Below are 54673 nucleotides of genomic sequence, written 5' to 3'. Positions count from 1 at the left end.
ATTAACTTTAACATTTAATTCTTTTGGTGATATGAATACTTTCGATTATGATATTGCGGTGGATGATTATAAAGCAAAGAGTCTGAATTTACATCATGGACTTACTGATACCGATACATCTCCCGGGATGTTTGTTGTTCAAGATTTATATTTTAAAGGAGGAACAGGTAAAGTTGCCCGGTATAAGCTTGATAATGTAGTAGTTAATTTTCCATAATCTTTTACAGAGGTGCTATTTAAGATAGTATTAGCATTTCTGTAATTTTGCATTTTGTGACATTGGTGAAGATAACATGAGTTTAGTAGTTAAACTTTTAAAATAGCGTATATCAAAATGTTTCTCTTGGTTTATTTATTGTCGCACATCTTCTTGATTATTGTTTTTACTGTTTATAAGGTAATGTCAGTATCCACTTTTTCTTAACCCAAATACTTAAGATTAAATTAGTGAGTTTACACTGTCGAGTAGGTAGGCGGCATTACTGCCGCTTCCCCCTCTAAGAACCGTACGTGAAAGTTTCCCCTCATACGGCTCAAGCAATTCAAAGTCCCTTTAACAGGAACCGGCTCAAACTACTTGTTCAGTTGAAGTTGTTGCGTCTTCTGTGGCACCAATTATGAGCAAGGAATTTGACAGTTTTACCGTCTACCGACTTATCGGTCAGGTACCACGTCTTTTCCTTGTCAATAGGTTCGCCACAGATTGGACACCTTCGTTTTTGTTTCTTCCATAAGTAAAGCAACGATTTACGACCCTTTAGGGAAATGAGCATTTTGTAGGTTTTTCTTTTTTCAAAATAGTCCTTCCATTCCGTGTCGTAAGGATTAGCATCGCCCCGAATCTTAACGAGTTGGATAATCTTGGTGTCGGATAATAATCTCAGGGATAAATGCTTAGTAGTCCCATTGTTATTATAACCAGACGAAAAACACCAACTCCTGTTTCCAATTTTTGGGAAATACTTCAGCTTAACCCAGTTGGTACCCTTTTTAGGGTGCCTCCTTTTTGACCATTGCCAAAGCTTACGAAAGATTTGATGGTCTGCTTTGTTGAAAACATCGGTAGCAACACAGAGCTTGTAATAATTTGCCCATCCAGCTATCTTGGGATTTAAAAACTGAATCAATTTTTCCTGCTTGCAGGCTTTATTGGTATCAATGGTTTCCCTGATTGTGTTGAGAAACTTTTTAACTTTTTCCTTTGAAGGTTTGATGAGTAACTTACCATCGTACTTTCTTAGATTGAAGCCAAGGAAGTCAAAACCATCGTTAATATGAGTAATCTTTGTTTTCTCTTTTGAGAGGATAAGCCCCCTGGCAGAAAGAAACTCTTCTATTAATGGCATGATTTCATTTTCCAAAAACTCTTTAGTTCTGCCAGTGATAATAAAATCATCGGCATATCGTACGAGGTTCACCAAAGAGTTTACAGATTTGTTTTCTGCATTCTTTAGGCGAGACTTATTTACAAGCATGGTTTGAATACCATCCAGGGTCATATTAGCAAGAGTGGGGGATATTATTCCTCCTTGTGGAGTACCTTCATCAGAAGGAAATAACTCTTTATTAAAACATATCCGCTTTTAAGCCATTTTCTCAGCATCAATTTATCCATAGGGATATTTTTCAGCAGCCATTCATGACTTATGTGGTCGAAGCAGCCTTTTATGTCCGCTTCGAGTATCCATTGAGCAGAACGTTTCTGAGACAGTACTATATAACTTTGAATAATCGCATCAGCAGTACTTCTTTCCTTTCGGAATCCGCATGAATTGCTGTCAGCAGTGGTTTCTGATACTGGCTCAAGAGCCATTAAATACAAAGCCTGCATGGCCCTGTCTTTCATTGTTGGTATTCCTAATGGGCGGAACTTCCCATTGCTCTTTCTAATATTTACCCTTTTCAGGGGCTGGGGTTGGTACCCCCTACTTTTCAATTTTGCAATCTCCAAAAACTTGGTGTTTGAAGTTGACCAAATTACGTTGTCAACTCCCGATGTTCTACTTCCTTTGTTCGAAGTCACACGTTTTACAGCCAAAGCCTTAGCATAAAACGAATGGGTCAGCAACCACTGTAAAGCTTTTACTTTGTTGTGTTTGCCTTCCTTTTGAGCCTTTACAATACGTCCCTGTAGCTTTCTAACCTGTTGTTGGCACTTGTTCCAATCCATGTCTTTCCAAGTTGTCCATTTTGGGTCAGTAGGTGCACACGATGTTTTACTTCCGTTCATTTGCTTTCCTCCTTTAAAAAGTTCTAAAAGTTTCTTGTAAAGAATTACCATACGTAGAAGTCAGCCCACTTTCGTGTGAGGTAATGTTTCAACCCCTATCCGCCTCATTACAAAGCGGCATTCGCGTTCTCTACCATCCTCTACCCGCATTCCTGTCGGCTTGCCTTACGGAAAACTTTCCCAATTAACTGGGAAGAATTCGGGCTTACCACGTTTCGCACAAGTAACAAGAGTAGTTTAGGTTCCGTCTATCCGCCGGCAGCGCTAATATCCGTGTAACCTTAGACAAAATAAAGTCAACTGGCTGCTTACCTTTTGGTTCGAGCCTGTCAGCATCTTTGGCTCGTTTCACTTTAACGACGTTTATCAACGGTTCACATGCGTTAACCATACTACTCAGCCTCGCTCCCCGACTATTCAATGCTAACGGTCATTGCCTCCACCTCGCAGGTTTGGCTTTTTCTTGCGAAAGGGCTTCTTTCACTGGATAGCTTCGCACAAAAGGATTACTCCGAATGCATGTATCCATGAGCTACTACTGACGGAACAGTAGGTCTAATCATTGTTAGACAATTACTTGTGTAACTTCGTGTCGCACTTTGTCAGAAGTATAACCAAATGGAATCATCTTCACGTTCGGGGTCTGTTTTAGTTTCTTATATACAGTGTTTTAATCAAGTTTAGGTGAAAGTAAGGCTTTCACAGTAGAATGGCTTTAAACTTTAAAATTTAAAGCTATGTCATTACTTGGTCAAAAAACAACAACATCATCAATGGACTGTGAGCGGAGCAAGTCGCCTATTACAAATGAATCTTAGGAGATTAGTAAATAAATTGTATTAGTGCTACATTTGACACCAGTATGGGAGGAATTATTTTAATCGAATAGACTCATAATTTCACATATAATGTAAACGCTGGGAAATGACCAAAGAAGAACTAATACAAAAACTAAGCTCACTTGAATGGGAAGACTTTGAAGTGAAAGCTGCCAAAAGCGAGTTGCCCAAGTCGGTTTGGGAAACAGTTTCAGCTTTTTCAAATACCAGTGGAGGTTGGCTTGTTTTAGGCGTTAAAGAAAAAGGCAATAATTTTGAAATTACGGGTGTTCGTAATGCTGAAAAATTGGAACAAGATTTTCTGAATACACTTAGAGGCACCAAATTCAATGTTTTTATTAGTACGAAACAAGAAGTATATCAGTTTGAGGATAAAACTGTATTAGCATTTTATGTGCCGGTACATAAAAACAAACCTGTTTATTATAACAACCAAATTAATACATACATTCGCAGAGGTAGTGCCGACCAGCGTGCTACACAGGAAGAAATTGACAGTATGTTGCGCGACCGGGCATTTGGAACAAAAACAGCAGAATTAGCGCCGGAGACCAATCGTGAAAGTTTAAACAATACATCATTGAACCGTTACCGGGATTATATGTCGCGGTTTAATCCCAATGCAAGCTATATTCGTTTTGATGAAGATGAGTTTTTGAGAAAGCTTCGCATTATGGAAAACGGCAAATGTACTTTTGCCGGATTGCTTATGTTTGGTAACCGTGAAGCAATTGAAAAGCACTTTCCCGATTTTCGAGTTGATTTATTGGAAATACCTGGGACTTCATACTCCGATGCTAAACACACCTACACTTTTCGGGTTGAGGAACAGGAGAACCTTTGGGAATACTATTTTGAATGTTTTCATCGGTTAAAACAAAAAGTTGATGTTAGGTTTTAACTGACCGCCGAGGGATTTGGACAGGAGTTATCTCCGGGGCTCGAAAGTATCCGTGAGGCTTTGGTAAATATGTTGATGCATACTGACTACTTTTCTCCGGCATGTCCGCGTGTACGTATTTTTACAAACCACATTGAGTTTTATAACCCTGGCGGATTACCAAAGCCCTTTGAGGAATTAAAAGGGAAGGATATTTCTTTGCCACGAAATCCAATTATAGCCAAGCTGTTTCGCATGGTAAAACTGGCGGAAAATATAGGCTTTGGTTTTGACAAAATTGATGATAACTGGAAGGCTTATAATTCAACTGTGCCTGGTTACCAGATTGAATTCGATTCGGTTGTGGTTGATTTTAAGATGGAGGCAGAAGAAAACGTAGGAAAAACGTCGGTGAAAACGTCGGTGAAAATTATAGAGCTTATTAAAATTAATAAGGATATATCTATTCCTGAAATGGCTGAAACTATTGGTGTCTCGGAACGTTCGATTGAAAGGAATATTGAAAATTTGAAGAAAAAAGGATTGTTGAAACGTGTTGGTCCAGCTAAAGGTGGCTATTGGCAGGTAATTGATTAGAAATTACAAGTATGAATAAAGGGCAATTACAGAATGAAATTTTAGCAATAATCAGAACTGTCTTCGATGATAAAAAGGCCTTAGAGAAAATACATACATTTTTATTAGCCGAGATTTATGCAGAGCTGAAACCTGAAGAAATTCCTACAAAGTATAAAAAGCTGGTTTCTGAAATTGCTGATAGTTTGTTGGCGGGGTTAATTTGCTTTTTTAATCCAGATACGTTTGAAGTTCAAGATATTTCCAAAGATTTGGCTTACGACCCTGAAGAATATGAAATGATAACAGGCGAAACTTTTGAAAGTGCAGGCCTGAAACATGAAACCTGGCAGAACTGTTTAACCATTGAACCCATGGAATCGCATGATTCATTCAAGATAATGGAGAATTTTGTTGATGAAATAAAGGATACAAACATTCAGGAAAAATTGATAAATGCCCTTAACAGGAAAAAACCATTTGCCAATTTTAAATACCTGGTTGAAGATTCTGATTACAGACAACATTGGTTTGATTTCAGACAAGCGCAATATGAACTTTATGTTTGGGGTGTTATCAAAACAGACATAAGGTAAAAGCAAATCATCAATAATTTTTTAAGTTTATTTTGTCTAATACTTATACGAAGAAGCTATGTTTGATACTGTAAATAGAGACGTCCTAATCCTTTTCCCGAAACAACCATTATTTGATTGGGTAAATTATATTTTTCCCGACGACAAATTAGAATGTCCGAAACCAATGGCACATGATGCGGGCGATGTTTTCCTGATTCCTGAATTCACCCATCCGGACGATGCCATTGAATATGTAAAGGAGAATTTTATTGAATTCTTTGAACAAGAGCTATTCGATTGGGCAACAGATGAAAACCTATGGCCGGATAACTTAACATGGGAATTGTTTGAAAATTGGTTTCATTATAGCTTTCAGTCGGTGGTTATGGATACCGTTGATGAAGAAATTGAAAAGGAAGATTTTTGAAAATTGTAATATCATTATATGCCCGAAAAACAAAACATAGAATATAAACGAAGCTGGCACGATGATTACCTAAAATGGGTTTGTGGATTTGCCAACGCAGTAGGCGGTAAAATATATATAGGGAAAGACGATGATGGTAATATTGTTCATCTTGAAGATTACAAACAGCTGATGGAGAGTATTCCGCAAAAAATACGGAACACCATGGGCATAACTTGTGATGTTAATTTGCAGGAAGCTGGCGATAAAAAATATATTGAAACGAGCATTATAAATCGTAACACATCGGCGAAACATTATAAGCGAGTTACATCGAATGCCGTTGAAAATTTTAAATTATAATGAGATGAAATCATTGTGAATCCCTATTCTGTTCCGGTGTCAATTAGGGGAAGATATTATTATCGTTCGGGAAGTACAAAAACTGAGCTTACCGGAATTGAGTTAAATGAGTTTCTGCTTAAAAAGGCAGGAAAAACATGGGATGATGTTATTGAAGAACGTGCTACTATTGAAGATATTGACGCAGATAGTATTACCAAATATATTGAAGATGCCAAAGAAAGCGACCGTTTGCCCGATGTAGAAGGATTATCAACATTGCAATTTCTTAAAAAACTACGTTTAGCTGAGAATGGTAAAATTAAGCGTTCAGCTATCGTAATGTTTGGGAAAGACCCCGGAAGATTTTATCCTGGCATATCTGTAAGAATAGGGCGTTTTGTGAATGATGATGCCGATTTACGGTTTCACGATGTTTTTGAAGGGAACATTGTCAACCTGCTTGAAGAAGTAATAAAGCAACTAGGGTATAAATACCTTGTAAAGCAAATAGAGTATAGAGGCATACTGCGAATAGAAAAGGGGGAGTATCCGCTTGAAGCATTACGAGAAATGTTACTAAATGCCCTTGTTCACAGAACATATATGGGAGTTCATGTTCAAATCAGGGTTTATAATGACAAAATTATGATTTGGAACGAAGGAGGTTTGCCTTATAATATGGATATTGAGATGTTAAAAGGCGTTCATACATCGTACCCTCGCAATCAGCTAATTGCTGATGCTTGTTTTAAAGCAGGATATATTGATACCTGGGGAAGAGGAACTTTAAAGATTATCAACTCCTGTAAAAAAGCAGGTTTGCCAACACCTGAGATTATTGAAACAGCAGGAGGTATACAGGTTACACTGTTTAAGGAAAATGTAGAAAATCGACAGGTTGATGGTACAAACGAAGGAGATGGTGGTCAAATAGGTGGTCAAGCAGGTGGTCAAGCAGGTGGTCAAGCGGCTATTCTTACAGATAAACAAAAAGAAGTTTTTGACTATATTGTAGAAGAACCTACAATTTCCAGAAGCAAGCTTGCCAAGAAAATGGGAATTAATCCATCGGCAGTACAAAAGCACATTGAAGCCCTTAAAAAGAAAGGATATATTGAGAGAGATGGCGAAACAACAGGTTCTTGGAAAACTAAATTTCAGAAAAAATAAAAACATAATGACACACTTCCTACTTCAATAATAAGTAACAAAAAAGTGCTTATTTGTACCATATTTGTACGGAAAAATCATAAGAAATTGAATGTCAGGGTATGTTGACTTCGAAGAAGTAAAATAAAAATAAGTTTGAAGACGGAAGACGGAGGTCGGAAGTTTGAAAACAAGATATATTAAAAGCCTCTCCTTTTTGGAGGGGCTTTTTTTGCAACTAGTCTAAATAAGCATGCATCACAAACAAAATGCAGTAAATCTTGTTTCAAACAAAAAATAGATGTACGATGGACAATACCAACTACGAAGAAACAAGACGAAAATTTCTCACAAAACTCGGACTAAGCATAGGTGCTGTTGCAGTAGGCTCCGAGAAAATTTCAGCTACCGTATTAAATAGCAGGCAGGAGTTTCCATTAACAACAGAACAACAACGTTTAATGGATCAGTATGAGTTGTGGATGGATGCTTTTATTCCGGCAGTGCAAAGACAGCGTGCCAACAACGAAGACTTGATTGCCAAAGCAAAAATTATGGAATTGAGCGAGCAAGCAGAAATTTGGCGTCCTCAGCTTGAAAAGTTTATGGAAGATGAGACCTTTGCAAGGTATTATATGACAGTAACAGAGCGACTAACCAAAGAGGTGTATTAACCCTTAGCCAACGGAACAGTAAAGCTAAAAACTGAGCCTTCATTTTCAGTACTGCTTACCTGCATCATTCCTCCGTTAAGTTCGGCAAATTCTTTACAAACAATAAGCCCTAATCCGGTACCTTTTTCCTGGGCGGTTCCTGGGCGTTGCGTGTTATTATTCAGCGTAAAAAGTTGTTTAAGCAGTTCGGGTTTTATGCCGATGCCAAAGTCTTGTACCAAAATTTCGGCAAAGCCATTTGCCTGTTTGCTTTTAATGCTGATTTTTCCGTTCTCATGACTAAATTTTATCGCATTATTTACCAGGTTTGAAACTATAACTTTTAAGGTTTCGCTGTCGCCATATATTTGTAATGCCGTTTTTATATCATTTTCAATGGTTACCGATTTTAACATGGCATTTCCCTTGATGGCGTTTATGCTTTCCTCAATTAGTTCGTGTGCCGCTATTGTTTCTTTACTTAATTTAATCGAGTCTGATTGCGTTCTTGCCCAGTTTAACAGATTATTTAATAATGAAAAAGTAGACTTTGAGCTGCTTGAAATCATATCGGCCATTGATTTTCGCTCACTGTCGGTGTAATTATCGTAATTGCTCGACAGTTCGTTGCTAAATCCGAGTATGCCATTAAAAGGGCTGCGTAAATCGTGGGCAATTATTGAAAACAGCTTGTTTTTGGCAGCATCCGATTTCTGCAATTTTAACTCACTTATTGAAATTTCCTCTAAATTTTGTTCGAGCTGTTTGTTTTGTTTGTTAATAATGGCATGTTGTTCTTTTAAGGCCTTGTTTTTATGGCGCATGTTAAAAGTATAATAAACAAAAACGGTACCTATAATTAGCAACAGAATGCTGGAAATTAGCGTTAGCCGAAATCTGGAGGCCATGAGCAAAGAGCGGTTTTCGGCCTTTTGTGTTAACAGTTCTTGCTCTAAACGTTGGTTTTCCAATTCTTGTTTCAGCCTCCGCTCGTTCTCGAAACGGGCCAACGATGCCGCAATGTCTTTATTCTTACTGAAGCCGATGTAATCGCTTTCCATTTGTTTGGCCCGGTAGGCTTCCTGGTAATTGCCTAGTTTTTCGTAGGCACGGGCCATAAAATTGTACAGTCGTGTAAAGTCTTCAGCAATCTCCAATTGTTCCGAAAGCTCCACACATTTATTAAGGTAGCTAATACTTTCGATATAATTTCCCCGGGCAAAATAATATTCGCCCTGTTTTCGGTACAAACGTGTTTTTATATGCTCGTATCCGTATTTTTCGCACAAGGCGCTGGCCGTATCAATAAAAAGTTTTGCCGAATCAAATTGTGCGATACCGGCGTAATAGCCAACAAAGGCTAAATTAAAATAGGTTCTTAAATAATTATTGCTGATTGAAGGAAGCAGAAAATGCAGCGAATCAATATCAGCTTTGGCATCGGCAAATAAATTATTATCCGACTTAACCACTGCAAGATTAGAATAGCTAATTGCCATATTCAGGGTGTCGGCTAACAGTTTATCCAGTTCCAGGGCCTTTTCAAAATAGAACAATGAGTTATTAATATCGCCCATGCGCTTATAGGTAGCAGCCAGGTTGTTGTACACCACCGAAATACTTACCGTATCATTCAGCTCTTCGGCTATTTCAATAGCTTTCATGTAATACGTTAAGGAAGTTAACTGGCTGGGGCTATATGAATAAGCGTAGCTTATTGCGCGGTATGCTGACAGCAGCTTTTTTTCATCTTTTATCTGTTCAAAGTATAAAATGGCTTCCTGGTAATGTTCTATTGCTTCTGTAATTCTCGACTTTTCGATAAATGCCCTGCCAATCGTTAAATGTGCCTCTGCAACAGCTAATTTCTGTTTGTATTTTTCGGCATTTATAAGAGCACGATGTGCATATTTTACCGTACTGTCAATGGCGCTTTCTCCATAAAGAACTGCCAGCTCATTGTATTTCTCGGTTAAGTTGCTTTTGTCATTTGTGTTGGCAATGGCTATTCTTAGCGAGTCAATTTGTTGCTCAACATTTACCTGGCTCCAAACGTTTAGGCTTACCACAACCATTAAAAAAGTTAACATTGGTTTTCGAAAAACACGGTATAGTCTGAAAAATATTTTGTCCACGGTCAAATTTAATAAACATTTATGAGTTTAAAATATGACAATAGTTGGTTAAGGCCTGAATAGTTTTTAATTGGGAACAAACAGATTGGTAAAAAAGTTTCTAATTTCACCAGTTCAAAAAAAAAGAAGGAGGGTATGATACGATTTTTATTAGTGCTGTTTTTCATGATTCATTTGTTTGCTTCGGCGCAGATTAACCAAACCGACGCCAATGGATTGCGGCAGGGCTTATGGCAAAAAGAGCAGGCAAACGGACGTTTACTTTACGAAGGGAATTTTAAGGACGACAAGCCTGTTGGAACCTGGAAACGTTATCATCCCGGGGGGCAGTTAAAGGCGCTTATCGAATATAAAAACGATACAGCCCATACACAGCTTTTTGATGTATGGCGCAAGAAAGTGGCCGAAGGCAATTTTTTGAATCAAAAGAAAGAAGGCGTTTGGAAGATATTCAAGAATAACCTGCTTGTGGCCGATGAGGAATACAAACGGGGAATAAAAGAGGGGAACTCGCATCGTTTCTATCCCTCGGGTGAAGTTATGGAAGAAAAGCAATGGGTGAATAACAAAGAAGAAGGAGATTACCAGATATTTTATAAAAATGGTGCCCCTTATATGCAATGTAAAATGAAAAATGGTGTGCGCCATGGTTTGTTTTTGGTGAGCTACGAAAACGGGCGTCAGGAGTTGGTAGCTGAATACCGCAACAATTTACGCCATGGCGAATGGAAATATTTTGATAAAGATGGTACACTTTTATACACGCTTTTTTATGATAACGGCCAAATATTGAATCCGAACGTACGCGACAGTATTGATAACCTAAAGATGATGGAGCTGGAAGAAAATAAGGGAACAATTCTTGATCCGGAGCAGTTTTTGCAAGATCCGTCGGGATATATGATGCGCCAAAAACAACATCGATAAATTCGTGCATTGTGCAAGGCAAAAAACTATTATTTCATTAACTTGGCATTTTAATAAACAGAGCTTTCAACAACCTACCCGGTTTCAAAAAGGCTTTGAAGATAATTTGTAAATGAAGTACCTCATAATTTTCGCAATTATTGGTTTTTGGGGCTTACAACAGTTAAATGCACAAAACTATTATTGGATTGGTTTTACCGATAAAAACAATTCCAGCTATTCGCTCGACCATCCCGAAGCTTATCTTTCAGAGCGAGCGATTCAACGCAGAATTCGTCAAAATATTCAGCTTGATTCGTTGGATTTGCCGGTTAATAAAACCTACATCGATTCGGTGCTGTCGCTTGACGTAACTTTTGTACATGCTTCAAAATGGTTAAACGGAATTACCGTTAAAACCGATTCTGCCAATCTCGGGCAGCAGCTTGAATCATGGGCTTTTATTAGCGAGGTGCATTTGACTAAACCAGGGACTATAACAAAACAGGCTTACAATAAATTTAATGACGAAACCATTGTTGATGCTCCTCCAATAGATTCGGCCAAATATGGTGGTTCGGTGCACCAGGTGGCTATGCTCGAAGGACAGTTTCTACACGATTTAGACTATACCGGGCAGGGCATACATATTGCTGTGCTCGACGGCGGTTTTAAAAATGCCAATAGTTTGCCTGCATTTGATAGCCTTTGGGCCAATAATCAAATCCTGGGTGTTAAAGATTTTGTAAATCCCGATGCCGATTTTTATCAAACAAATTCTCACGGCATGAGTGTGTTGTCGTGTATGGGCGCTAATGTGCCCGGAACATTAATTGGTACCGCTCCGGGAGCTTCCTATTGGTTGCTGCGGTCGGAGGATACCAGCTCGGAGTACATCATCGAGGAAGACAACTGGGTGGCTGCTGCTGAGTTTGCCGATAGCGTTGGCGCCGATATTATCAACTCATCGTTGGGGTATACCACGTTTTACGATGCTATAAGCAATCATACTTATGCCGATATGGATGGCAGTACCACACGGGTAACCCGGGGAGCCAATATTGCAGCATCGCGCGGCATGTTGGTTTTTTCAAGTGCCGGAAACGAACGCGATGATCCCTGGTTTCGGATTGTTGCCCCATCAGACGGAACCGAAGTTATAGGCGTTGGGGCAGTTGATAAAAATTTAAATCCTGCCTATTTTACATCGGCCGGACCGGCTGCTAACGGCGACTTAAAACCCAATGTGTCGGCAATGGGCTATCAAACCACTTTGCAACGCTCTGATGGGTCTTTTGGGCTGGGTAACGGAACCTCTTTTTCGTCGCCGGTATTGGCCGGCATGGCAGCTTCATTGTGGCAACGTTATCCCAATAAAACAGCAGCAGAAATAAAGGATGCGATAGAAAGAAGCGGTCATCTCTATTTTTCACCCGATTCATTACAGGGCTATGGGGTGCCAAATATGCGCTCGGCTTCTGCGATACTCGATCCTATTGCCGTTCAAACCAATAAGGAACAACGCAACTGGAAAATATTTCCGAACCCGTTTCAAAATAAAATTGTATTGAAAAGGGCCAGAGCTTTAAACGAACAGGAAATTCTTATTTCGCTGTATTCTATGGATGGTGTAATGGTAAAAACCTGGCAGCGTTTTGGTGCATCGTCAATTGTTCTCGATAATTTACACGATCTGCAGCTTGGGATTTATTTGCTTGCGGTGCAAACAAAAGCTGGTGTTGAAACCTTCAAAATCAATAAAGTACAGTAAGTTATGAAACAGCAACTTACGCTCTCGGAGTTAAACGAATCGATAAAAGATGCCCTGCTGGAGGCATTTCCGGGAAGTGTATGGGTAGTGGCCGAAGTAAGTGAGCTGAAACATAACAGGAGCGGTCATTGTTATCTGGAGTTGGTTGAAAAACAAGGGAATACAATTGTAGCGCGTTCGCGAGCCACCATTTGGTCTTACACCTACCGGATGCTAAAACCTTATTTCGAAACCACTACCGGGCAAGCTTTTACACAAGGCATAAAAATTCTTGTGCAAGCCACTGTCGAATATCATCCGGCCTATGGTTTAAGTTTAAATATCAAAGATATTGACCCTACCTATACGGTTGGCGATATGGCCCTGCAACGAAAAGAAATAATTAACCGTTTGCAGGCAGAGGGTGTTTTTGAAATGAACAAGGAGCTCGACTTGCCCCTGGTGCCTCAGAAAATTGCGGTTATATCTTCAGCAACAGCAGCCGGTTATCAGGATTTTATGAATCAGCTGGAGGACAATGAATACGGTTTTAAATTTTATACCCATCTTTTTGAAGCCTATATGCAGGGGGCAGAAACAGTACCATCAATTATCAATGCACTCGATCGCGTTTTTGCTTACGAAGATTTTTTTGATGCTGTGGCTATCATTCGCGGAGGAGGTGCCACTGCCGATTTGAGTAGTTTCGATGATTATGACCTGGCCATAAATATTACTCAGTTTCCAATCCCTGTTATTACAGGAATCGGGCACGAAAAAGATGACACCATTATCGACCTGGTGGCTCACACCCGTTTAAAAACACCCACTGCAGTTGCCGGTTTTTTTATAAATGGGATTGAACGTTTTTATGAGCGCTTAATACAAGTGGAAACTGAAATAAGCACACGTACCCGCGAAATTCTGGAAACACAGCACGATAAATTAGCACGAATAGCAGAAGGAATAAAATATTCGGTTAGCGATTTTATTAACGAAAGGCAGGCGAAACTTAGCCGGCGCGGAAATGAATTGCAACAAAATATCAGTCAGTTTTCATATAAAAAACACAGCGAATTAAATAAGGTAAGGCATGGTTTAAATGCTTCAATGGCAGTGTGGGGTGTTGAAACAAAAAACAATATTGGCAGGAAACAACGTTTGCTAAAACGCGTGGTAAGCGAGGCCATTTTAAAAGAAAATATTACGCTAAACCATCAGCAGGATGTATTGCTGGGAAGCGTGAAACGAAAACTGATGAAGGAACATGACCGTATAGTTATGAATAAAAACAGCGTACGTTTGTTAGACCCTGAAAATGTGTTGAAAAGAGGGTTTACGGTTACCTTAAAAGAAGGAAAGATTATAAAGTCGAGCAAGAATGTTAAAACGGGTGAAGAGTTGGAAACGCGTTTTGCCGACGGAACAATAAAAAGTAAAATCATACAAAACAAATAGAATGGCAGCTAAAAAAATATCGTACAGCGAGGCAATGTCCGAGATAGAAGAGATTTTGGTGAAAATTGAAAATGAAGAGCTGGATGTGGATGAACTGGCCGAAAAAGTAAAACGCGTATCGGTGTTGCTTAAAACGTGTAAAGATAAATTGACCAAAACCAACGAGCAGGTTGAACAGATTTTAAAGGAAATGGAGGATTAAATAATGTATACAAAAGAACAAGTAGCGAAAACCATAGATCATGCGGTTTTAAAACCCGAACAAACCTTGGCCGATTTAAAGACCAATGCCGAAATGTGTATCAAAAACAAGGTATTTAGCATGTGTGTAAAGCCATGCGATATAAAAGCTGCAAAAGATTTGTTGAAAGACAGCGGTGTAAAAGTATCGTGTGTGCTGAGTTTTCCACACGGAGCTGATGCCACGCCGGTGAAAGCATTTCAGGCAAAACAGGCCATAAAAGACGGTACTGACGAAATTGATATGGTAATGAATATTGGCCGATTCTTATCGGGAGAATACGATTATGTGCGTGACGATATAAAAGCCGTTGTAGAAGTAGCGCACCAACACAATGTGCTGGTAAAAGTTATCCAGGAAAGTGGCCATTTAACCCTGGAGCAAATTGCAAAAGCCTGCGAATTATCGTACGAAGCCGGTGCCGATTTTGTAAAAACCTCAACAGGTTTTGGGCCGGGGGGAGCCAAACCGGAGTACATTGAGGTGATGGTAAAAGCGGTTGGCGATAAAATGCAGGTAAAACCTTCGGGAGGAATCCGGGATTGGGAAATAGCCGTAGCCTTTCTCGAGCAGGGTGCCGACCGTTTAGGAATTGGATCAACTGAAGCAGTGCTGAATGGGGCAACCGCAGATGGAGATTATTAGGCTTTTAATCAGTTGTTTGAGTGCATTTTGCGGGGCATTTCTAATTGCAGGATAATTTTAATCGAAATCATTTTTTAGAAATAAAAAACACCCATATTTGTACTTCATTTTTTGAGTAAGGGGAGAAGGATGTATTTTTTAAACGGAGACAGAACATATATAAAGCCTGAAAAGGCTTGTGGCGACCTGCAGGAACAACTGCAAAGTTGCCTCCAGCAGCTAACAAAAATTAATTCGGGCAAACGAATCATTAAACTGAATTTTTTTGTTGACACTAAATCACACAAAGAATACGATAAATTGTTAATCAATTTGCGCTTGCAGTTGAAAGACATGTTTGGCAACGATTTGCTGTTGAGTTTTATTTCTCAACCACCGTTAAGCTGTAAAATAATTGTTGAGGCGTATTATTACGATCCGGAGTTGTGGGATTGTCAGATGATTCATGAATACGGCAACCATTCAGCCTTGTTTCGTAACGGAACTACAGAAATATTGCTGGGTACGGTACATGCCAATTCCAACAGCAACTGCCGGATTAATGCCGAGAAGGCTTTTGATGAGCTGCTTGAAGTGCTTGAAATTGCTCAATTTCCTTTAAACTCTGTAGTGCGTCAATGGAATTACATTGAAGATATTCTGGGTTACGATGAAGAGGAACAGCGCTACCAGGCTTTTAACGATGTTCGTTCTGATGCTTATGGCGAAGCATTTGACCAGGAAGGTTATCCGGCGGCAACCGGAATAGGAATGAACCACGGAGGTGTGCTTGTAGAATTTGTTGCCGTAAAATCAAAAGAAACGGTTACCCGGGCCATTGATAATCCGGAGCAGGTTTCGGCTCACCACTACAGTAACGAGGTGTTGGTTGGCACCGCATGCCAAAGCAAAACCACGCCTAAGTTCGAGCGTGCACGTTACTTCCGGTATCGGAACAGAAAAATGATCTTTATTTCCGGAACGGCTTCCATTATTGGAGAACATACGATGGGTATTGGCGATGCAACAAAACAGACCGAAGTTACCATTAATAATATGAAACAATTGTATACAGACAAGGTTTTAAAGGCTTTGCCTGATGATTTGATTCGTCCACAGTTTGGGCACGCCCGGGTTTATGTAAAAAACAGAAAAGATTATGCCGCCATACGCAAGGTGGTAAAAAGTGCTTTTGATGATTTGGCTGTGGTTTATATTGTAGCCGATATTTGCCGCGATGATTTACTGGTGGAAATTGAGGGGAAAGTTATTTTGGATTAAGGAATATATGGATATAAAAAAATGGCTGTACGAAATTGTGCAGCCATTTTCATTTACAAGATTCAATACCGTTTATAGCTAGAATTTAAAATCAACGCCAAACATAAAATGTGCACCTGCCTGCGGATAATAGCCATCCATTTTAAAGCGTTCGCCACCCAAAAGGTATGAATATACCCAGGCATTGGTTTCGTAGGTGTGGTTAAACAGGTTGTTAGCCATAAAATGAAGCGTAATTTCGTCAAACAGTTTTGTGGTAAACGAATAATCGGCTTTCAGGTTATTTATCAGGTAAGCATCAATTACACGATCGGAGCTTGAGGTGTTATCGATGTATTGCTCTCCAACATATTGCGTAACAAAAGCAAGGCTGAAGTGCTTGCCCGGAGCATAAACAAACTGACTGTTGGCAATTATGTTTGGCGAAAATGCCAGGTCGGTATCGCCCAGGTCATAAGCTTCTTGTCCCCAAGTATCCCAGTTGTCAACAAATTCCGTAAAATCTTTAATCTTGTTAATGCTTAAAGTAGTGTTACCATTCCATTGGAGATCGGAGGCAATTTGCACACCCGCCTGCAGCTCAATACCCGTGCGGTAACTCTTGTCAACATTTACCATAATTGGCGAACCTACATCATTAATCTGTCCGGTAACCACCAGCTGATCTTTGTAGCTCATAAAATAGTAATTGGCACCAAAAGAAAATTTCGATGAGGCAAAATTGTATCCCAGTTCCCAATCGTGTAGCGTTTCGTGCACAGGAGGTTCATAGCCAGCAGGGTAGTCAACAAAAGCTGCCCGGTTAGGTTCGCGATTGGCCTCAGCATACGAAAGGTAAAGCTCCTGGTTGTCGGCCACCTGGTAGAAAATACCCAGTTTGGGATTAAAGAAATTAAAATCGTGCTCCTGGTCTAAAACACGCAGGTCATCATCAATACCTTCAATCTCGTAGTTAATGTAACGATATTGCAAATCGGCAAATAAGTTCAGTTTTTCATTAACCTGCCAGTTGTATTTGGCAAAAACATTAAAATCTTTTTTCAAACCGTTGCTGCGGTACCATTCATGGTTGTATTCTGCCTCGCCCAGGTATTGTGCCCAAATTACATTGCCAAAGTGGTTGCCATCGTAAACGTTGTAACCGCCACCAAAAGTAAAATCGTTGTTGTTGCGTGTATGGTTTAGCGAGTAGGTAAAACCATAAAAATCATTGTCGAGCCATTTTCGGTTAATCAGGTCGGTAGTTTCGATTACCTCGTCGCCAACTTCAATATTATCCAGCAGGTAGTCGGCAAGGTCTTCATCGGCTTTGTAATTCTCGTAATACCCACGTCCATAGGTATAATGCAACGACGCATTAAAATTTAATTCCGGATTAAATTTATGCGAAAAATGCAATTGGTAGTGATCTTGCTGATAGTGATCAACCTGATTTTCGTAAGTGTAATAATTGTAGGTGCGATTGTCTGACGCCATCATGTGGTCCACTTCATCTTGCGACATTAGCCAATGGTCGGCATAACGCTGCATTCCTTCGGTATCGTTGTTTAAGCGAACCGATGGAACACCCCACCAGGCTTGGTAAGTTTCTTCAAATCCCGAAAATACATTGAGTTTAACCACTGTATTTTCAGCGTAATAACCTCCCGACACAAAGAACGATTTCAGGTCGGAGCTGGCACGGTCGATAAAACCATCAGAGGTTACTTTCGACAAACGTACGTCAACTGTAAAATGATCATTGATCAGACCGGTACCGGCTGAAAGTGTGTTTTTAAAGGTGTTAAATGTACCGGCAGCTGTTTTAAATTCGCCGTAAGCTTCTTTGTTTAACGAATTGGTTTGCAGGTTAATGCTGGCGCCAAATGCTGCTGCGCCGTTGGTTGAGGTACCCACGCCACGCTGGATTTGTACATTGTCGAGCGACGAAGCCATATCCGGCTGGTCTACAAACCAGGTTCCGTGCGATTCGGCATCGTTCAGTGGAATACCGTTTACACTCACATTGATGCGGTTCAAATCTGTACCACGAACACGGAAATTGGTGTAACCTACACCGGCTCCGGCATCAGAAGTGGTAACAAACGACGGTGTCAGGTTGAGCAAGAAAGGAATGTCTTGTCCCATGTTGCGTTTGGCAATTTCGTCGCCGCTAACATTGCTGTAGGCTACTGGTGTTTTGCTCCCGGCACGTGTAGCTGAAATCAGCACTTCATCAGTCATTATTACATCAGGCACAAGATTAACCTCAATATTTTTACTCTCGTTGAGTTGTAAATCAAGCTTTTGTGGTTCAAAACCAACAAAAGAAACCAACAGCGTATAACTGCCCGATTTTAGGTTTTTTAATTCGAAAGTACCGTCTGCCTTTGCCGATACGCCATAAAACGATTTGTCGATCACAACACTGGCTCCTGCCAGCGGCTCGCCTTCTCCTTTAACAACTCCCGTTAAATTAATTTGCCCAAAAGCAATTGCTGCCATCAATTGCAAAAGCAGCATCAAACTAAATTTTCTCATTTTTTTGAAAAATTGGTTAATAAACTAACCAATGGAGTGGGACAGTGTCCCTTTTGCTTTCCCTACGCCGGCATTATCCGGATCAGGTTTTGTGAGTATAATCTCAGCCCTATTTTTTTAGGCACCCCATTGCATAAATATCGGCGGTAAAGGTATAAGGGATTTTTAAACTGGCAAAATTACGGAGTAAACCTTTATTATTCGTTAATGTTTAATTAAGACATATATGTCTTTTGTTGCTGCGGTAAGGTTTACTAAAAATCTAAATTTGATTCTAATTATTGCCTCAGTTTCTACTATTCGTTAGTTGAAAATTGATTCTAATCTTAGAAGCACTTCGGTTTAAAAGTTTCGAATTGCTGATGAAACAATGATTTTTTCTATTCCTCTTTTAAAAGAAAACTTTCGAAATAGGTTTTGTACTTAACAATTTTACGCGAAGGACGCTGCGAGGCCCGGTCGATAAACAAAACTTTTTGTTGGGCGCTTGAACAAATTTCTCCTTTTTCATTCAAAAAGCGGAATTTAAAATTTGCCGAAACATTAAACATTTCCGACACCCATACCTCAACATGTACCTCGTTACTCAGAAAAAATGGTTTTTTATACTGAATGTTTGTTTCGGTAATAATGGGCAAAATATCGTCCTCAGCTGCCAGTTCATCAATCGAAAGTCCCATGGCTTCAATTAGTTTTACCCGGGCATTTTCGAGCCATTGCACATAAATAATATTGTTTACATGCCCTACAAAATCAATGTGGTAAGTATAAATGGGTTCGGTAAATTTTAATTTTTGCATGTTTATTCCGGATTGAAATTCAGGTCGGCAAATTTATGCTTTTTCTGAATAAAAAACTGCCACATTATGCTTTTACTGAACATTTGTTTGTGATTGTTAACGCAGGCCTGTTGCAACAACGTCTTTCTTTTCCTGCGTAATACAGTCAGATTTTTATAAAAATCAAAATGAGCTTTTAACACAGCTCCAAAGGCTTTGGTTTCACCGCCAGCCAAAAATTTTAATGCAGCCACCCCGTCTAAAACCAAACGAGTTAACAGGGTAAAACCAAAGCCTTTTTTCGGCAGGTTTTTATACAGCATGTATAAGTTGTTCCGAAAGTTTAAAAATACCTTTTTCGGATTACCGTATTCGAGGCTGCCACCACCTAAATGATAAATTACACTTTTCGGTTCGTAAACAATTTTGTAGCCCTGGTTTTTTAGGCGCCAGCACAAATCAATCTCTTCCATGTGTGCCCAAAAATCGGCATCCAAACCGCCCGAGTTTTTAAATACTTCGGCCCGAACAAACATGCAAGCGCCTGTTGCCCAGAATATTTCAGATGACTTTTCGTATTGTTTTTCGTCTTTTTCGCAATAGTCCAAAATGCGTCCGCGGCAAAAGGGGTAGCCAAATTTATCGATAAAACCTCCGGCAGCTCCGGCGTATTCAAAAAGTTCAGGTTGGTTATAACTTAAAACTTTAGGCTGAACGGCCACTACTTTTTCATCTTGTTCAAAATGTTCGATACAGGGGTGAATCCAGTTTTTATCAACTTTAACATCCGAGTTTAGTAGTACAAAATAATCGGCTTCAATTTGGCTTAATGCCATGTTATAGCCTTTGGCAAAGCCATAATTTTGTTTTAAATCAAGACGGGTAATCTCGGGAAAGTTTTCCTTCAGATAGTCCAGCGAGTTGTCGGTTGAGCCATTGTCGGCAATAATAATCTCCGTGTTGTTGCCACTTGAATTTTCAATTACGGATGGTAAAAAATCAGGAAAAAGTTCAACGCCGTTCCAGTTAAGAATAACAACAGCAATTTTTTTTTCTTTGCTCATAAATCAACTCAAAAGTAGTTTTGCGATTAGCAAAGAAAGGTTTTCTTTTTCAAGATTTTCAAGAATTGCACTTATTTTTTCGGATTTCTCCGTATCGTCGGATTTTACCAACGCTTCAATTTCTTTTACCTGTTTCCCGGTAAGTTCGTCTTGCAGCAGGCTCCATACTTTTAACTGCTTTGCTTCAACTTCGGGCAGGCCAAGTGTTTCCAACTCCAAAATGGTAGCCTCCAAAATTTCGCGTGCCTGTATTTTTACCGGGTCTTTGTCTTTTGTTTTGCCGGCAGCGGCAGTGTCGCGTAAACTCCAGCTCGAATAATCGTAGTGAAGGTCCTGGATAAGTTTTAGTTTTGTATTGTCTTTTCCAAATATGCGCTCAAGAAAAATGAGCGTGTGTTTTTTCCAGGCATCAAGGTCGAACTTTTTTTCGTCTAACCGAGCCAGTTGTTGTTGAAGCAGTGCAATTTGTTTTTCGGCCATGGTAATTCGTTTGTTGCAATTTACAAAAAAACACGACTGATTCCACCGACAAAAAACCGGATTTATTTAGAACCGAGGTATTTGTTTACGATACCAAAAAATTCGGGGAAATAAGCGTTGCTGGCTGAAACCAGTTCGCCACCAAATAACCAATTGGTACCGCCGTTAAAATCAGTGGTTTTTCCGCCAGCCTGCTGTAAAATAAATACACCGGCTGCCACATCCCAGGCATGTAGTGCATGCTCGTAAAAAGCATCGAACCTGCCTGAAGCAACATAACACAAATCAATTGCAGCCGACCCAAAGCGGCGAATACCGCGGGTCGATTTCATCAGGTGTTTCATTGCATCAATATAATCATCAACTTTATCAAAAGCATAATATGGAAAGCCTGTTGCAATAAGTGCATCCTCCGATTTTGCTCGTTTGGCAACTTCAATAATTTCACCATTGCAGTAGGCCGGACCATTTTTCCAGGCATAAAACATTTCGTCGGCGCCAATTTCATAAACTACACCCAGCACTAACTCATCGTCCTCGGCCAATGCAATGCTTACCGAATGCGGTGCCAGTCCATGAAGGTAATTGGTTGTTCCGTCAAGCGGATCGATAAACCAGGTGTATTTTTCATTGTTCGAATCGGCTGTGCCTTCTTCAGCCACAAATCCAGCCTCAGGGAGTAACAGTTTTAAGGCTTCTACGATTTGTTTTTCTGCGTTTTTATCCACATAAGTTACCAGGCTGGCAACGCTTTTTATTTCAATGTTTTTTTCGTTAATCTTTTTTTGCTCGCCCCGAATAAAATTTCCGGTGCTGTGCGCAATATCCTGCACCTGAAAGCATAATTCCTTGTAGTCCATTTTCTGTTGTTTGAGGCAAAAGTACGGAAAAATCAAGCGATGAAATCTACCGCAACATTTCCGTTTCGCAGAATTGATTTTAATTTTACGCTACCCAGTGTGTTTACCAGTTCTTCGCGATAGGGGATCTCAACTTTGATATAATTTTCGGTGAACCCATGCATTTTTTCTCCACTTTTTTGTGATTCAAAAAGTGCTGTGTGGTTTGTGCCAATATGTTTTTCGTAAAAAGCACGCAATTTCTTCTCAGAGAGATTGATGTATTTTTGCGTTCGGTTTTTACGTTCTTCCACCTCAACTTTCCAAGGAATTTTTAGGGCCTGTGTTCCACTCCTTTCCGAGTAGGTAAAGGCATGCAACTGCGAGATTTCAAGGCTGTTGATAAAATCGAATGATTCCTGGAAATAGTGTTCTGTTTCGCCATTGGTTCCGGCTATAACATCAACACCAATAAAAGCGTGGGGAACAATTTTCCGAATGCGTTCCACACGTTTTCTGAACAGATCGGTGGAATATTTGCGTTTCATTAGTGAAAGTATTTCGTCGGACCCCGATTGTAAGGGAATATGAAAATGGGGCATAAGCACTTTTGAGCCTGCCACTAATTCTATTATTTCATCTTTTAACAGATTGGGTTCAATTGAGCCTAAGCGCAGGCGTTTAAGTCCGGGGACATTTTCAAGTGCTTTTAACAGGTCGAGAAAATTTTCGCCGGTTGATTTCCCGAAATCACCAATATTAACACCGGTAAGAATTATTTCTTTGTAGCCTTTCTCTACCGCTTTTTCAGCTTCGGCAATGGTGTTGGCAATGTTGTCGTTACGGCTTCGGCCACGTGCATAGGGTATGGTACAAAACGAACAGTAATAATCGCAACCGTCCTGTACTTTAAGAAAACTTCGGGTGCGATCGCCCCACGAAAATGCTTTATGGTAGTTTTTTATATTGGCTAAACGTGTTGTTTTTATTTCGGTGGTTTCGCGCTTTTTTAAATCGCCCAGGTAATGCGGAATATGAAATTTTTCCTGGGTGCCAAGCACCATGTCAACACCTTCGATATGCCCAACTTCATCGGGTTTTAACTGCGAGTAGCACCCAACTACAATTACCATTGCGTTGGGATTTTGCTTTACAGCTTTGCGCACGATGTTTCGGCTGGCTTTATCGCCCTGGTTGGTAACCGAGCAGGTGTTTATTACATACACATCAGCCTTCTCCTCAAAATCAACGCGCTCAAAACCAACTTCTTTAAAAGAGCCGGCAATGGTTGATGTTTCTGAAAAATTGAGCTTACAACCCAGCGTATAAAAAGCAGCTTTCTTCCCCTTGTAATCCATCTTGCTATCTTGAATAATTCTAAATAGGCTGCAAAGGTAGAAAAAAGCTGCTTATTGCAAATATTTCTTAATGAATCAATTATTCTGAGTTACGTCACCTTGAATTTAAAAAGCATCTGCCTCTCTTTTAATTTTGGTTTAACGCTTTACAGCAAGTTACTTGCCAGTTCAGCCAGATAGCTACGTTCGCCTTTTACCAGGTTAATATGTGCAAATAATTCCTGATTGCGCATACGGTCGGTCATGTACGCCAGTCCGTTTGATTTCATATCGAGATAAGGCGAATCAATCTGCCAAAGGTCGCCGGTAAATACCATTTTTGTGCCTTCTCCTGCCCGTGTAATAATGGTTTTTATTTCATGAGGGGTTAGGTTTTGTGCTTCATCGATGATAAAAAAGGCATTGGATAAACTACGTCCGCGAATGTAAGCCAGCGGAGTAATGTTTAGTTTTTCATCTTTTACCATCTCTTCAATAAGCTGGTACTCGTTACTTCTTGGATTAAAGGTATGCTTTATTACCGCAAGGTTATCGAACAGCGGCTGCATATACGGATTAATTTTTTCGCTGGCATCGCCAGGCAAATAGCCGATATCGCGGTTACTTAAAGCCACAATTGGACGGGCCAGTAATATTTGTTCGTATTGCCGGTGCTGTTCAATGGCTGCTGCTAATGCCAGCAGAGTTTTTCCTGTTCCAGCTTTACCTGTTAAGGCCATTAGCTTCACTTCCGGATCCATAAGCATGTTTAAGCTAAAGGTTTGTTCGGCGTTTCGGGGTTTTATTCCGTAAGCCGAGGTTTTTTCCACCCGGTAGATTCGTTCCGATTTACTGTCGTAGCGTGCCAAAGCACTCGATTGGTTGCCTCTGAAAATAAAACATTCATTGGCTTCCGGGTAAAAGTCCTTAACATCGGCTTTTGCAAATGATCCTTGTTGGTACAATTGGTCAATTAGCGCATCGCTAAAATCTTCGTAGGTCGTAACCGTTTTATCCAGAATATTTTCATCGGTAACCTGGTCGGTTTTATAATCCTCTGCTTGTATTCCCAGCGACTTGGCCTTCATCCGAAGGTTAATGTCTTTGCTAATTAAAATGGTTTTTCGTTTAGGGTAGTTCTTTGCTGTAAATTCTGCAATGGCCAAAATTCTGTGGTCAGGAATGTCTTCTCTGAACGAAGATTTAAGTTCGTCGGAAAATGGTTTGCCTGTTTCAATTCGCAGTCTGCCTTTTCCTACCCCAAGTGATTTTCCTCCGTTAAAAATGTCATCTCCAACAATTTCATCGAGCACCCGGGTAAACTCGCGTGCCTGAAAGTTGATAAGGTCGTTTCCTCGTTTAAATTTGTCCAGCTCCTCGAGTACTGTAATCGGAAGGATAATGTCGTTATCCTGGAACTGGTAAATACAGGTGTGATCGTGTAAAATTACGTTGGTGTCGAGAACGAAAATTTTACTCTTTTTAGTTTTACTCAGCATATATAATTGATTTGTTCTAAATGTATATATTTTGACCAGAAACATGGAGCAGTCTGATAAAAATTAATAAACTTGTAACGGTTAATAAATATTGATTTCATTGGATTATAAAGCGACTTTAAATTATTTGTTTGAGCAGTTGCCTGTGTTTCAGCGAACAGGGCCGGCTGCTTACAAAAATAACCTTGATAATACTTTACAGCTTGATGAATTGTATCATCACCCTCACCGAAACTACAAAACAATTCATGTAGCCGGCACCAATGGCAAAGGTTCCGTGTCGCACATGTTGGCATCGGTGTTGCAAGCTGCCGGTTACAAAACAGGTTTGTATACTTCTCCTCATTTAAAAGACTTTCGGGAAAGGATAAAAGTTAACGGAGAAATGATTGAGGAAGAAATGGTTGTTGACTGGGTAAGAGCGTTTAGAACTAACAACGAATTGTGGAAAATTAGTCCTTCGTTTTTTGAACTAACCGTAGCTTTGGCATTTGATTATTTTGCACAAAGGAAAGTGGATGTGGCTGTGATTGAAGTTGGCCTGGGAGGCAGGCTTGATTCAACCAATATAATTACTCCTGATTTGAGTATTATCACCAATATTGGTCTCGACCACACCAACTTGTTGGGAAATACTTTTGAGGAGATAGCGGCAGAGAAAGCCGGTGTTATTAAAAAGGATGTGCCTGTGGTTATTGGAACTTCTCAGCAGGAAACGGCTGCTGTTTTTACTAAAAAAGCAAAAGAGGCCGGTGCTTCCATTTATTTCTCAGACCAGGAATATGTTGTTAATTATGCTATGTTAACAATGAAAGGGAAGCAACAGTTGAGTGTTCAGGCAACAGGCCAGGATGTGCTTCAGGGATTAGAACTTGACTTGCTGGGGCAGTATCAGCACAAAAATATTCCGGCGGTATTAAAATCATTTGAAATTTTAAACGCTAAAGGCTATTCTATTACCGATAATAATATTCGTGATGGATTATCGAATGTTATAAAAACAACAGGACTGCTCGGAAGGTGGCAGGTACTTGATACCAACCCTTTAATAGTTTGCGATACCGGGCATAATGAAGATGGAATACGGGCAATTGTAAATCAACTTAAAAATACTGCCTACAAAAAATTGCATTTTATTATTGGAACGGTTGGCGATAAAGATCCGGATAAAGTTCTGGCATTGTTGCCATTGGAAGCTACTTACTATTTTGTAAAAGCCGCTATTCCGCGGGCAATGTCAGCTGAGTTACTTGCTGAAAAAGCCGGCAAATTCAATTTAGAAGGAAAGGTGTTTGCTTCGGTGGCTGAGGCTTTTTTGTACGCCAAAAAACAAGCAGAAACAAATGATTTGATTTTTGTAGGAGGCAGTACTTTTGTGGTGGCAGAAGTGCTTTGAGAATTTTCTTTTAAAAATTTTTGCAGAACTAAAAATAGGTTTTATATTTGCAGCGCCTTTCTGAAAAGGGGGCACGTTCAGAAACAAGAATAATATATTTTGATTACTGAGAGGTAATCAAAAACGGGGGGGTTAGCTCAGTTGGTTTAGAGCACTTGGTTTACACCCAAGGGGTCACTGGTTCGAATCCAGTACTCCCCACCAAAAGGTCGATGATTCTCGACCTTTTTTATTCTTGCAGAACGTATTTATTACGGGGGGTTAGCTCAGTTGGTTTAGAGCACTTGGTTTACACCCAAGGGGTCACTGGTTCGAATCCAGTACTCCCCACTAAGGTCGACTTTTGTTGGCCTTTTTTATTGGAGCATATTTTGTAATTTCAAAGTATGTATTACTGCTACATTTTGCACTCATTAAAACTTCAGAAATATTATATTGGATCTACCGGTAATCTGGAAGAACGTTTGCAGCGCCATAATAATTCGAAACGAGGATTCACATCAACCGGAAAACCCTGGTTACTTGTTTACAGTGAAGAGTTTGAGGATAGGTCAGCAGCAGTAAAGCGCGAGTTGCAATTAAAAAAATGGAAGAGTAGAAAAGCCATTGAGGAGTTAATAAAAAAGGTTTAGAGCATCCCGATTACATCGGGAGGGTCACTGGTTCGAATCCAGTACTCCCCACCAAAAGGAAGGTCGGTATTAGCCGGCCTTTTTGTTTTTCATCGTCCACAGGAATGAATTGATCAACGATTTAACGCCTGTTATTTATTGTGTTGCTTTTCAAATTCCTCTTTTGTTTTCCGGGTAGAGAAGTAATCGTCAGAGCGGTCTTTTTTCTTTAGTCGCGTAAATAATTTACCAACATTTTCAGAAGGAGAGAAGCTTGCAATTCGAATAGAGGCGGCTTCAGATCGCATGAGATCGTTATGCTCGGTAGTTATTGTACTTAGCGGGTCGCTTTCTTCCAGTTGCATTCGGGCTCGTACCGGAGGGTTGTATTCTTCTATAAAAGCAAGATTTTTTTGCGCCCGGTCTAAATCTGATGTTTGCTCAGGCGACACGGTAATTTCCGGAATATCTACGTTTTCAGAAATTAATTCAACCTCGGGGTTAACCAGTAACGAATGAACAGATACAATTTTTCGGAAATAGGAAATGTGTGAGAGAACCAGTGAATCGCCGGGAGAAACCCAAACAGAGAAAACACCATTTTCATGGCTAATATCTTTTTCATGACTATCGAGATTAACAATATAGACATCGCTAATCGGGCTTTTGTTTTGATCGACTACGCGGGCCTGAATTAGAAAACGTTTGATTTGCCCCGCAGAAGTAAGCATCAGTACAGATAAAACGATGGTTAAAATTGCTTTCATAGTCAGGTGTTGTTTTTTCAAATTTCGGTAATAAACCTGTTAAAACCCTCAAAAAGACACTAAACTATGTTAATATACGAAATAATGGTGGCTTTGTTTTTATAGTTTAAATTTTGGGGGCTGCGTATCATACATATTCAATTTTTACTTTTTTGAAAAACTTGTGAATGAGTATTTTAACGATGCGTTTTACCACAAATTTGCGAAGTTCGAGTTCCAGTGGTTGTTCCGGATCCTGGTGCGCCCAGTTAATTCTTGTGCCAACAATAATGTCAATACAATCGTGCTGCAGTAATAGTTTTACTATTTGTTCAGGAGTGGTATCGTGCAGCCGGGTATCGCTATCGTAATTCTCCAGCAGTTCTTCCACCTTTCCAAGTGTTAAAATGCCTTCGGTAACCATTTCAAATCCTTTCATTTTCGCACTGGGTGGCAGTTCCTCAAGGTTCTTGTTTCCGTGTTGAATTTCGACGGTAAGGTTTAGTTCGCGGGCAATAATTTCGGCAGTTGTACCTCCGCAAATAATTTTTTTACCTTCAAAATCCTGTATACGACCCACAAAATCGAAATCTTTTATTTTGTAAAACGGGGGACCGGTAATTAGCATAAACTTGCGTGGTTCGCGAAAATACATTACCCCGCAGCTGGTGTCGTCTTTTACCGAAAACTGATCATTCATTACAGCCTGGTTAATAATTTTCCGGGCCAGTTTGGTGGCCGAAATGTCGGGCATGCGTTGTATCTGGTTTAAGGCAAATTCTTCAACGTTTTCCATGCTCCAACCCAGAGGATAACGCTGGTTGCCCAGGCCCGATTGCGGCACACCATCCGACATAAAAATAATACGGTCTTCTTTGCGGGCAGTAAACTCTTTGCAGTGCAAAACTTTTCCCTCGTTTTCCTCCCCCTCAATGGTCAGGTGGTATTCCTTCCCTTGCATAGCTACTCCGTTTCTAATCACTAAAATTCCGGGGTTGTCGTAGTTTACAATACGTGTGCGGCCTTCGTCATCCAATTCAATAATGGTAAAGGTGGCATAGCTTTCTTTGCCGTCGCTGCTTTTGGGCAGCGTTTCCATAATAATACGTGCAGCAACCTCGGGTTTGGTATGCAGCATCGAATATTTTAAAGCCATGGTTGCCGTTAATGTGGCTAAAACACTTGCTTTTATACCGTGTCCAATTCCATCGCTTAATACCAGTATTGTTCGGCCTTCTTCACGAATAATGCTCGATTGAAAAACATCGCCACAGGCAATCTCTCCTTTGGGTTTTTTTTGCTGAAACTCGATTTCAACGTGGTAGTCAGGATTTGTCGTCGTCACCATAGCGATAGGTTTCAATTATAGAATTCAAAAGTTCTTCTGTTTCAGCAGCATTCTCTCCGAGCAGAAAGGCAATTTTTTGCACGGTTTCAATATTTTGTTTGTTAATTTTTCGTGCGCGGTTTATTATTTCGTCCTGCACAAGCATGGGGGCCGACATATCGCGAAAAACAACCCCAACAACTTTGTTTTTATACAAAGTGCGCACCGAAACGTGCATAAGTTTGTTATGGAATTTTAAATCGCGTTCGGACAGCTCATCCCCCGACGATAATACGCTCGAAATCATTTTGAAAACCACGTCAGGTAACAGTCCTTTTGCATCGGCACCGGTTAGACCCGGTATTGTTTCATACAAATCCTCGGCATCTTCCCCCATTAGTTTGGCAAAATATTCGTTCGAATCCACAATTTTAAAGTCGCTGTCAACCATTACAATTCCCGACGAAATTTTATGAATCATTTGCGACGATACGCGCATTGTTTCCTGCGCTTTTTCCAGGCGTTTTTCAGTTCGTTTCAGTTCGGATACATCATTAATCGAACCAACAATGCCCACAATTTTATTTTCGTTGTCGCGAATAACGGCTTTGTTTAAAATAACATGATGCGAAGTGCCATCGCCATGGCGTACCTGCGTATTATAAACTTGTACATCAGGGTTTGAAATCAGTTCTTTATCCTGAGCCATGTATTTATCGGCCATTTCTTTTACATGCACTTCGTGTAAAGGTTTGCCAACAATCTGCTCTTTGGTTTTGCCTGTAAATTTTTCGTGGGCTGCATTGCACATTTGGTAAACACCTTCTGTGTTGCGGTAAAAAATAGGAATGGGGAGGGCATCTATAATTTTCTGATGGATGGCCGGATCGTCGATATTGCCCGTCAGAAATGAGTCTTTATCGTAAATCATGTTTTGATTTTTCTTGTTTTACCTCTGAAAAATAAACAATTTAAGAGGTATTTAAAACCCCATCCTTGCTATATTTTAATTAATTGCTTAAAAACACACTTTGCAGGTTTTTCAGTGGTTTAAGATTAAAGCCTTGTGCTGCTTGTTTTTAATCATTATAAATTCGGTATAACATGCCGCTTAAAAGCATAAATAACATGCTGTACACTTATCTTTGTGCCGATATATAAACTAACCAGGTGAGATTAACTGATATTATAGATTTGACCCAGGCAAATGTGGTGGCCGGCGATACCAAAACCGACCATGATTTGCAGAAAGCTTTTAGCTCTGATTTAATGAGCGATGTTTTAACACTCGATACCGAGCATATTTTACTAATTACAGGTTTGGCAAATGTGCAGCTGGTACGAACCGCAGAAATGGCCGACATTGAGGTGGTTTTACTGGCCCGAAATAAAAAAGCAAGCCCGGAAATGATTGAGCTGGCCAACGAAATTGGTCTTGTATTGCTTGAAACTCCCTTCTCGATTTACCGATCGAGTGGAGTATTGTACGAAAACGGATTGGAACCGGTTTATTAATGAAATTAGAATTTGACATAGCGAGTGGCGATTTTGGTATGGCCGGTAAAGCATCGAGCCAAATAAAAAAAATGCTGAAACAATTACAGGTTGAACCAAAGGTGATTAAACGGATTGTTGTGGCTATATACGAGGCCGAAGTTAATATTGTGGCCCACTCGGTTGGAGGAAAATTGCTAGCTGAAATTGATGAATCGGGTATAAGCGTGGTGGTTAAAGACGAAGGGCCGGGAATTGAAGACATAAAAAAAGCCATGCAGGAAGGCTTTTCCACAGCTTCAAAAGCTGTGCGGAATATGGGTTTTGGTGCCGGAATGGGATTGCCGAATATTAAAAAAAACACCGACGAGTTTCAGATTGAAAGCGAGGTGGGGAAAGGAACAACTTTAACTTTCAGAAATAATTTTTAGCCCATGAAGATTGTTGAGAAATATCATGCTATAAAAGTGGATACGAAGAAATGTATGGGCTGCACCCATTGCATGAAAGCGTGCCCAACAGAAGCCATTCGAATAAAAGGTGGTGTTGCTGCTATTAATGCCGATCGTTGTGTTGATTGCGGAAACTGTTTGCGGGCATGCCCAGTAGATGCTTTTTATGTAAATCATGATAATCTTGAACAATTACAAAATTACAAGTACAGGGTGGCTTTGTTTCCCTCGGTAATGATTGGCCAGTTTCCGGATATTTATTCTGAAGGAAAAATTTATGAAGCTCTGCTGAAACTTGGGTTTACCCATATTTTTGAGGTTGAACAGCCTATTTCGATACTGATTGAAAAAATTAAAGAGGAAGTGGCCAAAGCAACACACAAACCATTAATTTCTTCCTTTTGTCCGGCCATTGTTCGACTAATTCAATCGCGCTATCCTTCGTTGGTTGAAAATATTGTACCCTTAAAAGCACCTCACGATTTGGCCGCCCATTATGCCATTGAAAAACTTACCCGGCAAGGCATTAAACGCAACGAGATTGGTATCTTTTACATCTCGCCCTGTTCGGCAAAAATGGCAGCCGTTAAACGTCCGCTGGGCGAAAAAGAATCGGTGGTTGATGGCCTGATCAACATGAATGATTTGTACAACCAGGTGTTACGAGTAATTGAGAAAGAGGAAAAAAGCGATACTTCGGCATTACGAGAAAACTTAACACTTGACGGTATTGTATGGAGTTTACCCCGCGGAGAAGCCAGGCATTTTAAGCGCCACTCAATGGCAGTTGACGGTATTCATAATGTAGTAAAAATACTGGAACGCATGGAGAACGACGAAGTTCCGGTAATCGATTTTTTGGAATTAAAGTCCTGTCATCAGGGCTGTGCCGGAGGAATTTTGTTAACTGGAAATCGTTTTCTGACTGTTGAACGTTTGCAAAAACGATCGAAGAGATATCCGAAAGCAAGCGAGTTGAGTTCGGAAAAATTGAGTACGGAGTTTATGGAAAAAATAAAGGCCGCACCCATTGAACCCAACTATGTATTTGCGCTCGATACCAACCGCCTGAAAGCCTTGGAAAAAATGCAAAAAGCCGATCGGATTTTATGTCAGCTGCCGGGTATTGATTGTGGTGGCTGCGGAGCTCCCAATTGCCACGCATTGGCGGAAGACATGGTGCAGGGAAAAGCAAAAATGACCGATTGTATTTTTCTGCAAAACCGTTATTTGAACGAGAAAAAAATTACCATAGAAAAAGCGACAAAAAACCTGGAAAAAGCCTGGGGAAAAAATCGTTTTGATGCAGACTGTAATAAAAAAGGAGGAAGAAATGAAGGTTTCTGAACTGGTAGATAAATTTGGATTAAAAGTATTTTCCGGTAAAACAGGTCTCGAGAATGAGATTACAGGAGGGTACGTTTCTGATTTGCTAAGCGATGTAATGGGAAATGCCAACGAAGGACAAGTGTGGATTACCCTGCAAACCCACCAGAATGTAATGGCAATAGCCTCACTTAAAGAGTTGGCTGCCGTTATTCTGGTAAAAGGTTTTGAACCCGATGAAGACACTGTGGCACACAGTAACGAAGAGGGTATACCTGTTTTGGGAACCGATAAGGCAACCTTTGAAATGGCCGGAAATTTATTCATAACAATAACTTAGCAGCGTGCAAAAATTCAGGGCCGACCTACATATTCATACCGTACTTTCGCCCTGTGCCGATTTGGAAATGACACCACAGCAAATTGTGGAGCAGGCCCAAAAGGCAGGCTTGCATATTATTGGCATAACCGATCATAACTCAACACGTAATGCAAAAGTTATTCGCAACCTGGCTCAAAAATCAGGAATACTGGTTTTAACCGGAGCCGAGGTTACAACAAAAGAAGAAGTGCACTGTCTGGTCTTTTTTGATAACGATCAGGCCTTAGACAACTTTCAGCAATACCTCGAAGAAAATATTTCCCGAATTCCGAATCCAGACGGACATTTTGGCTACCAGCCCGTGGTTGATGCTGAAGAAAACGTAATTGAACTTGTTCCGTACTACCTGACTTCCGCCTTAAAAAAGGGAATAAGCTCAGTGCAGAGGTACGTGCACGAACTGGGTGGTATTTTTATCCCGGCCCATGTTAACCGGCCCATGAACGGCTTATTCAGTCACCTCGGATTTATACCTAAAAACCTGGAATTTGACGCAATGGGAATAACAGGTAAAACCACTGAAAAGCATGTTCGAAAACATTATGTTTTAGAAAATAAAATTTCGTTAATTTATAATTCAGATGCGCACTTTTTAGAACAGATTGGCTCGGCTTTTTCTGTTTTTAATCTTAGTGAATTAAGTTTTTCTGAGGTGAAAATGGCACTGAATCAGCAAGATGGGAGATTTGTAGAGCTACTATGAGAACATTGTCGGAACATATTCTGGATATCGTGCAAAACTCGATTAGCGCAAATGCCACGTTGATTGAAATCATAGTTGAGGAGGATAAAATAAATGACCTTTGTTGTCTGATTATTAATGATAACGGCTGTGGAATGGATAAGGAAACGCTGGTCAAAGCCGTAAACCCGTTCTTTACATCGCGAACAACACGAAAAGTTGGTTTGGGACTTCCACTGTTAAAACAAAATGCAGAAGCATCAGGAGGTAGCTTTTCGCTGGCATCGGAACTTAACTCGGGCACCCGGTTAACAGCTACTTTTAAACTGTCGAATATCGACAGGCCACCTTTGGGTGATATTTGGGAAACTTTATACCTCTTACTGCTGAGTTATAAAAAAGGAAACCTGGTTTACCTGCACAAAACAAGCCTGGGAGAATTTAGTTTGAGTTCGGATGAGTTGCGTGAAGTGCTTGGAGATGTGTCGTTTCAGCAAAAAGAAATCAGACACGGAATTCTGGAATTAATAAAATCAAACTTAGAGGATATTAAAGCAATAAAATAACATAAACAAAAGAGCGATATGACAAAAATTAAATCATTGGCTGATCTTCGGAAGATGAAAGAAGAAGCACAGTCGAAAATTAAACTCAGGGAAAACAGTGTTAACCCGGATGAGGTGGTGCAGGTTAAAGTGGGCATGGCTACTTGTGGTATTGCATCGGGTGCAAAAGAAACCATGAAATTTTTTGTTGAAGAACTGGAACAGGAAGCCATTGATGCCGTGGTTACACAAACCGGCTGCATGGGTTATTGTTATGCCGAGCCAACCGTTGAAGTAACGCTTCCGGGCAAAGAATCTGTGGTTTTTGGCCATGTTAAAAAGGAGAAAGCCCGCGAAATTATTGATTTATATATTAAACGTGGAGAGCTGGTTGATGGAATAATTCCGGTTAGCTTTAAAACCATTGACGATTAAAACACTTAAAACCTTAGACTATGACTGACTACAAAATGCATCTTTTAATCTGCGGCGGAACGGGGTGTAAAGCATCTGAAAGCGACGAGATTAAAAATCGCTTAAATAAACTGATACAAGATCTTGGCCTGGAAGACGAAGTGCAGGTGGTGCTGACCGGTTGTTTTGGTTTTTGCGAAAAAGGCCCCATTATTAAAGTATTACCCGACAATACTTTTTACGTTCAGGTTTCGCCATCCGACGTGGTTGAAATTGTTGAAGAACACATTGTTAAAGGAAGACCTGTAAAACGCCTGTTGTACACCGATCCCAATAACGCTGAAATTATCAGCGATTCAAAAGGCATGGATTTCTACAAAAAGCAAATCCGAATTGCCTTAAAAAATTGTGGATTTATCAATCCTGAGAATATCGACGAATACATCGCCCGCGATGGCTATCAGGCGCTAGGAACATGCCTAACCGAAAAAACACCCGATGAGGTTATAAAAGAAGTAAAAGACTCAGGCCTGCGTGGTCGGGGTGGTGGCGGATTCCCAACCGGCCTTAAATGGGAAATAACCAAAAATGTTGAGGACGAACAAAAATATGTAGTTTGTAATGCCGACGAAGGTGATCCCGGAGCTTTTATGGACCGCTCGATTCTGGAAGGCGACCCGCACTCGGTGCTTGAAGCAATGGCCATTTGTGGTTACTGCATTGGGGCCGACAAAGGGTTGATTTACATCCGGGCAGAATACCCACTGGCGATTGAACGATTAAAAATTGCCATAGGACAGGCCCGGGAATACGGCTTAATTGGCAATGATATAATGGGAAGCGGTTTTAATTTTGATATTGAATTACGTTACGGTGCCGGAGCATTTGTTTGTGGCGAGGAAACAGCCCTGATTCATTCGATGGAAGGCTTGCGAGGCGAACCAACTTTTAAACCACCGTTCCCCTCTGTTTCAGGCTACATGGGAAAACCAACCAACGTAAACAACGTTGAAACTTTTGCCAATATTCCGGTAATAATTAATAAAGGTGCCGCCTGGTTTAGCAGCATTGGTACCGAAAAATCAAAAGGAACAAAGGTATTTGCCCTGGCCGGAAAAATCAATAATGTTGGTTTAATTGAAGTACCCATGGGAACAACCTTGCGCGAAGTAATTTACGATATTGGCGGAGGAATTAAAGATGGAAAAGAATTTAAAGCTGTGCAAACCGGTGGTCCATCGGGTGGTTGCTTAACCAAAGATTTTCTTGATATTCCAATCGACTACGACAACCTGCTATCGGCCGGATCGATGATGGGCTCTGGTGGGATGATTGTTATGGATGAAAACGACTGTATGGTATCGATTGCAAAATTCTATCTTGACTTTACCCTTGAAGAATCGTGCGGGAAATGTACACCGTGTCGTGTTGGAAATAAGCGCCTTCACGAGTTACTGGATAAAATTACTGAAGGAAAAGGCGAAGAGCAGGACATTGAAAGGCTGAAAGAATTAAGCGTGGTGATAAAAGATACAGCACTGTGTGGTTTGGGGCAAACATCGCCCAACCCCGTACTTTCAACCATAAACAATTTTGAAAACGAATACATGGCGCATGTTGCCGAGGGCACCTGTCCGGCCGGACAGTGTAAATCGTTGTTGCGTTACGATATTGTTGAAGATTTGTGCACAGGATGTACGCTCTGTTTCCGTAATTGCCCGGTAGGTGCAATCTCCGGCGAGCGTCGTGCTCCACATTTTATCGATCAAACCTTGTGTATAAAATGTGGCGTGTGCTACGAGAAATGTAAATTTCATGCAATAACCTTAACCTAATCAGAAAACCGAAAATTATGGATACAGTAAATCTAAAAATAGATAATAAACCCGTTGTGGTAAAAAAAGGTACCACAATTCTTGAAGCAGCATCGGGTGTTGGCTTGCATATTCCAACCCTGTGTCATATGAAACTCGACGACCTGAATATTGAAAACAAACCCGGTGGTTGCAGGATTTGTGTGGTTGAGGTTGACGGACGAAGAAACCTGGCACCAGCCTGCTGCACCGAAGTAAACGAAGGGATGAATGTGAATACCCACTCAATGCGTGTGATTAACGCTCGCCGAACAGTGATGGAACTAATTCTTTCTGATCATCCGTTTGATTGTTTAATTTGCGCCAAGTCAGGAAATTGCGACCTGCAGGACATGGCCCACAACCTTGGAATTCGCGAAATTCATTACAAAGGCGAACAATCAACCTATCGCGAAGATACTTCACCGGCAATTATTCGGGAAGTAGATAAATGCATCATGTGTCGCCGTTGCGAAACCATGTGTAACGAAGTGCAAACAGTGGGCGTTTTGTCTGCCATAAACCGGGGTTTCGAATCGGTGGTTTCACCGGCTTTCGAAATGAACCTCGATCACTCGGTTTGTACTTACTGCGGGCAATGTGTAGCAGTTTGCCCAACCGGAGCATTAACCGAAGTTGACGAAACCGGAAAAGTGATACGTGCGCTTTCAGATCCCACAAAAACTGTAATTGTACAAACAGCTCCTGCAGTACGTGCTGCACTGGGCGAAGAGTTTGGAATGGAAGCCGGAAGTCTGGTTACCGGTAAACTGGTGGCAGCTTTGCGCCGTTTGGGTTTCGACCGCGTTTTTGATACCGATTTTGCTGCCGACCTTACCATTATGGAGGAAGGCACCGAGCTGCTCAACCGACTGGGTAAACACCTGGCAGGCGACAAAGATGTAAAACTTCCGATTTTAACTTCATGTTGTCCGGCCTGGGTTAAATTCTTTGAACACCAGTTTCCTGAAATGAAGGATATCCCTTCAACAGCACGCTCGCCACAGCAAATGTTTGGTGCTATTGCCAAAACTTATTTTGCCGGGCAAATGAATGTTAAGCGCGAAGACCTGGTAGTGGTTTCCATTATGCCTTGTGTGGCTAAAAAGTACGAGTGTGGCCGCGATGAGTTTAAAGTGAACGACAACCCGGATGTTGACCATGCCATTACCACCCGCGAGCTGGCAGCATTAATTAAGTTATCGAATATTGATTTTAATGCATTGCCAAACGAAGAGTTTGATAATCCGATGGGAGAATCAACCGGTGCGGCAGTAATTTTTGGAACAACCGGGGGAGTTATTGAAGCGGCAGTGCGTACGGCCTACGAGGTGCATACCAAAAAAGAACTGCCACGCGTTGATTTTGATGAGTTGCGCGGAATGGAAGGCATACGGCAGGCAACCATCGATTTTGACGGTTTACCAATAAAAATTGGAATTGCCCACGGTCTTGGAAATGCACGAAAGTTGCTTGAAGACATTCAGGCCGGTAAAAGCGAATTTCATGCCATCGAAATTATGAGTTGCCCCGGCGGTTGTATTGGGGGTGGGGGCCAGCCTTACCATCACGGTGATGTCAATATCCTGAAAAAACGCCAAAAGGCAATTTATCAGGAAGATAAAAATAAAACCATCCGAAAATCGCACGAGAATCCTTACATTATTGAATTGTATGAAAAGTTCCTGGGAGAACCAATGAGCGATAAAGCGCATCATTTGCTACATACCAAATATTTTGATAGAACTTAATTGCATTAATGCGAGAATTTTTGAATGCTTAATTTTTAAAATGTAAGAAAATGCCAAAAATTAAATTAGCAGAAAATACCATACAACTCATTCTCGATATTTGTGCAGAGTTTGAGAATAAAGAAAGTGAACTGATAAATGTACTTCATAAAGTACAGGGAAAATTGGGTTACCTACCCGCCGAGGTGCAGGAGGTAATTGCTAAAGGGCTAAACTGTTCGGTAGCAAAGGTATACGGAGTTGTAACGTTCTACAGCTTTTTTACCATGATTCCGCAGGGCGAAAATCCCATTTCAATTTGTATGGGAACAGCATGTTACGTGCGGGGTGCCGAACAGGTATTAAACGAATTTAAACGCCAGCTAAAAGTAGAGGTTGGGGAATCTACCGAAGACGGAAAATTTTCGATAAACTGCCTGCGTTGTGTAGGTGCCTGCGGTTTGGCACCGGTGGTTACCGTTGGCGAAAAAGTATTCGGACGAGTGGCTCCAACCGATGTGAAAAAGATTATTGCCGAATACCGCCAACATTAATCGGAAATAGAAGTTTGAATAATTTTTAGAATAATAGTCTCTTCTTGTTTAAACAGGAAGAGACTTTTTTTATCCGCTAATTACGGCATCGTAATTACATACATCCATACACTTGTTACACTTCATACAAGTAGTTTGGTTTATTTGGGCAGAGGCAGTTTCCCTGCTAATGGCATTCTGCTCCGAACAAGCGGTAAAGCAATTTCCACAAGCCGTACAGTTTTCTGTTAATATTTCAGGAGCATACTCACCTGTCTGCTGCATATAAATGGCGTCTTCGGGGCACGAATCAATGCACTCGCCACAATTGGTGCACGATAGTTTTTCAATATAGGATTTATCGATATCAGAGTTGCCTGATTTTTCAATCTGATCGTGTGTGCAGGCATCATAGCATTCGCCACAATGGGTGCATTTCTCCTGGTCTATTTCTACGTAAGCATTATTAATGGCATTGTGGGGGCAGGCTTTTAAGCAATCGCCACATTTGGTGCATTTATCTTTATCAATAGATGCCCTTCCGTTAACTTCGGTAATGGCTCCGTATTTGCAAGCGCCGGAACAACGTTGTACGCAACCACGGCATTTTCCGCTGGATACTGTATAATTTTCTTTTTCGTATTCAATGGCCTTACCCTCGTTATTGCAAACCGTTATACAGTCGCCGCAACCTACGCACCCCGATTTAATAGCATAGCTGTTTGATGCAATTTTTAGGGCATTGTAGTTGCACGACGGAATACAATCGTTACAACCGGTGCAGGCACTTGCATTTATCAGGTAACTTTTTTCAGGCATTCGAATGGCATTGTCGTCGCACACATCCACACACCAGTTGCAAAGCGTGCACTCTGTAACGTTTATCGAATAACTGGAAACTCCACTCATCAGAATGGCGCTGTAGTTACAAACATCGTCGCAATCGCCACAACCTATACATTTTGCTTCATCAATCGTAAGTGTGTCGTAAAAACCTTCAGAACATGAACAAATTGCCGGGCAGAGTAATGAGCTGGCGGCAACAAATTTAATTCCTGTTTCAATAAAGCTACGTCGTGAGTTTTTGTTTTGCATGTTGTTATGGTTTCTCCGTTAATTCATTTAAAAATAGAAGCGGGCTTCAAGCCGAGCTAGAAATGCTTTTTCTTCCAATTCTCCTCCGTTTACCATTCCGCCTTTTGCATTTACTTGCAAACGGTTAAAGTGTTTACCAATTTCAAAATCAAGTTCTTTTAAATCGCGTGAGCTGGTTTGCCCCACATGCTGAAATTTCAGGTGAATTTTTTGAGCAGGGAAATTTAATTTGGCTCCGAGCAGGTACAAAGGCATATTAATGGCATCAAGCCGAAGAACTTCTCCGGCCAGGATGTTGCTGTACGAGTTGAGGACCATGGCGTTCTCATCGATTTCTGAAAACGAATAATAGGCAGCATTAAGTGCAAGACGGCTGCCACTTTTTAAGCGAAATGTTTTTTCCAGCTCGGCCAGGTATATTATTCCTTTGTTCGAATTTTCAAGCTGAAGCAAAGCCTCGGTTTTTAAATAAAACTCGCCGGGGAACTTTACAGTGGCAAATAAGCCTGAATGAAAAAAGGTGTTCGGAATCCAGTCGCCAAACTCGGTGTATGCAGCTATCCCGAGATCCTCAATTACCACCCTGTCTTTTTTTACCGTGGCAAATGGCTCGGCTTCAGAAAAGGAACCAAACTCATCATCGGTTGATTCAAATTCGTCGCTTTCGTTTCCAAATTCATCGCTTGTTTCAAATTCATTATCAAAGGTTTCAAACTCATCATTTCCAGATTCAAGGGGCTCTGTTTTTTGCTTCTTTTCTTTACCCGGAAGAAACGACAGGGTAAGGCCGGCCAGATTTTTGTCACCAAAATTATTTCCTAACAGAATTTGCCGCTGCCCGGTAGGCAGATCGTATATAAAACCGGTGGTACAAAAAATTCCGTTTCGGGCAAAATCTTTGGTAACCGTGCCACCATAAAGATTGAGCTTCCATGTGCCTAAATCGAGGATGTAGTTTATACCGGCAGTGCGTTCGTTCAACAGGTAATGGTCGTCGAGCGTTGAGGATTGCAATCCAACAGTAAACCGGCTTAAATCGCCATTGTACTGGTAAAATAATTCGCGTAAGCCAAAGCGGTACTGGTCGAAAAGAACCTCCTGGTTAAAATCGTATTTCCACCACGCTTTAAAACCTCCTTCGGCATATAACGAATGTTTAACAGTTGAGTAATCGATACCTGCAAATGCCATGGCAGTGTTAATGGAGTTACCATCTAAAACACCTGAAGAGAGTTGAAACTCGCTGCCCAAAAGCACGGGGCTATTAAATACCGGGTCGAGATTGGCCGCCAATTTACTGGGGCACTCCCACTGGGCATGGGCAAAAGTTACGTTAAAAATTAGTAATATGGTTAATGTGTATTGTTTCATTTGGCAATCCCTTTAATTTCGAGCGAAGTGAACCTGCAGGTATCAATACAGTCGCCACACAGGATACAGTCTTCGTGGTTGAGATAACTTTTTTTGCTTTCGTAGGTTAGTGCATTGTGGCGGCAGGCATTGCTGCAGGTTTTACAATCAACGCACGATTCGGTTTTGTTTAATTTTGCGGCTCCGGGCAGGTAGTTAATCCATCCCAAAATAAGACCAACCGGACAAAAAGCGCGGCAAAATGGTCGGTAAATTAAAACCGACGACAACAGCATAATAACTAAAAGTACATAACCTAAGGTGTTTGCCGAGAAGAGGTTAAATGCAACTTTAAATGGGTCGTAGTGGATAAAAATATTTGTTTTAGTGATGATAATCTGCACCACAAGAATAAGTAAAACCACAAGCCGGATCCAGCGTAGTACATTTTGCGATTTTCTGTTTTGAAGAATAGTTAAAACACCGGGGCGGAAAATAAATTCCTGCAAAGCTCCCAGGTGGCATACCCATCCGCACCACACTTTCCCAAAAAAGTAGGTGAGCGGTATTAGTCCTATAAACCAAATCATATGAACAGGGCGTACTTCGAGTCCCATCACATACATTACCGTGTTTTGGAAACTTGAAATCATACAGGGGCAGGCACCATTAATAAATCCAAGGTAAATCATGGTGCTTAGCAGCATGATGGTTTTTAGCTTCCGGGTGGTTTTAAAACGCACTAAAATTCCAGCCAACAGGGTTAATGCCAACACCAGAACTGATAAGGTAAAGTTCCGGTCGGTATAAATGGAATAGGTTTCGTTTTCATCAACAGTACTATCGTCTAATGTTTCAAATTCGGTTGATTCATCAAATGCCTCAAACTCGTTGGTGTCATCAAATGCCTCAAACTCATCATTATCCGAAAATGTTTCAAATTCATCTTCTTTCTCCGTTTGTTCCAGTGGTGCAAATTCATCCTCTTGAGTATTCGGTAGAATTGCGGCTTTGGCAATAAGCTTATTATCGGCGTTGCAACTTTCAGAGGAACAGGTTTCGCGTTTTGGAATAAAGCCAAGCGTAAGCAAAACCAGCAGTAAAACGGCAAGCTTCCAGTTAAATTTTTTACTAATATAAACCGCACCGCCAACCGCCAACAGCGCAAGCAGCGAATATTTTAGCCAAGGAGGTGCTGTTGTTCCTTCGCCAGTTTGGCAGCTTTCTGCATCGGAACAGCCGGAGCATTTACTACTTGGCTCGTTCGGATTATAATCGTCGGTAAAGGTTTCAAACACATCCTGATTTTGTTGATTAGCAACACTAAGTGCCGGAGCTGCCATGGCAACAACAAAAAAAAGGAAGAACGGAGCTAAAATGCTGTTCAGGTATTTCTTTTTTAAAACCACCATTTAACTCACCAATTTTCGGGTTAAACTAATTTTTCCGTAGCCACCTTCTTTGTCGCAGGTACGTATGGCTTCCAGAATCATTTCTTTGTCTTGGCCTTCAAGTACTTTCAGTTTTAGCTTTCTTTCAAATTTGCCTTTGGCATATTCTTTCCATTTGGTGGCGCCCAATACTTTTATTCCCTCGTATTTGAACTTGGTTTTTTCAATGCCTTCGGGGCATACGCGATGGGTAAAAATTACATCTACCTTTACAATAATTTCATCGCCTGCTGCATATGCTTCCTTTTTGTCGCCTTCAATGCTGAATTCAATTTCGCAGGCTTGTGCCTGCTGGGCGGCAACAAACATTACTAAAAGGATAATGGTTGAAAATAAATATCTCATGGTTTAAAATTTTATTATTTCGATTATTTGACTCAATATAAAAATGGCTGCCATTATAAACAGCGAGAGCTGGATGGTGAGTTTTTTCCCCAGGTATTTTAATAACATCATAAACGACGAAACACAAATGGCGGTAGAGGTTAATGAAAAGGCAATTGATGTACCCATTGATAGACCGCCGTAGTTTACCAGTGGTTGTAGAAACAGGATATCGGCTCCGTTGCAAAAATAAATGGGCATACCAATTAAAATAAAAGCAGCAGCGCTTAACGGGCCCGATTTTAATTGCAACTTTTCAAGAATTTCGGTCGGTTGAAATATTTCGAAAGCCAAACTGATACCCCCTGCAATTAATAAATAGGGGATTAGCTTTTTGAATATTCGGAAGCTTTCGGTATAAATACTTTTTCCGGGTAGGCCACAACTTGTATTGCTGGTGCAGCTCAGGAGTTTTTCAGGATCGGCAATGGCAGTTTTTGGCGCCACCAACTCGGCGAAATATCCTGCACCAACAGCCAGTAGTAATGATGAGATAATCCGCATAAAGGCATATTCGTTGCCCAGTACAGTAAACGACAAGGCAACAATGTACGGGTTCAGCAAAGGGGCGGCCACCACAAAAGTAATAATGGTGCGCAGGCGTAATTGACCTTGCATGGCCCCCATCATTGGAATGGCTGAGCACGAGCAAACCGGAATTACTGCAGCGTAAACAAAGGCCGAAAACTGATTGCGCGGGTAAAATCGCTTGTACCTTGTAAAATGTTTTTGTAGCAGTGTGCCTACAAAAATTCCAATTAAAACGGTCATAAACAGGTCGAGGGTAAACTCGTAAAGTAAAAATGCCCAACGTGGCAAATGGGCATATAAAATGCATTTTTCGCGGGTTTGAAAATTTATTCCGTAGTAGGTTTTATAAATAAAGTCGGCAAGCAGCAAGGCGATGGTAAAATAAATCAACCCCCTCAAAATCCACTCTTTTCTATTTCGTTCCATTTTGCTCATTGCTGCTTATTCCTTTTCCATACAATTAAAATCAACCTGGTTAAAACAATTGTAATGTCCTATTTTTCGGTAGGCGGTTAGCATTTTTTTTCCCTTACCCTTTAATACCGCTAAAGTAAGTTGTTGCCCTACTTTTTTTTGAGTTATTCTTTTCCACTCCGAACGCTCACAAATTTTTAGTCCTTTAGCAAACACCTTGGTAATATCGCCCGCATCATCGCAAAAGTCTTCATCAAGTTCAACTTTAACCCAAACCACAATGGTGTCATTAATTGAATATTGTTGAATTTTATTTTCGATTTCAAATACAATTCTGCACTTTTTTGTATTTGCTAATCCGTTGTGGATTAGAATAGTAAGGAAGATTAGTAATAGCGATTTTATAATTGTAAGCATATTTCCAAAATTTCAATTTTAATCCAATGTTTTAAATGGGCAAAGCGCCTTTAGTTATAGCACACCTTGCCTTTTATAAAAAGGATAAAGTTGAATTTTGGACACGCAAAATATTTAAAACTTGCGAAATAATTTTCGGGGAGTTGAAATTTAGAATTGGATTAAATAAGAGCGTTTAACCCGAAATACTTTTTATAAACTGAATGCTACGTTCATTAAAAATATCGGGTTGATCGATATTGCAAACATGGCCACTGTTTTTAATTACTTCAAGTTTCGAGTTAAAATGTTTTTTTACCAGTGTTGCTACGGTGGGCAAAAACATATGGTCGCGGTCGCCCATAAGGTATAGTACCGGAGCTGATGCTTCCTTAATCAAGAACTCCTGAAGGTTCTCTCTGATTTCAGACGACATACGCAGCCATTTTTTAAACTCGCGCTCGCCCAAACGTATTGCTTCTTTTATAAATAGTTTTCGCGATTCTATATCTTTTTTATAGGGAATCAAAATCCATGCATTTATTTTGTACAACCACATGTATGGGAAAATCGACTGTAGCAGTTTAGCTACCGAAACCAGCGCATTTATGCGAGAATTAAACTGAACCACAGCACCTCCAAGAATGATCGATTCAGCACGTCCGGGTGCAAGTTTATCCATTGCGCGAATAACAATACAACCCAGCGATATGCCCACAAGGTGTGCTTTGTTAATATTTAAATGATCCATTGTGCGCAAAACATCCAGAGCAATCTCGTCGAAGGCATAAATTTCTGCCTTGGTATATTCTTTTTTTGATTTACCATGACCGCGCAAATCAACAAGTAATACGTTGAAGTGTTTCTTGAAATCGCGTAATTGTCTGAACCAGACAACGTTGCTTCCTCCGGCGCCGTGCACAAAAACCACCCAGGTTTTTGATGTTTTATGTGGAAATACTTTGTTGTAAAGCATGTCGCAAAAATAGAATTATTTCAATACAACAACAAACAACCTGTGATGGTTGGCAATTTGCACCAATTATTTTTGAGTAAATGTGTTGTATGGTTTAATCCTTTAAAAATCAGAGTAGGAGGCAGGGTGGCACAACCATTTGTCGATATGCGAAACTGTATTGGCGTATTCTTTTTTATTTTTTAAGACTTCCCAGTCGGGGTGCGCCCTAAAAGTTGCCCAGTGTTTTTCATTTGCTTCCATATTCTCAAACGAGGTCATATACATTAAATTAGGCATGTGCGCGCCTACCAAAACCTCCGCATAAAAAACAGCATTAAAATCAAGTTTTTTGAATAACGCAATTTCGCCGCCCTCGTTAAACATCTCTACTTTTATCTGATACAGCTTTTCTGTGGCACCCTGGTAGCTTCTAAGCTCAAAAATTTGTTCCGATTTTGGTGTTGCAAAACTGGGTTTATGAAATTCCGGCATGTGGGAGAAAGCCCGTAACAAGGTTGATTCTATTCGCTCGAAAGGAGGATTGTCGTGAGGGGCATTTACATATTCGCAATTACTTGATTGAGAGGCGCTGTTGGTCAGTATTTGTTCTATCTTCTCGAGCTGACTGAGGCTTTTTAACGGAACAAACACAAAAATTTTCTTACCAAAATCTTTATCGGTTTCAATGGGTTTAAAAACTCCTATTTCGTTAATTCCGGCCTGGTTTGCTGCAGTTTTAAACGTTGTTTTTAAATAATGGTCTACCCGTGCTTCCTGGCTGTTGTTTTTAATGGTATATACTTTTACTTGATAATAGTCGCGTGCTAATGATTGAAATGACAGACACAGAATACATACAAAAATACTGTATGAAAGAATTAATTTAGATTTCATTTTTAAAAAGGTTTTATGGTTTATGTAGGCAAGATAATTAATTTTTAGCCAGTTGATAAGCTGGTGGTTGTAATTCCTTGTGGGTTTCGGCTAATAATTCCTTTAAGGGAATATTTGGCGGAACCTTTGATAAATCCAGCTTGTCAAGATTTTCTTCGTTCGGAAGTTCGCCAGGAAACCAGTGGCTTTTTTCCTTAAAAACTTTATAACGGTAGCGGGCATAATCAATCATGTCATACGCTTTCCATAGTTTGCGCAAACGCAGTACCTCGGGAATATTTATGCCCGACGGATCGTTTTGCAGCTCAAAACCTTCGTATGACGCGTACGGATCATCAAGTAGATAATTATCGAGTTTTAGTTTGCTTGCATAATCTGATGGAGTCCAGGGATTCGAGGCCGGGAATATACCTTTCATTTCCTTAAAATGTGCTTGTTCTGTCATTCCAAACGAAAGCGTGTGAATAGCCGGATTGTTAAGGCAAAAACGTGCATTCCATTGTATTGGGCTTAGTGGCGCAGTGGCTTTTTTTACTTTTTCAGGTGCTTTAAACAGTTGCCCTCCTTTGTCGTTTGGCGAAATAATAAATACGCCCATATCGTTGGCTTCGGCCATTTGCACCGCCGCCAGGTTGCGTTGATTAAAGTAATAATAATGAAGATTTACAAAATCAAACAACCCGGTTTCAATCGTTCTGATAATGATTTCCAACGGGCCATGGGTACTAAAACCAACATGTTTGATGATGCCCTCTTCCTTAAGTTTTAAAAGCGCTTCAACGGGACCCCCTGTTTTACAACTTTGCTCCAGTAATTCAGCGTTGTTAATGCCATGCCAACCATAAAAATCAAAGTAATCGGTTTGCAAATCCCGAAGTTGGTTTTCAACCATTTCGTATGTGGCATCAGCGGTAAGTGGGTTGCCCTTGGTCATTAAATGATACGAAGTACGCGGTATGCTTAACTCTTCGTTAAGTACTTTGCCAAAAACAGTTTCGCTTTTTTTATAGCCCCAGGCGGTTTCAATATGATTCATACCTGCGTCAAATGCCAGCTGCACTGTTTGTAAACACTGGTCAAATGTGTCTTTAGGAATGTCTCTTCGCGGATCGTCCCAGCCATGCTTAAAACGCATGCCTCCCAAAGTAATTACACTTAAATACTTATTCGTTTTTCCAAAACGTCGGTATTGCATTCCTGCTTTTCTATTTAGAATGTCGGGCATAAAAGATTTAATTTTTCTGTTGCAAAGTACGGTATTTACTGTAAGCCATTAAAACGTTTGTTTTTTTTATTTGTTGAATTGACAATTAGATAAAGTTCTGCTATCTGTTTTCATCGGCCAAAACTGAATAGACTTGCGGCAGAAAATCGGACAAATGGTAAATCCGGACTCGCTTCTTTTTTTAATCAGAATATTTTGTGAAATTTGAACAAAAGATTAAAACAGGAGGATTTAATAATGGGAAAAGAACGTCAGGGATTAAATAAAGGAGGCGCGTTTGGCCCGGGAGGATTTTGCATTTGTGTTAAATGTGGCACAAAAGTACCGCACGAAAAAGGTATAAAGTGCACCACCCGAAAATGCCCGAATTGCGGACATACTATGGTTCGAGAAGAATTATTAAACCAAAAGAGACCGATTAAGAATGGCAATAATAAGTGAAATTACCAAAGAAATAGCAAAAGTAATGCATCCGGCAATTAACTATTCGTTGGTTGATTTAGGTATGGTGCAGGATATTGAATTATATACCGAGCAACTTGTAATACTTACCTTTGTTTTTCCGTTTCCCAACATTCCAATAGCTGATAAATTAATAGCATCGGTAGAGAAAGTGGTGCAAGCTTTGGGTTTTGAAATGCAATACATTGTGCGGGTAATGAAAACAGATGAAAAGCAAAGGTTTTTGCAAATGGAAAAAGCAGGTTGGAAAGGGGGAAAGGCCTCCTGCAGTTGTTAGTTTTTTTGCAGGCATAGCCGTTTTCTCAACATCCCGAAAAACAGTTTCTTGCTTAAGATAATTTAAGTTTTAGCTCACCGAAAAAATGTAAGAATGTCAGGCATAAAATCATGATCATGGTACAAGATCACATTTTCTAATTATATTTGCTAACATGCAAAATGAAAAAGATAAACCATTAATATTGGTTACAAACGATGACGGAATTCATGCTTCTGGTTTGCGTGAATTGGTGGAGGTAATGAAGTTTTTTGGCAATGTTGTGGTTATCTCCTCCGAAGTTTCCATGTCGGGAAAAGCATGTGGTATAACTGTCGATCATCCCTTACGGGCAACTCCGGTGGAGCAAATTCATGGTGTTCCCACTTTTAAGTGCAACGGCACACCGGTTGACAGCGTTAAACTTAGTTTTAACGGCTTGTTTAATCAGGCTCCCGATTATGTGGTTTCCGGAATTAATCACGGGGCCAACTCATCAATAAGTGTAATTTATAGCGGAACAATGGGAGCGGCCATCGAAGGTGGTTTGCACGGAGTACCGTCTATTGGTTTTTCGCTCGACGATTACAGTGCCGATGCTGATTTTTCGAAAGCCAAATTAGTGGTAGCACGCGTTTTTCAGAGTGTTATTGAAAACGGTATACCCGAGTTCACCTGCCTTAATGTAAATATTCCGAAAGGGAAACCCGAAGGCATAAAGGTTTGTCGGCAAACGCATGGCAAGTGGATGGAAGAATTTGAAAAACGTACTGATCCGCATGGTCGCGAATACCATTGGTTATCGGGGTATTTTCATAATTTTGAAGAAGAAGCTGAGGAAACCGATATTTTTGCTTTGAAGAATAATTTTGCTTCGGTTGTGCCGGTTCGGGTAGATATGACCGACTATGAAACAATGGAGCAATTAAAGCGGTGGAAATTTTAGTATGCCAAAACGGAACAAAAATAACTTCGACACATTTGGTGCCGGTTTTCTTGCCGGTTTAATTTTGCCTGTTGTTATCTTTTTTGTGTTTTACCTGGTAGGCGAAAACGATGTGGCTTTTGTTAACTACATAAAAAGTATGTGGCGCATTCAGGCCTTGGTAAAAATCGGAAGCTTGTGTGTTTTTGCCAATGTTGGCGTATTTTGGATTTTTCTGAAAATGAAATATGAAAAAGCAGCGCGTGGTGTTTTAGGAGCAACCATTATTTATGCTTTTGTGGTACTAATTTCAAGGTCGATTTAACATGAAGTATTACCTAATTGCTGGTGAAGCATCGGGTGATTTGCATGGCTCGAACCTGATGAAAGAACTGAAAGTTGCCGATAAAACAGCTGATTTTCGGTTTTTTGGAGGCGATAAAATGCAGGCAATTGGCGGAAATTTGGTAAAGCACTACCGCGAAATGGCGTTTATGGGTTTTGTAAATGTGATCCTGAATATCAGAACGATAAAACGGAACATGGAGTTTTGCAAAAAAGACCTACTCAACTATAAACCCGATGTGCTTATTCTAATTGATTACCCCGGCTTTAACCTGCGTATTGCCGAGTTTGCCAAACAAAATAACATAAAAGTTTACTATTATATTTCTCCGAAACTCTGGGCCTGGAAAGAATATCGCGTTAAAAAAGTGCGTGCTTTTGTTGATGAAATGTTCACCATTTTTCCGTTTGAAACCGCTTTTTACAAAAAGCATGGTATTGATGTAAATTATGTGGGAAATCCGTTGTTCGACTCGATTAAGGAATTTGAAACTACCGCCCGGTTGGCAGCTGATTTTAAAGCCATGAACAACCTGGATGAACGCCCGATAATTGCCTTACTGGCCGGAAGCCGTGTGCAGGAAATAAAAGGAATCTTGCCTGTAATGAAAAAGGCCGTTGAAAGGCGCGATGATTACCAGGTGGTACTGGCTGGCGTTTCGTCGGTTGATAAAGAGTTGTATGACGAAATTTTGCAGGGGAGCAAAATAAAAGTGTTGTACGAATCTACCTACGATTTGCTGAATAATGCACATACGGCTTTGGTTGCTTCGGGAACGGCAGCATTGGAAACGGCTTTGTTTCAGGTGCCCCAAACCGTACTTTACAAAGTTGAAGGCGGCGTATTGGTGCACTACATTATGGCCGCAGTTTTAAAAATAGACTGGGTGTCGCTGCCCAATATTATTCTAGGAAAAATGGCGGTTAAAGAGCTGCTTCAAAAAGATATGACGGTTAGAAAAGTAACAGCTGAACTCGATCGATTGCTTAGCGATGAAAAGTATCGCGAAAAGATTCTATCGGATTACCGTGAAATGCAAAAGCTAATGGGAGAGCCGGGCTGTTCGAAACGGGCTGCTGAAAAAATGGTGTCGTTACTGCAATGAAGAAATTATTTTATTTAAATAGAAGATGGAGTAAGGCGGCCGGATTTTTTCTATTTAGCATGGTGGCATGTTTTTTATTAATGAGCCTCTTGTCTGCAAAGTCACTGAGTCTGCCACATTCATATTTGTGGTCGATAGGAATACTTTTAGGGTTAGGTCTGTTGATTGCAGTTTTGGTAATTACAGTGCAAACTCAGGTAAAAGAAGTTGAAATTGAGAAGGATTATTTTATTCTTCATTTCTTTTTGTTCAATCAAAAAATGTATAGGTTTAATCAACTCAAACAATATGCAACTGCTGCTTTTGGAGGAAATCGTTACATTATGGCTCATTCCGTAATTTTAGAGTTTGATGATGGAAAATGCTACCAGGTTGCCGATCCGATAATCGATAATTACAAGCAGTTTTATGAATTTATGCTGGAGGGAGATTTTGATTATTTCGGTTATATTGGGCAAAATAACTGGCGTAAGAGAAATAGGCCTCTATCAAAAAAATGGGTTATTGATCGCAATGAAAAAGATTTAATCAAAAGCATTGAGAAAAAGAAAGGTGTAATAATTTTGTACATCTATGGAATAATTGCACTGGCAATGAATTATGCGATGGTGTGTTATCTTATTTTCTAATTAAAAGCAACAGAAGTGTATAGCTTATTCAAAAAAGAAATAAAAACTTTTCTAGGGTCGCTGATCGGATACCTGGCCGTGCTGGTTTTTTTATTAGTAACGGGTTTGTTTCTGTGGATTTTCCCGGGCAATTACAATATTCCGGACAATAATTATGCAACACTGCAGGGGCTTTTTACGCTGGCGCCATGGTTGTACCTCTTTTTAGTGCCGGCTATAACCATGCGTATGTTTGCCGACGAAAAGCGCAGCGGAACAATAGAAATACTGCTTACCCGCCCGCTGGGTGATTTCCAGTTGGTAATGGCCAAGTTTCTGGCTGGATTAGTGCTGGTTGTTTTCTCGTTATTACCCACTTTACTCTATTTTTTATCGGTTTATTGGCTTGGAAATCCTGTTGGAAGTATCGACACCGGCGCCACCTGGGGGTCGTTTATGGGGCTGTTTTTTCTGGCAACAATTTATGTGGCCATTGGTATTTTTGCTTCGTCGTTAACCGACAATCAGATTGTTTCCTTCATCCTCGGAATGTCGTTGTCGTTTATTTTTTACCTGGGTTTTGAGTTTGTAGCATCTGCCAATGTTTCGTATGTGCTCGAGCAATTGTTTTCGTGGCTCAGTATTAATGATCATTATCTTTCCATATCCAGGGGAGTAGTTGATATGCGCGATATGCTCTATTTTGTGGGAATGGCGTACTTGTTTTTATATGGAACCACACTGGTTTTACGAAAAGGGAAACTCCGAAAAACAAAGGCGAAAGTTCGGGCGGTTGTTGTTCCCGTGGCTGTTTTACTGGTACTCGCCATTTCTTCCAACTTTTTATACCGAATTGACCTGACGGCAGAAAAACGTTACTCCCTGTCGGATGTAAGTAAACAATCGTTACGAGGACTGGAAGGTCCGGTGGAAGTGGAGCTTTATTTAAGCGGTGAGCTGGAAGCCGGGTTAAGAAAAATACAAAACGAAGTATTGGAGAAAATTGCTGTGATGAATGCCTATAGTTCTGCCCCTATTCGGGTACGCATTTTTAATCCTTACAGCATTAGGAATATCGAAAAACAAGAAGAGTTTATAACAGACCTGGTAAACAGAGGTGTTCCACGAATTAATTTTGGGCATAAAACCGAACAAGGGGTGAGTTCGCGTTTTATATTTCCGGGTGCGATAATTCGTTATCAGAATAAAGAACTGGCAGTTAATTTTCTAAAAAATAATCCGTACACCAGTTACGAAAATAACTTTAATCATTCGGTGGAAACCATTGAATTTGAATTGGTAAATGCATTCCGTAAACTTATGCGGAAACAAAAATCGGTATTGGCATTTCTTCAGGGGCACGGCGAAGCCAACCAGTACGAAGTGGCGGATATTGCGCGTGCACTGTCTGCCGATTTTGAAATTGATATGATGGAGGCCAAAGAGCTTGAAGATTCGGACCTTGATATTTTGGTAATTGCCAATCCGAAAAAGGAATTTCCGGAGACATCAAAAATCGCTATCGATCAGTTTCTGATGAAAGGAGGAAAGATTGTCTGGTTGATTGATCCGGTGCAGGTAAGTCTCGACAGTTTAAGCAAAGGCTTCCAGACGTATTCTTTTCCAAACGATTTAAATTTGGGAGATCAGCTGTTTCGATACGGAGTGCGCATGAATTACGAACTGCTGCAGGATGTAAATTGTATTCAAATCAGGGTAAACACGGCTGCGCCAGGGAATACGGCGCGTTACACCTTGCATCCGTGGTATTACTCGCCTTTGTTAACACCAAACGATAACCATCCGCTTAGCCGCAACCTAAACTGGGTAAAATCAGAGTTTGTGTCCTCGCTCGATACAGTATCTGGTGGTGCCGGTTTGCGCAAGGAGGTAATACTTTCTACTTCTCCCTATGCTCGTCGTATAAAAGTTCCGTCATCGGTAAGCCTTGGAAATATAAATAATCCGCCGGCTCGCGAACTGTTTACGCAGGCCAACATCCCGGTTGGTATTTTGGTTGAAGGTGTTTTTACATCGAATTATAAAAACCGAATGGTGGAAAACTATGCTTATTCTTCGGCTGATATAATTACAGAAAGTCAGCCCACACAAATGATTGTAATTGCCGACGGAGGAATAATGAGTAACAAAGTAAATTATTCTGCCAATCCGCCTAAAATTCAGGAGCTTGGTTTCGACGAAGTTTCGGGGCAGGTTTTCGGGAATAAGGAGTTTCTGATTAATGCTATTTCATACCTCGATGATAAGCAGGGAATTATGCAATTGCGTGGCCAATCGCTAAAATTACGTTTGCTCGATAAAGTAAAATTACGCGAAGAAGCAACTTTCTGGAAAGTGTTGAATGTATTGATCCCGCTGCTTTTAGTCATACTTTTTGCACTGGTTTACAACCTTGTTCGTAAATACAAATACAATCGTTCATAAAATCGGGTAAAATCACCTTTGGCACGATAGGGATAATTCCTGAAAGTTTGTATATTCGTATACTTAGATTAGTTGTCAATAAGACGAAAATTCAAAAAAATAAATCGAAATAAATGAAGTTTGTAGTTTCAAGCACCGAATTACTGAGCCACCTTTCTGCAATAAGTAAGGTAATAAGCAGTAAAAGTACCATGCCAATTCTCGATAATTTCTTGTTTCAGTTAAGCGAAACAGAATTAACCATCACCGCTTCCGATTTGGAATCGACGTTAATAACCAGTTTAGAGCTGGATAATATTGAAGGCGATGGAGCCGTGGCCGTTCCTGCAAAATTAATTACTGATACATTAAAAGAATTTCCGGAGCAACCACTGACATTCCAAATCGATGGTGAGTCTTATCTTGTTGAAATTTATTCCGACAATGGTAAATTCAGCATTATGGGACAAAATGCCGAGGATTTTCCGGAGCAACCACAATTGGATGAAGAAGGAGCATCGGCTATCGATGTAAGCCATGTTGTACTTCAAAAAGGAATTGAAAAGACATTGTTTGCCACTGCCGACGATGAGTTACGCCCGGTAATGAATGGTATTTATGTTGAACTTACGCCTGATTTTATGAGCTTTGTAGCATCAGATGCACATAAACTTGTGCGTTACCGCCGTTTGGATGCCAAAGCCGAGTTTGAATCGTCGTTTATTCTTCCTAAAAAGCCGGCCAGTTTATTGAAAAACCTTTTACCAAAAGAAGAGTTCGACGTTAAACTTGAGTTCGACGATAAGAATGCCTTTTTTACTTTAAGCAACTATAAACTAATTTGTCGTTTGGTGGAAGGAAATTACCCGAGTTACAATTCGGTTATTCCTACCAATAATCCCAATAAAATGCTCATTGACCGCTTAAACTTCTTTAATACCATTAAGCGTGTATCGGTGTTCTCTAACCAGGCCAGTAACCTGGTAAAACTTAATATTACCGACAACCAGATGGTAGTATCGGCTCAGGATATTGATTTCTCAATTTCAGCTGTAGAACGCATTAATTGCGAGTACGAAGGAGAAGAGATCGAAATAGGTTTTAAATCAACTTTTCTGCAAGAGATTTTAACAAATATCTCAACCGGAGATGTGCGGGTGGAAATGAGTGATCCAACGCGCGCAGGTCTTCTGCTTCCGGCTGAAAATGAAGAAGATGAAGATATGCTGATGCTGCTAATGCCAATGATGATAAACGTTTAAAAGAGTTTAACGATAAATCCAAAAGGTATCCAAAAAATCAAGGTTTTAGGATACCTTTTTTAATTCATACCAATCATGAAATTGCACTTAAAAAATCCATTGGTTTTTTTGGATCTGGAAACTACCGGAATAAATATTGTTACAGATCGGATTGTAGAAATTGCACTGGTAAAAGTTAATGTTGATGGCAGCGAGGAAGAAAAGCTGATGCGCATTAATCCGGAGCAACCAATTCCAACTGAAGCATCGGTAATACATGGTATTTACGATGAAGATGTTAAAGATGCACCAACATTTAAGGAAGTAGCAAAAACACTGGCGAAATTTTTAGAAGGTTGCGATTTGGCCGGTTTTAATTCCAACCGCTTTGATATACCCTTGCTTGCCGAAGAATTTTTACGTGCCGAGGTAGATATTGATTTAAAGAAACGGAAGTTTATTGATGTTCAGGCCATTTTTCATAAAATGGAAAAACGCACACTGGCTGCCGCCTATAAATTTTATTGCAACCAGGAATTAGTTGACGC

At 40.4% G+C, this 54673-nt stretch carries 57 protein-coding genes, 3 tRNA genes and 1 riboswitch (1 of these 61 running past the window's edge); of the genes, 38 read left to right on the top strand and 22 right to left on the bottom strand.

The window, feature by feature from the left end; translation table 11 throughout:
• Nucleotides 1-217: hypothetical protein (locus QZ574_RS15095; protein WP_297090995.1), on the top strand; the 217-nt coding region annotated here is incomplete at its 5' end.
• 364 nt (nt 218-581) lie between these two features.
• On the opposite strand, the gene QZ574_RS15090 is transcribed toward QZ574_RS15095, so the two are convergent.
• Both QZ574_RS15090 and QZ574_RS15085 read right to left on the bottom strand, forming a co-directional pair.
• Nucleotides 582-1520 (bottom strand): group II intron maturase-specific domain-containing protein, encoded by a 939-nt coding sequence (locus QZ574_RS15090; RefSeq protein ID WP_297090997.1) that lies wholly within the window; start codon nt 1518-1520, stop codon nt 582-584.
• The gene (locus QZ574_RS15085; protein WP_297090992.1) at nt 1520-2230 is read right to left on the bottom strand and encodes a reverse transcriptase N-terminal domain-containing protein; all 711 of its coding nucleotides are present in this window, start codon (nt 2228-2230) and stop codon (nt 1520-1522) included. The genes QZ574_RS15090 and QZ574_RS15085 overlap by 1 nt, the downstream gene beginning before the upstream one ends.
• Before the next feature lie 924 nt (nt 2231-3154).
• On the opposite strand from QZ574_RS15085, the gene QZ574_RS15080 reads away from it, so the two are divergent.
• The 7 genes from QZ574_RS15080 to QZ574_RS15050 all read left to right on the top strand — a co-directional run bounded on the left by QZ574_RS15080 (nt 3155) and on the right by QZ574_RS15050 (nt 7677).
• Nucleotides 3155-3970, top strand: coding sequence for an ATP-binding protein (locus QZ574_RS15080; protein WP_297090991.1), 816 nt, complete (start codon nt 3155-3157; stop codon nt 3968-3970).
• Nucleotides 3971-4039: 69 nt separating this feature from the next.
• A complete protein-coding gene (locus QZ574_RS15075; RefSeq protein ID WP_297090989.1) occupies nt 4040-4546 on the top strand; it encodes an ATP-binding protein in 507 nt (168 codons plus the stop codon).
• Between the two features lie 11 nt (nt 4547-4557).
• Complete coding sequence (locus QZ574_RS15070) at nt 4558-5121, top strand: UPF0158 family protein (protein WP_297090987.1); 564 nt, start codon at nt 4558-4560, stop codon at nt 5119-5121.
• Between the two features lie 58 nt (nt 5122-5179).
• Nucleotides 5180-5530 (top strand): hypothetical protein, encoded by a 351-nt coding sequence (locus QZ574_RS15065; RefSeq protein WP_297090985.1) that lies wholly within the window; start codon nt 5180-5182, stop codon nt 5528-5530.
• Between the two features lie 18 nt (nt 5531-5548).
• Nucleotides 5549-5872 carry an ATP-binding protein gene (locus tag QZ574_RS15060; RefSeq protein WP_297090984.1) on the top strand — a complete coding sequence of 108 codons (324 nt, stop codon included), beginning with the start codon at nt 5549-5551 and terminating at the stop codon, nt 5870-5872.
• Between the two features lie 15 nt (nt 5873-5887).
• The gene (locus tag QZ574_RS15055) at nt 5888-7024 is read left to right on the top strand and encodes an ATP-binding protein (RefSeq protein ID WP_297090983.1); all 1137 of its coding nucleotides are present in this window, start codon (nt 5888-5890) and stop codon (nt 7022-7024) included.
• Nucleotides 7025-7311: 287 nt separating this feature from the next.
• Nucleotides 7312-7677, top strand: a complete 366-nt coding sequence (locus QZ574_RS15050) for a hypothetical protein (protein WP_297090982.1) — start codon at nt 7312-7314, stop codon at nt 7675-7677.
• Here the strand turns inward: QZ574_RS15050 and QZ574_RS15045 are convergent.
• Nucleotides 7674-9746, bottom strand: coding sequence for a tetratricopeptide repeat-containing sensor histidine kinase (locus QZ574_RS15045; RefSeq protein ID WP_297090981.1), 2073 nt, complete (start codon nt 9744-9746; stop codon nt 7674-7676). The two genes, QZ574_RS15050 and QZ574_RS15045, sit on opposite strands and share 4 nt — an antisense overlap.
• 180 nt (nt 9747-9926) lie before the next feature.
• Here QZ574_RS15045 and QZ574_RS15040 point away from each other — a divergent pair, with 180 nt between their 5' ends.
• The 6 genes from QZ574_RS15040 (at nt 9927) to QZ574_RS15015 (ending at nt 16051) form a co-directional block, all read left to right on the top strand.
• Nucleotides 9927-10718, top strand: coding sequence for a hypothetical protein (locus tag QZ574_RS15040; protein ID WP_297090980.1), 792 nt, complete (start codon nt 9927-9929; stop codon nt 10716-10718).
• 112 nt (nt 10719-10830) lie between these two features.
• The gene (locus QZ574_RS15035; RefSeq protein ID WP_297090979.1) at nt 10831-12468 is read left to right on the top strand and encodes a S8 family serine peptidase; all 1638 of its coding nucleotides are present in this window, start codon (nt 10831-10833) and stop codon (nt 12466-12468) included.
• Nucleotides 12469-12471: 3 nt separating this feature from the next.
• Nucleotides 12472-13905: an exodeoxyribonuclease VII large subunit gene (xseA, locus tag QZ574_RS15030; protein ID WP_297090977.1), complete on the top strand. Its 1434-nt coding sequence runs from the start codon at nt 12472-12474 to the stop codon at nt 13903-13905.
• Between the two features lies 1 nt (nt 13906).
• Nucleotides 13907-14107 (top strand): exodeoxyribonuclease VII small subunit, encoded by a 201-nt coding sequence (gene xseB, locus QZ574_RS15025; RefSeq protein WP_297090975.1) that lies wholly within the window; start codon nt 13907-13909, stop codon nt 14105-14107.
• Nucleotides 14108-14110: 3 nt separating this feature from the next.
• Nucleotides 14111-14791 (top strand): deoxyribose-phosphate aldolase, encoded by a 681-nt coding sequence (gene deoC / locus QZ574_RS15020; RefSeq protein WP_297090972.1) that lies wholly within the window; start codon nt 14111-14113, stop codon nt 14789-14791.
• A gap of 129 nt (nt 14792-14920) precedes the next feature.
• Entirely contained in the window at nt 14921-16051 is a 1131-nt protein-coding gene (locus QZ574_RS15015; RefSeq protein ID WP_297090970.1) for a hypothetical protein, read from the top strand.
• 78 nt (nt 16052-16129) lie between these two features.
• Here the strand turns inward: QZ574_RS15015 and QZ574_RS15010 are convergent, their stop codons facing one another.
• The 7 genes from QZ574_RS15010 to QZ574_RS14980 form a co-directional block, all read right to left on the bottom strand.
• Nucleotides 16130-18571 (bottom strand): TonB-dependent receptor, encoded by a 2442-nt coding sequence (locus tag QZ574_RS15010; protein ID WP_297090968.1) that lies wholly within the window; start codon nt 18569-18571, stop codon nt 16130-16132.
• A gap of 42 nt (nt 18572-18613) precedes the next feature.
• Nucleotides 18614-18710, bottom strand: a riboswitch (TPP riboswitch).
• 241 nt (nt 18711-18951) lie between these two features.
• Nucleotides 18952-19371, bottom strand: a complete 420-nt coding sequence (locus QZ574_RS15005) for a thioesterase family protein (RefSeq protein ID WP_297090966.1) — start codon at nt 19369-19371, stop codon at nt 18952-18954.
• Nucleotides 19372-19373: 2 nt separating this feature from the next.
• On the bottom strand, nt 19374-20414 hold the full coding sequence (locus QZ574_RS15000) for a glycosyltransferase family 2 protein (protein WP_297090965.1): 1041 nt from the start codon (nt 20412-20414) through the stop codon (nt 19374-19376).
• 3 nt (nt 20415-20417) lie between these two features.
• On the bottom strand, nt 20418-20894 hold the full coding sequence (locus QZ574_RS14995) for a hypothetical protein (RefSeq protein ID WP_297090962.1): 477 nt from the start codon (nt 20892-20894) through the stop codon (nt 20418-20420).
• Nucleotides 20895-20956: 62 nt separating this feature from the next.
• Nucleotides 20957-21754, bottom strand: coding sequence for an inositol monophosphatase family protein (locus tag QZ574_RS14990; RefSeq protein WP_297090959.1), 798 nt, complete (start codon nt 21752-21754; stop codon nt 20957-20959).
• Between the two features lie 32 nt (nt 21755-21786).
• A complete protein-coding gene (gene mtaB, locus QZ574_RS14985; RefSeq protein ID WP_297090957.1) occupies nt 21787-23091 on the bottom strand; it encodes a tRNA (N(6)-L-threonylcarbamoyladenosine(37)-C(2))-methylthiotransferase MtaB in 1305 nt (434 codons plus the stop codon).
• 146 nt (nt 23092-23237) lie between these two features.
• A complete protein-coding gene (locus QZ574_RS14980; protein WP_297090955.1) occupies nt 23238-24569 on the bottom strand; it encodes a PhoH family protein in 1332 nt (443 codons plus the stop codon).
• Between the two features lie 100 nt (nt 24570-24669).
• Here QZ574_RS14980 and QZ574_RS14975 point away from each other — a divergent pair, with 100 nt between their 5' ends.
• From QZ574_RS14975 to QZ574_RS14955, 5 genes are all read left to right on the top strand, one after another.
• Nucleotides 24670-25965: a folylpolyglutamate synthase/dihydrofolate synthase family protein gene (locus QZ574_RS14975; protein ID WP_297090954.1), complete on the top strand. Its 1296-nt coding sequence runs from the start codon at nt 24670-24672 to the stop codon at nt 25963-25965.
• A gap of 126 nt (nt 25966-26091) precedes the next feature.
• Nucleotides 26092-26169 (top strand) — tRNA-Val (locus QZ574_RS14970).
• Nucleotides 26170-26220: 51 nt separating this feature from the next.
• A tRNA-Val gene (locus tag QZ574_RS14965) sits at nt 26221-26295 on the top strand.
• A gap of 56 nt (nt 26296-26351) precedes the next feature.
• Entirely contained in the window at nt 26352-26597 is a 246-nt protein-coding gene (locus QZ574_RS14960; RefSeq protein WP_297090952.1) for a GIY-YIG nuclease family protein, read from the top strand.
• Nucleotides 26574-26651 (top strand) — tRNA-Ser (locus QZ574_RS14955). The genes QZ574_RS14960 and QZ574_RS14955 overlap by 24 nt, the downstream gene beginning before the upstream one ends.
• A 77-nt stretch (nt 26652-26728) precedes the next feature.
• Here QZ574_RS14955 and QZ574_RS14950 read toward each other — a convergent pair.
• From QZ574_RS14950 to QZ574_RS14940, 3 genes are all read right to left on the bottom strand, one after another.
• Nucleotides 26729-27343, bottom strand: coding sequence for a hypothetical protein (locus tag QZ574_RS14950; RefSeq protein WP_297090950.1), 615 nt, complete (start codon nt 27341-27343; stop codon nt 26729-26731).
• A 127-nt stretch (nt 27344-27470) separates the two neighbouring features.
• Nucleotides 27471-28670, bottom strand: coding sequence for a SpoIIE family protein phosphatase (locus QZ574_RS14945; RefSeq protein WP_297090948.1), 1200 nt, complete (start codon nt 28668-28670; stop codon nt 27471-27473).
• Nucleotides 28648-29580 carry a PAS domain S-box protein gene (locus QZ574_RS14940; protein WP_297090946.1) on the bottom strand — a complete coding sequence of 311 codons (933 nt, stop codon included), beginning with the start codon at nt 29578-29580 and terminating at the stop codon, nt 28648-28650. The genes QZ574_RS14945 and QZ574_RS14940 overlap by 23 nt, the downstream gene beginning before the upstream one ends.
• 239 nt (nt 29581-29819) lie before the next feature.
• On the opposite strand from QZ574_RS14940, the gene QZ574_RS14935 reads away from it, so the two are divergent.
• The 10 genes from QZ574_RS14935 to QZ574_RS14890 are packed head-to-tail and all read left to right on the top strand — an operon-like array spanning nt 29820 to nt 38081.
• A complete protein-coding gene (locus tag QZ574_RS14935; protein ID WP_297090944.1) occupies nt 29820-30164 on the top strand; it encodes a hypothetical protein in 345 nt (114 codons plus the stop codon).
• A complete protein-coding gene (locus QZ574_RS14930; RefSeq protein ID WP_297090942.1) occupies nt 30164-30574 on the top strand; it encodes an ATP-binding protein in 411 nt (136 codons plus the stop codon). Before QZ574_RS14935 ends, QZ574_RS14930 begins: the two co-directional genes overlap by 1 nt.
• A gap of 3 nt (nt 30575-30577) precedes the next feature.
• Complete coding sequence (locus QZ574_RS14925; protein ID WP_297090940.1) at nt 30578-31942, top strand: [Fe-Fe] hydrogenase large subunit C-terminal domain-containing protein; 1365 nt, start codon at nt 30578-30580, stop codon at nt 31940-31942.
• Nucleotides 31899-32261, top strand: a complete 363-nt coding sequence (locus tag QZ574_RS14920; protein WP_297090938.1) for a DRTGG domain-containing protein — start codon at nt 31899-31901, stop codon at nt 32259-32261. Before QZ574_RS14925 ends, QZ574_RS14920 begins: the two co-directional genes overlap by 44 nt.
• A gap of 4 nt (nt 32262-32265) precedes the next feature.
• Nucleotides 32266-33006, top strand: a complete 741-nt coding sequence (locus QZ574_RS14915) for a PHP domain-containing protein (protein ID WP_297090936.1) — start codon at nt 32266-32268, stop codon at nt 33004-33006.
• Nucleotides 33003-33551 carry an ATP-binding protein gene (locus QZ574_RS14910; protein ID WP_297090934.1) on the top strand — a complete coding sequence of 183 codons (549 nt, stop codon included), beginning with the start codon at nt 33003-33005 and terminating at the stop codon, nt 33549-33551. Before QZ574_RS14915 ends, QZ574_RS14910 begins: the two co-directional genes overlap by 4 nt.
• Nucleotides 33552-33569: 18 nt before the next feature.
• On the top strand, nt 33570-33965 hold the full coding sequence (locus QZ574_RS14905; protein ID WP_297090932.1) for a (2Fe-2S) ferredoxin domain-containing protein: 396 nt from the start codon (nt 33570-33572) through the stop codon (nt 33963-33965).
• A gap of 20 nt (nt 33966-33985) precedes the next feature.
• Entirely contained in the window at nt 33986-35779 is a 1794-nt protein-coding gene (locus QZ574_RS14900; RefSeq protein WP_297090929.1) for an NADH-quinone oxidoreductase subunit NuoF, read from the top strand.
• Nucleotides 35780-35796: 17 nt separating this feature from the next.
• Nucleotides 35797-37548 (top strand): NADH-dependent [FeFe] hydrogenase, group A6, encoded by a 1752-nt coding sequence (locus tag QZ574_RS14895; protein ID WP_297090927.1) that lies wholly within the window; start codon nt 35797-35799, stop codon nt 37546-37548.
• A gap of 50 nt (nt 37549-37598) precedes the next feature.
• Nucleotides 37599-38081: an NAD(P)H-dependent oxidoreductase subunit E gene (locus QZ574_RS14890; RefSeq protein ID WP_297090925.1), complete on the top strand. Its 483-nt coding sequence runs from the start codon at nt 37599-37601 to the stop codon at nt 38079-38081.
• 69 nt (nt 38082-38150) lie between these two features.
• Here the strand turns inward: QZ574_RS14890 and QZ574_RS14885 are convergent, their stop codons facing one another.
• The 9 genes from QZ574_RS14885 to QZ574_RS14845 form a co-directional block, all read right to left on the bottom strand.
• Nucleotides 38151-39155 carry a 4Fe-4S binding protein gene (locus QZ574_RS14885; RefSeq protein WP_297090922.1) on the bottom strand — a complete coding sequence of 335 codons (1005 nt, stop codon included), beginning with the start codon at nt 39153-39155 and terminating at the stop codon, nt 38151-38153.
• Between the two features lie 27 nt (nt 39156-39182).
• Nucleotides 39183-40526 (bottom strand): hypothetical protein, encoded by a 1344-nt coding sequence (locus QZ574_RS14880; protein WP_297090920.1) that lies wholly within the window; start codon nt 40524-40526, stop codon nt 39183-39185.
• Nucleotides 40523-41917, bottom strand: a complete 1395-nt coding sequence (locus QZ574_RS14875) for a 4Fe-4S binding protein (protein ID WP_297090918.1) — start codon at nt 41915-41917, stop codon at nt 40523-40525. The genes QZ574_RS14880 and QZ574_RS14875 overlap by 4 nt, the downstream gene beginning before the upstream one ends.
• A complete protein-coding gene (locus QZ574_RS14870; RefSeq protein ID WP_297090916.1) occupies nt 41918-42301 on the bottom strand; it encodes a hypothetical protein in 384 nt (127 codons plus the stop codon).
• 3 nt (nt 42302-42304) lie between these two features.
• On the bottom strand, nt 42305-43297 hold the full coding sequence (locus QZ574_RS14865) for a permease (protein ID WP_297090914.1): 993 nt from the start codon (nt 43295-43297) through the stop codon (nt 42305-42307).
• Between the two features lie 15 nt (nt 43298-43312).
• Nucleotides 43313-43702 (bottom strand): hypothetical protein, encoded by a 390-nt coding sequence (locus QZ574_RS14860; RefSeq protein WP_297090912.1) that lies wholly within the window; start codon nt 43700-43702, stop codon nt 43313-43315.
• Between the two features lie 175 nt (nt 43703-43877).
• Nucleotides 43878-44657: an alpha/beta hydrolase gene (locus QZ574_RS14855; protein ID WP_297090910.1), complete on the bottom strand. Its 780-nt coding sequence runs from the start codon at nt 44655-44657 to the stop codon at nt 43878-43880.
• A gap of 102 nt (nt 44658-44759) precedes the next feature.
• Nucleotides 44760-45533, bottom strand: a complete 774-nt coding sequence (locus tag QZ574_RS14850; protein ID WP_297090908.1) for an NIPSNAP family protein — start codon at nt 45531-45533, stop codon at nt 44760-44762.
• A gap of 37 nt (nt 45534-45570) precedes the next feature.
• Nucleotides 45571-46758, bottom strand: a complete 1188-nt coding sequence (locus QZ574_RS14845) for an aldo/keto reductase (protein WP_297090904.1) — start codon at nt 46756-46758, stop codon at nt 45571-45573.
• Nucleotides 46759-46962: 204 nt separating this feature from the next.
• Between QZ574_RS14845 and QZ574_RS14840 the strand changes: the two genes are divergently transcribed.
• From QZ574_RS14840 to QZ574_RS14800, 9 genes are all read left to right on the top strand, one after another.
• Entirely contained in the window at nt 46963-47199 is a 237-nt protein-coding gene (locus QZ574_RS14840) for a hypothetical protein (RefSeq protein ID WP_297090902.1), read from the top strand.
• Nucleotides 47183-47497, top strand: a complete 315-nt coding sequence (locus QZ574_RS14835; RefSeq protein WP_297090900.1) for an iron-sulfur cluster assembly protein — start codon at nt 47183-47185, stop codon at nt 47495-47497. Before QZ574_RS14840 ends, QZ574_RS14835 begins: the two co-directional genes overlap by 17 nt.
• 154 nt (nt 47498-47651) lie before the next feature.
• Nucleotides 47652-48422, top strand: a complete 771-nt coding sequence (surE, locus tag QZ574_RS14830) for a 5'/3'-nucleotidase SurE (protein ID WP_297090898.1) — start codon at nt 47652-47654, stop codon at nt 48420-48422.
• Nucleotide 48423: 1 nt separating this feature from the next.
• A complete protein-coding gene (locus tag QZ574_RS14825; RefSeq protein ID WP_297090896.1) occupies nt 48424-48726 on the top strand; it encodes a hypothetical protein in 303 nt (100 codons plus the stop codon).
• Between the two features lies 1 nt (nt 48727).
• Nucleotides 48728-49852, top strand: a complete 1125-nt coding sequence (lpxB, locus tag QZ574_RS14820) for a lipid-A-disaccharide synthase (protein ID WP_297090894.1) — start codon at nt 48728-48730, stop codon at nt 49850-49852.
• 260 nt (nt 49853-50112) lie between these two features.
• Nucleotides 50113-50481 (top strand): hypothetical protein, encoded by a 369-nt coding sequence (locus QZ574_RS14815; protein ID WP_297090892.1) that lies wholly within the window; start codon nt 50113-50115, stop codon nt 50479-50481.
• A 15-nt stretch (nt 50482-50496) separates the two neighbouring features.
• Entirely contained in the window at nt 50497-52905 is a 2409-nt protein-coding gene (gene gldG / locus QZ574_RS14810; protein WP_297090890.1) for a gliding motility-associated ABC transporter substrate-binding protein GldG, read from the top strand.
• A 113-nt stretch (nt 52906-53018) separates the two neighbouring features.
• Nucleotides 53019-54146, top strand: a complete 1128-nt coding sequence (gene dnaN / locus QZ574_RS14805; protein WP_297090888.1) for a DNA polymerase III subunit beta — start codon at nt 53019-53021, stop codon at nt 54144-54146.
• A gap of 75 nt (nt 54147-54221) precedes the next feature.
• On the top strand, nt 54222-54673 hold the 5' portion of the coding sequence (locus QZ574_RS14800; protein ID WP_297090886.1) for a 3'-5' exonuclease. 355 nt of this gene lie beyond the right edge of the window; 452 of the gene's 807 nt are visible here — the first part of the coding sequence; the start codon lies at nt 54222-54224; the stop codon falls past the right edge of the window.

The sequence above is a fragment of the uncultured Draconibacterium sp. genome (genome assembly GCF_913063105.1).
Lineage (GTDB): Bacteria > Bacteroidota > Bacteroidia > Bacteroidales > Prolixibacteraceae > Draconibacterium.
This window is presented reverse-complemented; position numbering and strand designations above follow the sequence as displayed.

Bases quoted from the DNA above. Each gene is read 5' to 3' on its own strand.
- QZ574_RS14825 (WP_297090896.1), top strand. From the start codon at position 48,424: ATGCCAAAACGGAACAAAAATAACTTCGACACATTTGGTGCCGGTTTT.
- QZ574_RS14900 (WP_297090929.1), top strand. From the start codon at position 33,986: ATGACTGACTACAAAATGCATCTTTTAATCTGCGGCGGAACGGGGTGT.
- QZ574_RS15035 (WP_297090979.1), top strand. From the start codon at position 10,831: ATGAAGTACCTCATAATTTTCGCAATTATTGGTTTTTGGGGCTTACAA.
- QZ574_RS15000 (WP_297090965.1), bottom strand. From the start codon at position 20,414: ATGAGCAAAGAAAAAAAAATTGCTGTTGTTATTCTTAACTGGAACGGC.
- QZ574_RS14905 (WP_297090932.1), top strand. From the start codon at position 33,570: ATGACAAAAATTAAATCATTGGCTGATCTTCGGAAGATGAAAGAAGAA.
- QZ574_RS14860 (WP_297090912.1), bottom strand. From the start codon at position 43,702: ATGCTTACAATTATAAAATCGCTATTACTAATCTTCCTTACTATTCTA.
- QZ574_RS14995 (WP_297090962.1), bottom strand. From the start codon at position 20,894: ATGGCCGAAAAACAAATTGCACTGCTTCAACAACAACTGGCTCGGTTA.
- QZ574_RS14885 (WP_297090922.1), bottom strand. From the start codon at position 39,155: ATGCAAAACAAAAACTCACGACGTAGCTTTATTGAAACAGGAATTAAA.
- QZ574_RS14920 (WP_297090938.1), top strand. From the start codon at position 31,899: ATGCAGACTGTAATAAAAAAGGAGGAAGAAATGAAGGTTTCTGAACTG.
- QZ574_RS14855 (WP_297090910.1), bottom strand. From the start codon at position 44,657: ATGCTTTACAACAAAGTATTTCCACATAAAACATCAAAAACCTGGGTG.
- xseB (WP_297090975.1), top strand. From the start codon at position 13,907: ATGGCAGCTAAAAAAATATCGTACAGCGAGGCAATGTCCGAGATAGAA.
- mtaB (WP_297090957.1), bottom strand. From the start codon at position 23,091: ATGGATTACAAGGGGAAGAAAGCTGCTTTTTATACGCTGGGTTGTAAG.
- QZ574_RS14815 (WP_297090892.1), top strand. From the start codon at position 50,113: ATGTATAGGTTTAATCAACTCAAACAATATGCAACTGCTGCTTTTGGA.
- QZ574_RS15010 (WP_297090968.1), bottom strand. From the start codon at position 18,571: ATGAGAAAATTTAGTTTGATGCTGCTTTTGCAATTGATGGCAGCAATT.
- xseA (WP_297090977.1), top strand. From the start codon at position 12,472: ATGAAACAGCAACTTACGCTCTCGGAGTTAAACGAATCGATAAAAGAT.
- QZ574_RS15045 (WP_297090981.1), bottom strand. From the start codon at position 9,746: ATGTTAACTTTTTTAATGGTTGTGGTAAGCCTAAACGTTTGGAGCCAG.
- QZ574_RS14850 (WP_297090908.1), bottom strand. From the start codon at position 45,533: ATGAAATCTAAATTAATTCTTTCATACAGTATTTTTGTATGTATTCTG.
- QZ574_RS14845 (WP_297090904.1), bottom strand. From the start codon at position 46,758: ATGCCCGACATTCTAAATAGAAAAGCAGGAATGCAATACCGACGTTTT.
- surE (WP_297090898.1), top strand. From the start codon at position 47,652: ATGCAAAATGAAAAAGATAAACCATTAATATTGGTTACAAACGATGAC.
- QZ574_RS15040 (WP_297090980.1), top strand. From the start codon at position 9,927: ATGATACGATTTTTATTAGTGCTGTTTTTCATGATTCATTTGTTTGCT.
- QZ574_RS15085 (WP_297090992.1), bottom strand. From the start codon at position 2,230: ATGAACGGAAGTAAAACATCGTGTGCACCTACTGACCCAAAATGGACA.
- QZ574_RS14960 (WP_297090952.1), top strand. From the start codon at position 26,352: ATGTATTACTGCTACATTTTGCACTCATTAAAACTTCAGAAATATTAT.
- QZ574_RS15070 (WP_297090987.1), top strand. From the start codon at position 4,558: ATGAATAAAGGGCAATTACAGAATGAAATTTTAGCAATAATCAGAACT.
- QZ574_RS14945 (WP_297090948.1), bottom strand. From the start codon at position 28,670: ATGGTGACGACGACAAATCCTGACTACCACGTTGAAATCGAGTTTCAG.
- QZ574_RS15015 (WP_297090970.1), top strand. From the start codon at position 14,921: ATGTATTTTTTAAACGGAGACAGAACATATATAAAGCCTGAAAAGGCT.
- dnaN (WP_297090888.1), top strand. From the start codon at position 53,019: ATGAAGTTTGTAGTTTCAAGCACCGAATTACTGAGCCACCTTTCTGCA.
- QZ574_RS14895 (WP_297090927.1), top strand. From the start codon at position 35,797: ATGGATACAGTAAATCTAAAAATAGATAATAAACCCGTTGTGGTAAAA.
- QZ574_RS15080 (WP_297090991.1), top strand. From the start codon at position 3,155: ATGACCAAAGAAGAACTAATACAAAAACTAAGCTCACTTGAATGGGAA.
- QZ574_RS14930 (WP_297090942.1), top strand. From the start codon at position 30,164: ATGAAATTAGAATTTGACATAGCGAGTGGCGATTTTGGTATGGCCGGT.
- QZ574_RS14890 (WP_297090925.1), top strand. From the start codon at position 37,599: ATGCCAAAAATTAAATTAGCAGAAAATACCATACAACTCATTCTCGAT.
- QZ574_RS14980 (WP_297090955.1), bottom strand. From the start codon at position 24,569: ATGCTGAGTAAAACTAAAAAGAGTAAAATTTTCGTTCTCGACACCAAC.
- QZ574_RS15075 (WP_297090989.1), top strand. From the start codon at position 4,040: ATGTTGATGCATACTGACTACTTTTCTCCGGCATGTCCGCGTGTACGT.
- QZ574_RS14910 (WP_297090934.1), top strand. From the start codon at position 33,003: ATGAGAACATTGTCGGAACATATTCTGGATATCGTGCAAAACTCGATT.
- QZ574_RS14950 (WP_297090950.1), bottom strand. From the start codon at position 27,343: ATGAAAGCAATTTTAACCATCGTTTTATCTGTACTGATGCTTACTTCT.
- QZ574_RS14990 (WP_297090959.1), bottom strand. From the start codon at position 21,754: ATGGACTACAAGGAATTATGCTTTCAGGTGCAGGATATTGCGCACAGC.
- QZ574_RS14835 (WP_297090900.1), top strand. From the start codon at position 47,183: ATGGCAATAATAAGTGAAATTACCAAAGAAATAGCAAAAGTAATGCAT.
- QZ574_RS15060 (WP_297090984.1), top strand. From the start codon at position 5,549: ATGCCCGAAAAACAAAACATAGAATATAAACGAAGCTGGCACGATGAT.
- lpxB (WP_297090894.1), top strand. From the start codon at position 48,728: ATGAAGTATTACCTAATTGCTGGTGAAGCATCGGGTGATTTGCATGGC.
- QZ574_RS14870 (WP_297090916.1), bottom strand. From the start codon at position 42,301: ATGAGATATTTATTTTCAACCATTATCCTTTTAGTAATGTTTGTTGCC.
- QZ574_RS14865 (WP_297090914.1), bottom strand. From the start codon at position 43,297: ATGGAACGAAATAGAAAAGAGTGGATTTTGAGGGGGTTGATTTATTTT.
- QZ574_RS14940 (WP_297090946.1), bottom strand. From the start codon at position 29,580: ATGATTTACGATAAAGACTCATTTCTGACGGGCAATATCGACGATCCG.
- QZ574_RS14925 (WP_297090940.1), top strand. From the start codon at position 30,578: ATGAAGATTGTTGAGAAATATCATGCTATAAAAGTGGATACGAAGAAA.
- QZ574_RS15065 (WP_297090985.1), top strand. From the start codon at position 5,180: ATGTTTGATACTGTAAATAGAGACGTCCTAATCCTTTTCCCGAAACAA.
- deoC (WP_297090972.1), top strand. From the start codon at position 14,111: ATGTATACAAAAGAACAAGTAGCGAAAACCATAGATCATGCGGTTTTA.
- QZ574_RS14880 (WP_297090920.1), bottom strand. From the start codon at position 40,526: ATGAAACAATACACATTAACCATATTACTAATTTTTAACGTAACTTTT.
- QZ574_RS15005 (WP_297090966.1), bottom strand. From the start codon at position 19,371: ATGCAAAAATTAAAATTTACCGAACCCATTTATACTTACCACATTGAT.
- QZ574_RS15050 (WP_297090982.1), top strand. From the start codon at position 7,312: ATGGACAATACCAACTACGAAGAAACAAGACGAAAATTTCTCACAAAA.
- QZ574_RS14875 (WP_297090918.1), bottom strand. From the start codon at position 41,917: ATGGTGGTTTTAAAAAAGAAATACCTGAACAGCATTTTAGCTCCGTTC.